47 protein-coding genes and 2 pseudogenes (1 of these 49 running past the window's edge) are annotated in these 57671 nt (G+C 58.1%); 38 read left to right on the plus strand and 11 right to left on the minus strand.

What is annotated here, in order from left to right:
* The 6 genes from ABIZ35_RS22180 to ABIZ35_RS22205 all read left to right on the plus strand — a co-directional run.
* The coding region (locus ABIZ35_RS22180; protein WP_348222112.1) for a hypothetical protein at positions 1 to 394 on the plus strand (394 nt) is incomplete at its 5' end.
* Positions 395 to 437: 43 nt separating this feature from the next.
* The gene (locus ABIZ35_RS22185) at positions 438 to 797 is read left to right on the plus strand and encodes a hypothetical protein (protein WP_348222113.1); all 360 of its coding nucleotides are present in this window, start codon (positions 438 to 440) and stop codon (positions 795 to 797) included.
* Positions 798 to 806: 9 nt separating this feature from the next.
* Positions 807 to 2237 carry a CapA family protein gene (locus ABIZ35_RS22190; protein ID WP_348222114.1) on the plus strand — a complete coding sequence of 477 codons (1431 nt, stop codon included), beginning with the start codon at positions 807 to 809 and terminating at the stop codon, positions 2235 to 2237.
* A gap of 32 nt (positions 2238 to 2269) precedes the next feature.
* A complete protein-coding gene (locus tag ABIZ35_RS22195; protein ID WP_348222115.1) occupies positions 2270 to 4927 on the plus strand; it encodes an amino acid adenylation domain-containing protein in 2658 nt (885 codons plus the stop codon).
* 20 nt (positions 4928 to 4947) lie between these two features.
* Positions 4948 to 5706: a Tim44 domain-containing protein gene (locus ABIZ35_RS22200; RefSeq protein WP_348222116.1), complete on the plus strand. Its 759-nt coding sequence runs from the start codon at positions 4948 to 4950 to the stop codon at positions 5704 to 5706.
* 114 nt (positions 5707 to 5820) lie between these two features.
* The gene (locus ABIZ35_RS22205) at positions 5821 to 6768 is read left to right on the plus strand and encodes a hypothetical protein (RefSeq protein ID WP_348222117.1); all 948 of its coding nucleotides are present in this window, start codon (positions 5821 to 5823) and stop codon (positions 6766 to 6768) included.
* Here ABIZ35_RS22205 and ABIZ35_RS22210 read toward each other — a convergent pair.
* From ABIZ35_RS22210 to ABIZ35_RS22220, 3 genes are all read right to left on the minus strand, one after another.
* On the minus strand, positions 6711 to 6983 hold the full coding sequence (locus tag ABIZ35_RS22210; RefSeq protein WP_348222118.1) for a hypothetical protein: 273 nt from the start codon (positions 6981 to 6983) through the stop codon (positions 6711 to 6713). The two genes, ABIZ35_RS22205 and ABIZ35_RS22210, sit on opposite strands and share 58 nt — an antisense overlap.
* 68 nt (positions 6984 to 7051) lie before the next feature.
* Positions 7052 to 8302 (minus strand): YkgJ family cysteine cluster protein, encoded by a 1251-nt coding sequence (locus tag ABIZ35_RS22215; protein WP_348222119.1) that lies wholly within the window; start codon positions 8300 to 8302, stop codon positions 7052 to 7054.
* Positions 8303 to 8401: 99 nt separating this feature from the next.
* Positions 8402 to 10525: a hypothetical protein gene (locus ABIZ35_RS22220; RefSeq protein ID WP_348222120.1), complete on the minus strand. Its 2124-nt coding sequence runs from the start codon at positions 10523 to 10525 to the stop codon at positions 8402 to 8404.
* Between the two features lie 664 nt (positions 10526 to 11189).
* Here ABIZ35_RS22220 and ABIZ35_RS22225 point away from each other — a divergent pair.
* The 7 genes from ABIZ35_RS22225 to ABIZ35_RS22255 all read left to right on the plus strand — a co-directional run bounded on the left by ABIZ35_RS22225 (position 11190) and on the right by ABIZ35_RS22255 (position 21576).
* A complete protein-coding gene (locus ABIZ35_RS22225) occupies positions 11190 to 12467 on the plus strand; it encodes a family 16 glycosylhydrolase (RefSeq protein ID WP_348222121.1) in 1278 nt (425 codons plus the stop codon).
* A 171-nt stretch (positions 12468 to 12638) separates the two neighbouring features.
* Positions 12639 to 14429 carry a peptidylprolyl isomerase gene (locus ABIZ35_RS22230; protein WP_348222122.1) on the plus strand — a complete coding sequence of 597 codons (1791 nt, stop codon included), beginning with the start codon at positions 12639 to 12641 and terminating at the stop codon, positions 14427 to 14429.
* Between the two features lie 227 nt (positions 14430 to 14656).
* A complete protein-coding gene (locus ABIZ35_RS22235) occupies positions 14657 to 16369 on the plus strand; it encodes a basic secretory protein-like protein (protein ID WP_348222123.1) in 1713 nt (570 codons plus the stop codon).
* A gap of 116 nt (positions 16370 to 16485) precedes the next feature.
* Entirely contained in the window at positions 16486 to 17619 is a 1134-nt protein-coding gene (locus tag ABIZ35_RS22240; RefSeq protein ID WP_348222124.1) for a basic secretory protein-like protein, read from the plus strand.
* A gap of 186 nt (positions 17620 to 17805) precedes the next feature.
* On the plus strand, positions 17806 to 18612 hold the full coding sequence (locus ABIZ35_RS22245) for a metallophosphoesterase family protein (RefSeq protein ID WP_348222125.1): 807 nt from the start codon (positions 17806 to 17808) through the stop codon (positions 18610 to 18612).
* 292 nt (positions 18613 to 18904) lie between these two features.
* Positions 18905 to 20692, plus strand: a complete 1788-nt coding sequence (locus tag ABIZ35_RS22250) for a PQQ-binding-like beta-propeller repeat protein (RefSeq protein WP_348222126.1) — start codon at positions 18905 to 18907, stop codon at positions 20690 to 20692.
* Positions 20693 to 20820: 128 nt separating this feature from the next.
* Positions 20821 to 21576 carry a hypothetical protein gene (locus tag ABIZ35_RS22255; protein ID WP_348222127.1) on the plus strand — a complete coding sequence of 252 codons (756 nt, stop codon included), beginning with the start codon at positions 20821 to 20823 and terminating at the stop codon, positions 21574 to 21576.
* A 51-nt stretch (positions 21577 to 21627) separates the two neighbouring features.
* Here the strand turns inward: ABIZ35_RS22255 and ABIZ35_RS22260 are convergent.
* Positions 21628 to 22130 (minus strand): annotated as a pseudogene (locus ABIZ35_RS22260) (carbonic anhydrase).
* A gap of 202 nt (positions 22131 to 22332) precedes the next feature.
* Between ABIZ35_RS22260 and ABIZ35_RS22265 the strand changes: the two are divergent.
* The 6 genes from ABIZ35_RS22265 (at position 22333) to ABIZ35_RS22290 (ending at position 26849) form a co-directional block, all read left to right on the plus strand.
* The gene (locus ABIZ35_RS22265) at positions 22333 to 22644 is read left to right on the plus strand and encodes a DUF485 domain-containing protein (protein ID WP_348222128.1); all 312 of its coding nucleotides are present in this window, start codon (positions 22333 to 22335) and stop codon (positions 22642 to 22644) included.
* A gap of 4 nt (positions 22645 to 22648) precedes the next feature.
* Positions 22649 to 24214 (plus strand): cation acetate symporter, encoded by a 1566-nt coding sequence (locus tag ABIZ35_RS22270; protein WP_348222129.1) that lies wholly within the window; start codon positions 22649 to 22651, stop codon positions 24212 to 24214.
* Positions 24214 to 25026: a hypothetical protein gene (locus tag ABIZ35_RS22275; RefSeq protein ID WP_348222130.1), complete on the plus strand. Its 813-nt coding sequence runs from the start codon at positions 24214 to 24216 to the stop codon at positions 25024 to 25026. Before ABIZ35_RS22270 ends, ABIZ35_RS22275 begins: the two co-directional genes overlap by 1 nt.
* A 40-nt stretch (positions 25027 to 25066) precedes the next feature.
* Complete coding sequence (locus ABIZ35_RS22280; protein ID WP_348222131.1) at positions 25067 to 25915, plus strand: hypothetical protein; 849 nt, start codon at positions 25067 to 25069, stop codon at positions 25913 to 25915.
* Between the two features lie 32 nt (positions 25916 to 25947).
* A complete protein-coding gene (locus tag ABIZ35_RS22285) occupies positions 25948 to 26226 on the plus strand; it encodes a hypothetical protein (RefSeq protein ID WP_348222132.1) in 279 nt (92 codons plus the stop codon).
* A gap of 104 nt (positions 26227 to 26330) precedes the next feature.
* The gene (locus tag ABIZ35_RS22290; RefSeq protein ID WP_348222133.1) at positions 26331 to 26849 is read left to right on the plus strand and encodes a GNAT family N-acetyltransferase; all 519 of its coding nucleotides are present in this window, start codon (positions 26331 to 26333) and stop codon (positions 26847 to 26849) included.
* A gap of 10 nt (positions 26850 to 26859) precedes the next feature.
* Here ABIZ35_RS22290 and ABIZ35_RS22295 read toward each other — a convergent pair whose 3' ends face one another.
* The 3 genes from ABIZ35_RS22295 to ABIZ35_RS22305 are packed head-to-tail and all read right to left on the minus strand — an operon-like array spanning position 26860 to position 28925.
* Positions 26860 to 27429, minus strand: coding sequence for a DUF99 family protein (locus tag ABIZ35_RS22295; protein WP_348222134.1), 570 nt, complete (start codon positions 27427 to 27429; stop codon positions 26860 to 26862).
* Between the two features lie 45 nt (positions 27430 to 27474).
* The gene (locus tag ABIZ35_RS22300) at positions 27475 to 28470 is read right to left on the minus strand and encodes an aldo/keto reductase (protein ID WP_348222135.1); all 996 of its coding nucleotides are present in this window, start codon (positions 28468 to 28470) and stop codon (positions 27475 to 27477) included.
* Positions 28471 to 28529: 59 nt separating this feature from the next.
* Entirely contained in the window at positions 28530 to 28925 is a 396-nt protein-coding gene (locus ABIZ35_RS22305) for a cupin domain-containing protein (RefSeq protein WP_348222136.1), read from the minus strand.
* Positions 28926 to 29221: 296 nt separating this feature from the next.
* Between ABIZ35_RS22305 and ABIZ35_RS22310 the strand changes: the two genes are divergently transcribed.
* The 10 genes from ABIZ35_RS22310 to ABIZ35_RS22355 all read left to right on the plus strand — a co-directional run bounded on the left by ABIZ35_RS22310 (position 29222) and on the right by ABIZ35_RS22355 (position 41694).
* Positions 29222 to 30181, plus strand: a complete 960-nt coding sequence (locus tag ABIZ35_RS22310) for an AraC family transcriptional regulator (protein ID WP_348222137.1) — start codon at positions 29222 to 29224, stop codon at positions 30179 to 30181.
* A 23-nt stretch (positions 30182 to 30204) separates the two neighbouring features.
* Positions 30205 to 30888 carry a DUF1287 domain-containing protein gene (locus tag ABIZ35_RS22315; protein WP_348222138.1) on the plus strand — a complete coding sequence of 228 codons (684 nt, stop codon included), beginning with the start codon at positions 30205 to 30207 and terminating at the stop codon, positions 30886 to 30888.
* A gap of 43 nt (positions 30889 to 30931) precedes the next feature.
* Positions 30932 to 31831, plus strand: coding sequence for a thioredoxin fold domain-containing protein (locus tag ABIZ35_RS22320; RefSeq protein WP_348222139.1), 900 nt, complete (start codon positions 30932 to 30934; stop codon positions 31829 to 31831).
* Positions 31832 to 32069: 238 nt separating this feature from the next.
* Positions 32070 to 32975 carry a sulfate adenylyltransferase subunit CysD gene (cysD, locus tag ABIZ35_RS22325; protein WP_348222167.1) on the plus strand — a complete coding sequence of 302 codons (906 nt, stop codon included), beginning with the start codon at positions 32070 to 32072 and terminating at the stop codon, positions 32973 to 32975.
* Between the two features lie 23 nt (positions 32976 to 32998).
* The gene (gene cysN, locus ABIZ35_RS22330) at positions 32999 to 34291 is read left to right on the plus strand and encodes a sulfate adenylyltransferase subunit CysN (protein WP_348222140.1); all 1293 of its coding nucleotides are present in this window, start codon (positions 32999 to 33001) and stop codon (positions 34289 to 34291) included.
* Between the two features lie 149 nt (positions 34292 to 34440).
* Positions 34441 to 36465: an alpha amylase family protein gene (locus ABIZ35_RS22335; protein WP_348222141.1), complete on the plus strand. Its 2025-nt coding sequence runs from the start codon at positions 34441 to 34443 to the stop codon at positions 36463 to 36465.
* Positions 36466 to 36570: 105 nt separating this feature from the next.
* Positions 36571 to 37419, plus strand: coding sequence for a rhomboid family intramembrane serine protease (locus ABIZ35_RS22340; protein WP_348222142.1), 849 nt, complete (start codon positions 36571 to 36573; stop codon positions 37417 to 37419).
* A gap of 102 nt (positions 37420 to 37521) precedes the next feature.
* Positions 37522 to 39345, plus strand: coding sequence for a PQQ-binding-like beta-propeller repeat protein (locus tag ABIZ35_RS22345; protein ID WP_348222143.1), 1824 nt, complete (start codon positions 37522 to 37524; stop codon positions 39343 to 39345).
* Positions 39346 to 39355: 10 nt separating this feature from the next.
* Entirely contained in the window at positions 39356 to 40492 is a 1137-nt protein-coding gene (gene dprA, locus ABIZ35_RS22350; protein ID WP_348222144.1) for a DNA-processing protein DprA, read from the plus strand.
* Between the two features lie 53 nt (positions 40493 to 40545).
* A complete protein-coding gene (locus tag ABIZ35_RS22355; protein WP_348222145.1) occupies positions 40546 to 41694 on the plus strand; it encodes a hypothetical protein in 1149 nt (382 codons plus the stop codon).
* Here the strand turns inward: ABIZ35_RS22355 and ABIZ35_RS22360 are convergent.
* The 3 genes and pseudogenes from ABIZ35_RS22360 to pnuC all read right to left on the minus strand — a co-directional run.
* Positions 41633 to 42175 (minus strand): annotated as a pseudogene (locus ABIZ35_RS22360) (transposase); the annotation flags it as partial. The gene ABIZ35_RS22355 and the pseudogene ABIZ35_RS22360 sit on opposite strands and share 62 nt — an antisense overlap.
* 71 nt (positions 42176 to 42246) lie before the next feature.
* Entirely contained in the window at positions 42247 to 43251 is a 1005-nt protein-coding gene (locus ABIZ35_RS22365; RefSeq protein WP_348222146.1) for an AAA family ATPase, read from the minus strand.
* The gene (gene pnuC, locus ABIZ35_RS22370; protein ID WP_348222147.1) at positions 43244 to 43921 is read right to left on the minus strand and encodes a nicotinamide riboside transporter PnuC; all 678 of its coding nucleotides are present in this window, start codon (positions 43919 to 43921) and stop codon (positions 43244 to 43246) included. Before pnuC ends, ABIZ35_RS22365 begins: the two co-directional genes overlap by 8 nt.
* Before the next feature lie 100 nt (positions 43922 to 44021).
* On the opposite strand from pnuC, the gene ABIZ35_RS22375 reads away from it, so the two are divergent.
* Both ABIZ35_RS22375 and ABIZ35_RS22380 read left to right on the plus strand, forming a co-directional pair.
* Entirely contained in the window at positions 44022 to 44369 is a 348-nt protein-coding gene (locus ABIZ35_RS22375; RefSeq protein ID WP_348222148.1) for a hypothetical protein, read from the plus strand.
* A 97-nt stretch (positions 44370 to 44466) separates the two neighbouring features.
* The gene (locus ABIZ35_RS22380) at positions 44467 to 44934 is read left to right on the plus strand and encodes a hypothetical protein (RefSeq protein WP_348222149.1); all 468 of its coding nucleotides are present in this window, start codon (positions 44467 to 44469) and stop codon (positions 44932 to 44934) included.
* Positions 44935 to 45016: 82 nt separating this feature from the next.
* Here the strand turns inward: ABIZ35_RS22380 and ABIZ35_RS22385 are convergent, their stop codons facing one another.
* Positions 45017 to 47902: a hypothetical protein gene (locus ABIZ35_RS22385; protein ID WP_348222150.1), complete on the minus strand. Its 2886-nt coding sequence runs from the start codon at positions 47900 to 47902 to the stop codon at positions 45017 to 45019.
* Positions 47903 to 48190: 288 nt separating this feature from the next.
* Here ABIZ35_RS22385 and ABIZ35_RS22390 point away from each other — a divergent pair, with 288 nt between their 5' ends.
* The 7 genes from ABIZ35_RS22390 to ABIZ35_RS22420 form a co-directional block, all read left to right on the plus strand.
* The gene (locus ABIZ35_RS22390) at positions 48191 to 49069 is read left to right on the plus strand and encodes a hypothetical protein (RefSeq protein ID WP_348222151.1); all 879 of its coding nucleotides are present in this window, start codon (positions 48191 to 48193) and stop codon (positions 49067 to 49069) included.
* A 187-nt stretch (positions 49070 to 49256) separates the two neighbouring features.
* Positions 49257 to 50141 (plus strand): hypothetical protein, encoded by an 885-nt coding sequence (locus ABIZ35_RS22395; protein WP_348222152.1) that lies wholly within the window; start codon positions 49257 to 49259, stop codon positions 50139 to 50141.
* A gap of 130 nt (positions 50142 to 50271) precedes the next feature.
* Positions 50272 to 51135 (plus strand): formate dehydrogenase accessory sulfurtransferase FdhD, encoded by an 864-nt coding sequence (fdhD, locus tag ABIZ35_RS22400; RefSeq protein WP_348222153.1) that lies wholly within the window; start codon positions 50272 to 50274, stop codon positions 51133 to 51135.
* Positions 51125 to 53461: an FdhF/YdeP family oxidoreductase gene (locus tag ABIZ35_RS22405; RefSeq protein ID WP_348222154.1), complete on the plus strand. Its 2337-nt coding sequence runs from the start codon at positions 51125 to 51127 to the stop codon at positions 53459 to 53461. Before fdhD ends, ABIZ35_RS22405 begins: the two co-directional genes overlap by 11 nt.
* A gap of 278 nt (positions 53462 to 53739) precedes the next feature.
* Positions 53740 to 55257, plus strand: coding sequence for a glycoside hydrolase family 76 protein (locus ABIZ35_RS22410; RefSeq protein WP_348222155.1), 1518 nt, complete (start codon positions 53740 to 53742; stop codon positions 55255 to 55257).
* Positions 55258 to 55355: 98 nt separating this feature from the next.
* A complete protein-coding gene (locus tag ABIZ35_RS22415) occupies positions 55356 to 56906 on the plus strand; it encodes a glycoside hydrolase family 76 protein (protein WP_348222156.1) in 1551 nt (516 codons plus the stop codon).
* A gap of 37 nt (positions 56907 to 56943) precedes the next feature.
* Positions 56944 to 57671, plus strand: partial view of an RICIN domain-containing protein gene (locus ABIZ35_RS22420; protein ID WP_348222157.1) — the beginning only. It continues 811 nt past the right edge of the window; only the first 728 of its 1539 coding nucleotides appear in the window; it begins with the start codon at positions 56944 to 56946; its stop codon lies beyond the right edge, outside the window.

Genomic DNA, 57671 nt, shown 5'->3' on the forward strand with positions numbered 1-57671 from the left:
CATTGGCGCCATGAATGTCCGAGACTACACCGCAATCGGCACGCCCGTAAACTTGGTCCATTCCCTGCAGAAAAATGCGCGTGACGGAGTCCGAATCATTGTCAATGAAACCGCGCTTGAGGCGGCCAAAGACCTCGGGATCGAATTCGAAGGACCTTTCAACCATGTTCTCAAGCAATTGGGACAGACATACGGTCATCCTTACGAAACGTACCATTTAAAATCAATCAGCGCCAGCTCCGGAAGTGTTGACAAAGGTTCGTCGCCACAGCCGAAGATCGATATTGCGGAGCTTTATATCAATAGCTCAAAATATATCGTCTCCGGCGGGCAGCAAGGCGCGGTAGGCGACAATGCGCAAGCACATGATTTTGAAGAGACATCCGATCACTAACCAGCACTCTGGATCGTCAACTTGAAATGAGCGAGGGAAAACAATGGCGGACAAATACGTGATTTCCGGCGGGCAGCAGGGCGCGGTGGGAGACAATGCCGTAGCCCACGACTTTACCATGAACTCAAATTCAGCAATCGACGATGTTGACCTTGCTGCTTTAACCCAGCAGCTTTCATTGATCCGTCAAGAAGCCATGGCGGAGGCAATGAAAACCGGTGCGCCTGGCGACGCGATCGCGGCCGGAAAAATCGCGGAAGCGGAGGCGGCGGCAAGTGCAGGGGACAAAGAGAAAGCGATCACAAGCCTGAAGGCTTGCGGAAAGTGGGCGCTGGAATTGGCTACCAAGGTCGGCGCATCTTTGCTGGAAAACCTGCTCAAAAAAGAACTAGGATTACCGTAGAAATTCCGAATGGACAGACGTAAACGACTTGCCGGCCTCGTTGTCATACTCATCGCAGCGATGATTTCCATCGCTGCGGTTTTATTGTGGCCCGCCCGCAATAAAACTCGAATCTCCCATCGACCTGTCGCCGCTTCCCCGCCCTCTGCGATAGAAGACAACACTAACACCAGTATTCTCAGTAAAAGCGAAGCGACCGAAAAGACTGTCCGCTGCTTAAGCGCTCTCTGTGAGACTGGCGCATCCGAAGTCGCTGTCGCAGATACCAGAGACCTCATCGGCAGTCTTGGCGCCACGCATCAGCCGTTCGCCAGAGATCTTTCTGACCTGCTGGAAAGTATTCTCGCGCGCCGTTCGGAGCTCGGCAGCGCCTCGACGAGGTCCCAGCCAAACTTCTCCGATATTTCCATCAGCCTCGTCAACCGGGCGGCGGCGGCCTGCGAGATGAGAGCGCAGCGCAAACCCGACGAGATCGTGCTCTCCTTCGCCGGCGACTGCACGTTTGGAACGGTCAACGGCGATAACAGCGCGTTTCGCTTTCCGGCGGTGTACGAGCGCTCAGGGGAGAAAAATTATCCCTTTGCTCTCGTGAGCCCCTGGTTCGTGAACGATGACCTGACCGTCGTCAACTTCGAATGCACGCTGACGGACGCATCCCGAACCGCCGACAAGCAATGGAAGTTCAAAGGCCCCTCCCCTTACGCCGAGATCTTTCCCGCCGGCTCGGTGGAAGCCGTAGGACTATCGAACAACCATTCCTTCGACTATCTCCAGGCGGGATTCGACGATACCGTCGCCAACTTCCAGAAAGCACGCGTGCCTGAGTTCTACCAGAATACCCCTTACGTCACGACCATCAAGGGAGTGGAGACGGTGCTAATTGGCGATTGCACGGTGGTTGGCGAGAACACTACCGTAATCGGCGATGCGCCGGAGCGGGTAATTGGCGAAATCAAGCACTATAAGAAGCCGGACAATATCGTGATTGTTGTGATGCACTGGGGCAGCGAACTCGATACCGTTCCCAGAACGTGGCAGCAGGACTTGGGCAGGCAGTTTATTGACGCCGGCGCGGACGCCGTCGTCGGACATCATCCTCACGTCGTGCAGGGGATCGAGCGGTACCGTGGGAAATACATCGCGTATAGTCTTGGCAACTTTGCCTTCGGCGGAAATTCTCATGCTCGCTATCCCGAGACCTTTATCTTCCGACTTCGATTCCGCGCCTTGGACGGGAATATGGCGGTTACGGATGCATCGATCGTCCCTTGCCTCACGACTTCCAGCCACGTGGAAAACACGAGCGGCGTTCTCGTGAACAACTATCAGCCGAAACCCGTCTTTGGCGATGCCGCCGATCGTATTGCATCTCTGGTTCTGATGCGAAGCGCGGAGCTGCAGTACGGGGTGAAGAAATTGAATTATCTGAAGTTACCATAGAAAATGCTTGGTAGGGGAAAGGCGAGAGTTTTATGATTGGCGCCACACCATCACTTTTGCGTCTTCCTAAATCCGGCGAGGATCCGGCGATCCCGTTTGACAAGTCGGAAATCGAAGGATCGCTCTGTCAGAGATTTGAGATGATTGCACACCAATGCGCCGATCGGATCGCAATCAAAACTGGCGCTGGGCTTCTGACATATGGCGAGCTGAATCGAAAGTCAAATGCAATCGCTCATGCGATCCTGTCGCACGGTCGCGAGCCGCATCAGCCGGTGGCGCTGCTGTTCGAACAGGGGGCGGACGCCATCGCGGCGATCTGGGGCGTTTTGAAGAGCGGCAATATTTATGTGCCGCTCGATCCTTCTTATCCAGTGGCGAGAAACTCCCGTATTCTGGAAGACGCCGGCGGTACGCTGCTGTTAACCAACACAGCAAACGCCGTCGCGGCGCGCGAGTACAGCCGCGCCGGTCAAGCAGTCTTGGAGATTGAGAGTGTTGGCGCGTATCCAACAACCAACCCCGCCATCACGATTCCGAGCGATGCGCCAGCGTATATCATTTATACCTCCGGATCATCTGGTGAGCCGAAGGGTGTGCTTCAAACTCATCGCAACGTGCTGTTCGATATTCGCCGGCAGAGCCAGGACCTGGCGATCAGTGTCGCCGACCGCTACGGTCTTCTGTTTGCGGCGTGTTCGAGCGCCTCGGTCTGCCATATCTTTGGAGCGCACCTCAGCGGCGCCGCAGTGCTCCCATTCGATTTCCGCATGGAAGGGTTCTCGCGACTGGCGAGATGGCTGGAACACGAGGAGATTTCGATCCTCGACATCAATGTGGCCACCTTTCGCGAGCTTTGCCGCATCCTGCCCGAAGGAGAAGGATTTCCCAAGTTGCGTATGCTCGCTCCGGGAAGCGAGCCGGTTTATAAGCGGGATGTCGATCTCTACAAACGCCACTTCGCGTCTTCCTGCATCATGCAGAATGCGCTGGGAACCACGGAAACCAGGACTGTCACGCAGTACTTTATCACCAAGGATACGGAAATCGACGAAAGTGTCGCGCCAGTCGGATATCCCATCCCCGGCAAAGATGTCCTACTGCTGGACGAAAACAGGCGTGAAGTCGCCCCGGGATCAATTGGCGAGATCGCCGTTCGAAGCCGCCACCTTTCTCCCGGCTATTGGCGAAAACCGGATCTGACGGCGGCCGCGTTTCTGCCAGACGAAGACGGCGCTGAAGAGCGCATTTATCTAACCGGCGATCTGGGCCGGTTCCGTCCAGACGGGCTGCTGGTCCATCTGGGAAGAAAAGACTTTCAGGTCAAGATTCGTGGATACCGGGTCGAAGTCGCGGAGGTCGAGACCGCGCTGACGCGCCTGGACGGAGTGCTGGAAGCGGTGGTCACGACGCACGGCGCGGATGAGGGCAAGATCCTGGTCGCCTATCTGGTCATGAAACCTGGCCAGGCGCCGTCCATTCGTGATCTGCGGATCCAGTTGGCCAAGACGCTGCCGGAGCATGAGATCCCCGCGCGATTTGAGTTTCTTCGGGCGCTGCCGCTCACGCTCAACGGTAAGCTGGACCGCCGCGGGCTCCCACCTCCGTCGCCGATCCGAACGGTTTCTCCGGAAGAGTTCGTTTCGCCGAGCGGCGAATTGGAAACTGCTCTGGCCGCCCTCGTCGAAGAAGTCCTGGGAATTGCCCCTGTCAGCGTGGAGGACAATTTCTTCGAATTGGGCGGTCACTCGCTGCTCGCCGCCCGCCTTTCCGGGCGTATTGAAGATGTGCTGGGTCGGCAGGTTCCCATTTCCGACATTCTGCTTTCTCCAACCGTGCGTGCTCTTAGCGCCGCCATGGAAGCTGCGGCGAAGGAATGGCGTCGGCGGTCGCCATCGCCCATCCAGCGCAGCGGAGGACAGCCACCGCTTTTCTGCATGTACGGAAGTTACGGCGCAGCCGTGGAGTTTTTGAAGTTATCTCACCACCTCGGCGACGATCAGCCTCTGTATGTCCTGGAGTGCCGAGGAATAGACGGTCGTGAAACGCCGAACGTATCCATTGAAGCGATGGCGCAGCAGTATTTGGCGGAGATAAAAACCGTACAGCCTGAGGGCCCGTATTATCTGTGCGGCTTTTCCATGGGGGGATTGGTGGCCTATGAGATGGCGCACCGGATCCACCAATCGGGCGAGCGGGCGGCGTTCGTCGGGATGATCGACACTTACTATCCGAAAGCCGAGCGATCGACGATCCCGGCAAAGCGTGTACGAGCAAAAGAGACTCTCAGGCATATCTTCCGAAGGGTGCGCTGCCAGACTTATTTGGCGATCGCGCCCCTCGCCAGCCGTTCGATACGCATGAAATACATGGAAGGCGTCAACGAGGTGCTCGCCCGATCCTACAAACCGAAACCGTTCTCCGGCTCGCTTTGCTATTTTCTTGCATCCCGCATCGAACAGCCTGGGCAAAAGCGCATCCATGTGGACAAATGGGCGCAGGTCGCCCACGTGGAAATTTTTGAGTTCGACGGTCCACATCACCTGCTCGGCGAGCCCTATGTGTCCAAAGTCGCAGTGGCGATGAAAGCTTGCCTGGACAAGGCTCTGGCGGATGCAGGAGATTCCAGTCAGGGCGCGGAACAGACTGTCACATATGAGGAATCTGCCCTCTCCCCACATTTCTCTTGACGAATCCCTGGAGGCCCATCATGAGTAAGCGAACTCTATACTTCTTGTTTACCGCCGCCCTGATCGTGGGCGTACTTTTGCTCTTTCCCGATCCCGCGATGGCGGCTCCTGGGGGCCGTATTGCTTCCGCCATTTTCCGAACCGTTCCGGGAAAGATTCTCCTGGTAGTCCTCACGATTATCTTCCTGCCGCTGATCATCTCCGTGATGGTGCAGGAATCTCGTGCGGAGAAAAGCACGCGCAAGGCCCTCGCGTCTCTGGCCACGCAGCACCCGGAGATGGATTGGTTTGCCGTGAAGAACCGCGTGACGGAGGTTTTCACCCGCGTGCACGCCGCCTGGCGCAAAGAAGATATGCAGGAAGCGTCGGATTGGATGACGCACTGGTACTGGCAGAATCAGCAGATCGCGCACTTGGAACAGTGGGAGCGTGACGGCCTGATCAATCACTGCCGCGTCAAATCCCTCAAGAAAATCCGGCCGCTCTACCTGAAATACAAAAACGAGGACGGTACGGCGAACGGCACACGGATTGTCGTGGGCATCGACGCCAATATGGAAGATTACCTCGCCGAGAGAGTGAGCGGCAAAGTCGTCCAGGGAAAGCCCGGATATGACGATGTGGAATCCGTCTGGACACTCGTCCTTGAAAATGGGCGATGGCTGGTGGAGAACATCGAAGACGGCGCGCTGACGCTCCAATACGCCAAGATCATGAACGAATTGTCCAAAGCAACGGCGGGATCCTCCGCCGCAAACGCCGCGCGCCGCGAAGCTTAATCGGTTCTGCTCATCGCAGAAGCACTCACATCACAGGCCTTGTTCAACTCTGTTGGACAAGGCCTGTCTGCTTTCGATAGAGTATAATAGGCGAATGAAAGCACTGCGTTATTGATGAACGAAACTCCGATACGGGAAGAACTTATCGGCATTTGGAACGGATCGGAGTTTCCGACACAAGAAACAACCATCGTGATCTGCCGGGATGGTCGAGGACTCTACTTCTACTACTGCGGCAGTGATGACCGCGGAACATTCGTGGACGAGTTTGATTGGACGCTTGGCGATCAAAAGATCGACATTGTCTGGAAAGAGCATCAGACGCCCCGCTGGGCGCTTCCGGGCTATGATGGGACGCAAACGGAAGACGACGAGGATGAGTTCGTCATTCTGCGCGACTCGCCGGACATCGCGGCCTGCTGGTTTCAGGATGAAGAGAAATCACGGCTCACGCTTGCCATCGACATCGATTTTGCCCACGCTCCCACCCTGCGGCGAGCGGGATCAGACCCGGTATTCGAAACCGAGCGGATACGCTTCAAAAACCTCGCCGAAAATTTCGATCCATTTGGCGAAGATCGTCAAGTGTGGTTTGTCGACGAGGAACACAATTGGATCAAAGGCGCCAGTGCGCCTAACCAATCTCATGATGAGTACCGGCCAGTCTCGGGAGCGCATCGGCTGCCGATCGTCCTCGGCTGCATCGGGCTGCTGCTGTCCATTCCACAGCATCCACCAGATACCCTCACCTTTCTTAGTGCGTTCATGAGCGCGCTCATTCCGCTATGCATTTTGAAGAACTTCCATAGCACGCCCGTTTCCAATGCCCATGACGGATGGTACGTACGCAAATATGCCCAGATGTATGTCAGTATCGCCCTGTGGTACTGCATCTACGCCTCCGTTGTGCTGATCGCTCATATTGACCATCATTGGAAAGGCAACTGGCTCGTTCCAATGATGCTAATTGCCATCGGGACATACACGCCCATTCTGATCTTCGGTCACGAGCTGCGACGCCAATTTGGAATTATGGGTCGCTGGATACGAAACATGCGCTGATTACTGGGATATTCAGTGAGCGTAACGACCGTGAAATCTCCGGCGGGAGATCCGGGGAAGACCGGCCCCCACTCGCGCATGATTACCGTCGCCTGCGCCGCCAGATCGGCTTCCGGCTTCATCAAAATCACGCACGTCCCATGTTCAAAGAGCACCCACGACTTCTTCTCTCCCACGATGATATGACGCCAAGCATCGACAAGCGTTTCAGGCATTTTCGGCTCCTCATAATAAGTGTATCCAGAACACTATTTTACCATAGTCCGCTTGGTTTCAAACGGCTTTAACTCCCATACCAAATCACCAGCGTCCGCAGGGCGCTTCGGTCCGTCAGCATGTTGGTGCGGAAGCGCTCGGTTGGGATATCCAACAGGGGCGTGACGCCGTGCTGGTGGTCGACGATCATCAGGGCGCGTTCGATGCAGGAGGCGTTGGGGGCGGTGAGGCCTTCGCTGGCGGCGTAGGCGCGGGCGAACCAGCAAATGAGGGGATAGGTAAGCAGGAGGGAGTTAACGCCGTCGAGGTAGTTTCGGCCGTAGAAGGATGGGCCGAAGAAGCCCATGCTGGAGAGATGGGTGTGCAGGTAGCGCTCCAGGACCTGGGCGGCTTCGGGAGTGGGAACGCCGGTTTCGGTCTCCATTTGATCGAAGGTGATTTCGGGGAAGTTGTCGCGCAGTTGGGGGACAGCGCCTTTGCCGCTGAGCATGGCGAGGGAGACGCTGAGGCGCTTTGTCAGATGCGCTTTCTCCCCCACCCGGTCGTAGCGGCTGTACAGGCCGGCTAGCTGCCGAAAGGCGACGTGCTCCGGGCCGGACGGCGACTTGCGGCGCAGCGTGTCGATCGCGGCGGTGGACTGGACCTCGGCGGCGACGTCTTCCAGATACTCGTCGAACTCTTCCCCTTCCAGCGTGGCGATGCGTGGGTGGCGCAGCACGGCGGCGAGATTGACGCAGGCGGTGATCCTGCGGGTGATGTCCAGCGAAACGTCCAGCAGAACGCGCTCGAAGGTCTCGGTGACGCGGGAGAGCTGCGCCCAGGTGAGCTTCACGCGGCCGTAAAGCGGCGGCGGCGGTAGCTCGGCGGCGTTCTCGGGCAGCGCCGGTTTGACGAGTTTCTGCAAGTCCTTGCGATGATCGGCGATGGGACGGCCCAGATTTTTCGCGGTGGCGGGGCAGTCGTATCGCACGTCCACGCGTACGTCGTCGCCAAGCGGAACCAGAACGAAGGGATACATGCGGCACGCCACGGGCTTGGCCGGCTCCCCGTATTTTGCGTGGATGCGGCAGAGGTTATTTTCCAGGAAGACGCATGCGCCGTCGGGACGATGCGCGAGCTGAAAGCCGTCACCATGACGGGTAAAGAGAGGCTTTCCGTCCAGATCGAGATCCTCATCGGTCCAGCCCTGGCTCTCGATCCGGTCGCGATCTTCCTGCGTCACCACAATCGCAAAACGGCCTCGGCAGCAGTCGCCGCAGCTCGTGCAGTCGTAGTGCTGGAATCCCGGCGGAGTGATCAATTTCAGCGGTATTTTCAAATTTCTGAATTCCTTAAGAACGCCGCTCGCGTAAAAAATAGGGACGCCGTGTCACGGCGTCCCTATTTTACCGACCCAGAACCGCTCCGCGTTCCGCCCTTAGTTCACCTGACCGGTCAGCGCCGAGGCCGTGCTGCTCGTCCAGGACGATCCACTAAGCGCGTATCCGCTGGAGGTTTTCCCGAAGTGGATCGTCATGGCGTCGGCCCCGCCCTGAGATATGCCCGTCCCAAACAGGTTATTGTTTTTGTCCAAATATCCGATGCCGTCCGTCACAACGCCATTGCCCGCTTCCATGTGATAGAGCACGGTGGCGTTCGCGGCGACATTCACACGCAGCAGTGCGCCGGTGACGCCAACCCTCAGCATTCCACTGTGCGTTCCCAGGATCCCCGGAGCCGTGGCCGCAAGCCCAAGATTGACAGACGCCTTGCTTCCAAGGCTCCCGTCAGCGTTGATCGCCTGAAGCACGCCATTGAGGATCTGCTTCTCGGTATCCGTTTGAAGCTGCCCCATTAAAGTGACTTCGCTATGGAGAGTATTATACTTCACGACCATCACGTTCGCGCTGCTCAGTGTTCCCGCAATTGCGACCGCATGAGTTTGACCGCTCTGCTCGACGACCGTCATCGTTCCAGACAATGCGCCTCGGGAATTGACTTGACACGCCAGCAGAGACGCCTGAGCGTTGATATCTGACGGCGCGACGATATTCCCCACGTACGAAACAGACGATGATGCCGGCGGAGGCGGCGGGGCCGGCGCCACGGTCAAAGTCGTGGTCTTTGTCACCCCGCTGTAGGAGGCGGTGATCGTGACCACGGTGCTCGAATTGACGGGCTTGGTCACAATCGTGAACGTCCTGGAGGCTGTTCCTGCCGCAATCAGCGCCGGAGACACGACGGTCGCCAGACTGCTGTTGCTGCTCGTGACAATCACTGACGCGCCTGCGGCGGGCGCGGGGCCATTGAGATTCACCGCGCCGACCGAAGAGTTTCCACCGATCACAATGTACGGAGTGGCGGTCACGGACGCCAGAGCGATGGGCGTAACCGTCAGTGTGGCGGTTTTGGTGACGCCGGCGTAAGTGGCGGAAATAGTGACGACCGTCCCGACGGTCACGGGCTTGGTCACAATCGAAAATGTCTTCGACACTGTGCCCGAAGCGACTACCACCGGTGAGACGACAGTCGCGACGTTCGTGTTGCTGCTGGCCACGGCAACCGAGGCCCCGGCGGGGGGCGTTATTCCCGTGAGCGAGATCGTCCCGACGGAAGAAGCGCCGCCGCCGACGCTGGCGGGAGAGATAGTCAAAGCCGACAGCGCCGCCGGCGGCGCCGTCACGGTCAATGTCGCGGTTTTGGAGATACCACCGTAAGTCGCTGTGATTGTGACGACAGTCGCGGTCGCGACCGGCTTCGTGGTGATGGCGAACGTCTTATAGTATGAGCCGCCGGGAACGAGGACCGGCGAGGCAACGGTGGCGGCGCTCGTATTGCTGCTCGTAACGGCGACGATGGCGCCGGACGCGGCGGTGAACCCATTCAGCGTGAGGATTCCAGACGAAGCCGCCCCACCAACAACGCTGACCGGCGTCACTGCTAAACTGGAAAGCGCAGGAGGTGTGACGGTGAGGGTCGCGCTCCTGCTCACTCCGCCATAGCTGGCGGTGATGGTGACGACAGTCGCAGTCGCGACCGGCTTGGTGGTAATGGCGAACGTCTTTGAATATGCGCCGGTCGCCACCAGGACGGGCGAGGTCACCGTGGCGGCGTTCGTGTTGCTGCTTGCGACGGCCACCGAGACGTTCGCCGCAGCCAGCCCGGTCAGCCGGATCAGCGCGGTGGACCCCGCGCCGCCGACGACGCTGACCGGCGAGATATTGAGTGTCGACAAAGTCGGCGGCGTCACCGTCAACGTCGCGCTCTTACTCACTCCGCCGTAACTCGCCGTAATCGTGACAACCGCCGTGGCAATCACGGGCTTCGTGGTGACGACGAATGTCCTTGACGCCGTACCAGAGGCAACGACCACCGGCGATACAACCGTGGCGATATTCGTATTGCTGCTCGAAACGACAACGGAGGCGCCGGAACCCAGAGCCGCTCCCGTCAGCGCAATCGCGCCGATCGACCCCGATCCGCCGACGACAGTGCTGGGCGAAACAGAAAGAGAGGACAGTGTGATGGCGGCCCCGGCGGGCGCGCCGTAGACGCCGCCCAAACAAACGATGGCAAAGAGAAGCAGCAGGACGGAACGGAAAGCGGAGCGGAAGGGCTATATTCGCATGACGTAGGTATTCTCCAGAAGCTCCCGTACAAATACGAAGAGAAGCTTACTTATTATAACGTAGATTTTCGTGAACGAGAGCGGCGATCTGCGATCCCTAAGGTAAAGACAGCGTTCTTACAATGGGACCAAACGATCCCATTGTCTCATCTCTGTGTTTGGTTCAATCCTCTGAGATTGTACGGATACGTGTTTTCGAGTTCGCTTTCCCAGGCAAATGCTTAACGATTGAAAATAAATTCATATGTCAATAACTATCAATAAATTACTAACATAGGTATACGCACCCTATTTACACCAAAATGTAGCAAAAGCAATAATTGTTCTTGACAGACTTCCTACCCCTTGATATAATGGGGACGGTTTGAGCCATACGGGCTTACAAGCGATAGCAAATTTGATTTGTGTTCTAATAGATACAATTGCGATTCAGATCGCAAATCATGGCTAGTGTAAGACGCGCCTCAATCCATTCATGGCCGGTTCAAAAACCGCCGGTCACTTTCTCACATTTCAGAGTTGAAGAGAGATAAGGAGTTCGCGGAGCATGCACACCCCCTTAGATTGTAAACTTAGCAAAACAGGTATTTCCCGGAAGATGGATCGACGCGCCGTTAAGATGATGGCGCTGGCGGCGTCTACTCTGCTTGTCCTCGGGATCGGCAAAACATCACATGCACAGGCTCCGGGCGGTATGGGGCTGGTTTGGGCCGATGAGTTCTCCGACGCGCGCAACGGGGCGACTCCCGCCGGCGTCTACTGGAACTACGATACCGGCGGCGGCGGCTGGGGCAACAACGAGCTGCAAAACTACACCAGCAACGCGGACAACGCGCATGAGGTCTACGACGGCACCGGGACTGACGGCTCCGCGATGCAGATCAAGGCGACGAACTCTGCGGGAACCTGGTACTCGGCGCGTCTGAAGACCGCCGGCAAAGTCTCCATGGGGCCGTATGGCTACTACGAAACGCGCTGTAAGTTCCCAAATGGCGGCAAAGGCTATTGGCCCGCGTTCTGGTTCCTGGGCAACAACATCGGCTCGGTCGGCTGGCCCACCTGCGGCGAGATCGACGTCGCCGAGGAGATCAACGGCCAGTGGGAAAACCACCAGAGCCTGCACATGCCCGGCTGGGATCCGACCTTGCAGACCACGCCCAACAGCTCCACGACCACCTATCACAACTACGGCGTGAACTGGCAGCCCGGCTACTGCGCCTTCTACGTCGACGGCGCCTTCACCGGCCAGTTCAACCAGGGCGGTGGCGGCAACTGGGTCTTTAACAACCAGACGATGTACATGCTGCTCAATCTTGCAGTCGGCGGCAACTGGCCCGGCAACCCGGACGGCACGACAGCGGGGACCGCCTACTTCAACGTGGACTATGTGCGCCAGTATCAGAACGGCGCGCCGGCCATCCAGAACGGCGTCTACGAAATATCCGCCTCCACCACCGGCAACGCGCTAGACTGTTATGGCGCAGCCAACACGAACGGAACGCCGATCCAGCTCTGGCCCTACGCCGGCACGAACAATCAGAAGTGGCAAGTTACCAACCTGAACAACGGCTACTATTCGATTCGGACGATCAACCCCGACGGCAGCGTCGGCCGCAGCCTGGACTGCACCGGCTGCAGCCCGAACGACGGAACCGTGGTCGAGCTCTGGGATTACAACGGCGCTGCGTGCCAGCAGTGGCAGATCACGCAAACGTCCGGCGGACGGTTTGTCATCGCCACGGCGGGGACGAAGGCCGGCGGCGCGCATGATGTTCTGGACGGCCAGAACTGCTCCGGAGCAAACAATACCCGCATCCTGCTCTGGGGCTGGGGCGGCGGCGGCTGCCAGCAGACCTGGGACTTCATCCGAAGATAATCCTGTGTGCTGGTTCTCAACTCAGACGCGAAGAAATTGCTTAAAAAGCTATTGACACAATGCAACCTCATGACGAATAATCGTCATGAGGTTGCCCGTACGGTAATCGTCGTCGAATATTGCGCTCTCTCCAACGAGTGCGGCGTTACAAGCGAATGTAAGAGGTGAGATTTGCTGGTAAGTCGAGTAACGAAAGTAGTTTCCACATTGGCCGCAGTCGCGTTCGTGGCGGCTTGCGCCGACGGCTCCGCGCGGGGCGCGGAAGCCCCCCTGCCCCATTCCACTGTCGCAGGCGTGTTCGCCACGGACATCCAGGGATCGTTCGTCGGCGCAAACGGACCAGAAGGCGTCGCCGCCGAAGTCGACGGACATCCGATCCTTCTCCGTGATGTGACATCGATCTGTCTGCGCAAGTACCGCACGCCGATCATCGATCAGATGATCCAAAACTATGTTGTGGGCCGGGAATGTGAAAAGAAAGGCATTGTGGTCCCAGAAGCCGAAGTCGACAAGTCCGTGGAGCAGCTGCGTAAAAATGTCGCCCCAGCAACCCTAGACGATGTGATCGCCCAGCACCATTCCACGATGGCGGAAGTGCGGACGGCGTTTCGGAACAAGATCCAGCGCGGACGTCTCGTCGCCGATCAAGTCCCCGCCACTGCGATGGCCCATTGCCGCGCGATTTTCATCAAATTTGCCCCGGAAGGCGCTCCCGTGGCTGTGGCCGGAACGGCTCGTACGGAAGCCAACGCCCGGGCCCTGATCGCCATTATCCAGTCTGAACTGACCAAGGGCAAAGAGTTTGGCGACATGGCGGCCAAATACTCCGAAGTGGAGCCCAAGAGCGCAGCGGGCGATATTGGGGTGCTGTATCCCGGCGTTCGTGAGATCGATCCCGCCGTCGCGGATACCGCGCTGACGCTCGCCAAGGGCAAAGTGTCCGAACAGGTGCGAACGCACAACGGTTTCTGGCTCCTCCAAGCAATCAGCACGAGCGCGGATCATCCCGCTGGCGAAGACGCCGCTTATAAGGCCGCACACGATACCTACGTCGATCAGCAGGCGCAGTTCCTCACACCCAAGTTTGTCGTGGACCTGATCGAGAAGTCCCATATCACCTTCGCTACGGACTCCGAATGTGATCTTGCGGCGGGCAAGCCGATGCCGGAAGCCGCCGCAACCGTGGACGGACACGTGATCCCGATGAAGGATGTCGCCGCCAAATGCGTTGCGGAGAACGGCCCTCGCGTCGTCGATATCCTCGTGCAGAACTACCTCGTCAACCAGGAATGTCAACGGCTCGGCGTCGCTGTCCCCGAAACGGAAGTGGATGCGCGCCTCGACAAGCTGCGAAAACTGATTGCGCCCAACACCATTGACGCCGGACTGGTCGCCCGTCATATGACTCTCGCGGAGCTGCGCGACAGCTTCCAGCAGGACATGAAGCGCGTCCGACTCGTCCAGGATCAGGTAAAGCCCACGAAAATGGCGCACTGCCGAGCGATTCTGATCAAATTCCAGCAGCCAGGGAACTTGACCGTAGCAGGCGTCAAGCCTCGTACGAAAATCGAAGCGCTGGCCCTGATCAAAACCATTCAAGCGCAGCTGAAAAACGGCAAAGACTTCGGCGATCTTGCGGACAAATATTCTGAGATGGAGCCAAAAACGGCTAATGGGGACATCGGTGTCCTCTACTTGGGTATGCACGATATGGACACCGGCGTAATGGAGGCGGGACTGGCGCTGGACAAAGGCAAAACCACGGCGGAGCCAATCACCACGGTACTCGGCTACTGTCTCGTCCAATCCATCAGCACCAGCGATGACCATCCTAAAGCCGAAGACGCCGCATATCACAACACTCTCAGCATCTACAAAGAACAGCAATCTCAGACCCTCACTCCACAGGCGATTGTCGAGCTGATCAAAAAAAGCAAGGTTGTTTATTACGTCCATGCCTAAAACCAGGGAACTCCCGGAGTAGTTCGAAAAGTATTCATGTTAAAATAGCTCGGTGTTTGAGGAATATTTGAGGGCGACGCGATATTCTGTAGACGCCTGGTTCGCCGTCCGATCCAGATCGTTTGCGTTTGCAGCGATTGGAACTGGAAACACGGCGCGCTTTTCCTCAACGCCGCTGCGAAAACGCGTGACTAGGACACCGCCACACTGGGGAAAGCATGAACTCAATGACATTATCAATGCGCCGCGCCGCGTACGCCACGCTGCCGGCGCTTCTCGTCATGGCCGGCGCAAGCGCCGCCAAGGCCGCCACGCCCGCGCCCGGAACCGCAGAGGCGCTCATCTACTCGACGATGCCTTCAACTGCGGCGCACCGTCCGGAGATGGCCCTGGACGGCGATCAGAAAAGCTACTTTAAATCCGTCTACGGCATGAGCGACGGCGACACCTTTCTGGTGCTTCTGTCTCGCCCAATTCCTGTGAAGTCGCTTCGCATCGTCACCGGCGATGCGGACAGCCAGGACGGCGTCACGGACGGCATCGTCGAGACCTCGCCGGACGGCGTCACATTCACCAAGGCGGCGGACTTTGACGCCAATGGCGTGGCGGCCGCGAAAATCGGCGGCAAGCCCGTCGAAGCCCTTCGCATTCGCCTGAACAATCGCAGGGGTGTCCCCTCTCTGCTCGTTCGCGAGATCACGATCGACTCGCCCGTTAAGATCTCACATGTCGTGCAGGGACCGGGCCGAGGTTTCGTGGATATCTCCCAGGCTCCAGATCTGGCGAACTGGGCGCAGCGCGCCGAAACACAGATGGAAAACTTCTGGGCCGACACGCAGGCGCTGCTTTACACCGACGGCTTCATCACGCCGAACATGGTCAATGTCATTTACAAGACTGGCCCCGGCGTCACGGATGTCGCGGCGACCGGCGGCGGCGTCATGACCGTGAATAGCAAGTGGTGCCGCGAGCATGCCGATGACACCGGCCTGACGGTCCACGAGACGGCGCACGCCATCCAGGCTATGGCGGCTTACAACCCCGTCTGGCTGATCGAAGGCACTGCGGACTATATCCGCTGGGTCAAATTCGAGCCGCAGAACTTTCACCCGCGCATCAACCCCGCCACCGCGAAGTACACGGATCGCTATCAGACGACCGCAACCTTCCTCGCCTGGTGCGAGATGCACTACGATAGCGGCCTTGTCACCAAGATGAACCGCGCGACCCGTTACGGCACGTACGATAGCGGCTTGTGGAAGGAATACACCGGCAAGGATGTCGACACCCTGTGGGCGGAGTTCATCGCCGCATACAAAGCCGATCCGGTCAATATTATTACCAAGCCCGTCGCCGAAGCAGATCGCCCGCGTGTCCTTCCCACGGTAACGCCGGGCTCCTCCACTGCGGCGAATCTCGGCTCCGCCTTCAACGGGGTCGGGATCATAAACGACGGCGCGACATTCGCGGAGACCGACGGCGCGGACAGCGGCGGAGCCTCCTACTCCTCCAAACTGCTCGGCGCGACGCAGAAATCGAAAGACGTCCTGTTCCAGCTTGGCCCGGCGAATGCGCCAGACATGGTGATTAGCCAGGGCCAGACCGTGAACCTCCCAGGCGGCCAGTATCAGTCTCTCTGGATCCTGGCGTCCGCCGTGGACGGCACACAGATGGCGCAGCGCTTCACCGTCAACTACGCCGATGGAACGACGGCGAACCTTGTGCAGAATGTCAGCGACTGGTTCCAGCCGGGAAGCTACCCCGGCGAAACCCGCGCCGTCAAAACCTCGTACCGCAACACCTACGACGGTGCTAAGGACCCGCGCACGTTCTATATCTATAGCTACGGATTTGCACTGGACCACGGCAAGACCGTCAAGAGCATCACGCTGCCCAATAACCCCAGCGTGCGCATTTTCGCGGTAACCCTCGCCAACTAGCACCTCGTTTCCCGTCACGGCAAACGCCGTGGCGGGAAAAATTTTCCCGAGTTCCACCGGCGCCGCTTCTATCCAGCGTGCGTCCCGAAAACACTTCACACCATTGGGGAAACGCCATGAATTCAACAACATCAACGCGCCGCGCCGCATGGACCATGCTGCCCGCATTGCTCTTGATGGCTGGTATGAGCGCCGCAAGCGCCGCGCCCATACCTCCGCCGCTGCCGCGCAACCTGCAGGCGCTGATGTACTCAACGATGCCTTCCACTACGGCGCACAGCCCGGAAATGGCTCTGGACGGCGATCAGAAAAGCTATTTTAAATCCGTCTACGACATGAATGACAACGATATCTTTATGGTGATGTTTTCCAAACCCATCTCCGTGAAATCGCTGCGGATTGTCACGGGCAACACGGACGGCACAAACGCCGTCACGAACGCCATGGTCGAAACATCCGGCAACGGAATCGCCTTCAGCAAAGCAGTGGATTTCAACGCCAACGGCGCGGCGTCCGCAAATTTGGATGGCGCGATCGTGAGAGCGATCCGCATTCGCCTCAATAAGAACACAGAACTCCCCTCCCTGGTCGTACGCGAAATTACGATCGACAGTCCGGCGAAGATCAGGGGCGTCAAGCAGGGGCCGGGCCGAGGCTTCGTGGATTACTCCGAAGCGCCCGACGTCGCTGACTGGGCGAAGCGGATGGAGACCCAAATGGATAGCTATTGGGCCAAAACCGCAGAGATCCTGCACTCCGACAACTTTTACACGCCAAATATGGTCCGTGTTTTCTACCGTGACGGCGACGGGGTTGCTGGAACGGATAACGGCGAGATGGTGGTCAATGCGAAGTGGGCTCGCGCGCACGATGACGATACCGGCCTGGGCGTCCATGAGATGACTCACGTTATTCAGGCGACGCCCTACGAACCCGTCTGGATGGTCGAGGGTATTGCGGACTATATTCGCTGGGTCAAGTTCGAGCCGGAGCACTTCCATCCGCGCATCAATGTCGAACGATCGAAGTACAACGACTCGTATCAAACGACCGCAACGTTCTTAGGCTGGTGCACGAACCACTACGATGACAAGCTTGTGACCCAGCTGAACGACGCCGTCCGATTTGGAAAGTACAATGACGGCCTGTTCAAAGAGTATTGCGGCAAGGATGTTAATACTCTATGGGCGGAGTTCATCGCCGATTACAAGGCGGCCCCGGACAAGATCCTCGCCAAGCGGGGCGCGTAAACTCCTTCTTTTCGCATCTCTATCCCGTCCCGAACGACTTCGGGACGGGATAGATCTTCGCCGCAGGCGCAATTTCCCTCCTCACTTGACACTATCTAGCTTTCGGAGTAATAATACAGTTGGTGAGGGCCACTAATCTCATTTACGCGGTTCGATGACGAACGGAGAACACGGAGCCGCGCACGGATGATATTTGCTGTCGGCGATATTCATGGACAACTCAATATGCTGGAGCCGGCGCTGACCCGGCTGACCGAACGCCTGCGTCCGAACGACGCCGTGATTTTTCTTGGCGACTATATCGACCGCGGTCCAGACAGCGAAGGCGTGCTGCGACGGCTCATGCGGTTCAAAAAGCAGCATCCGGGAACGATGTTCCTGCGCGGTAACCATGAAGACCTGCTGCTGCGTTCATGTGACGGCGACAAGCGACGCGAGGAGCTCTGGCTGCTGAACGGCGGAATGGCGACACTCGCCTCCTTCGGATTGGGCGGCAACTCCAACTGGCGTAAGAAATTCCCACGCTGGGCGCTCGATTTCCTTGGGGCGACCCACGCGGCGGTCAAATTCACCCATTTCCATTTCGTACATGCTGGCGTCGTTCCCTATGGCGTGGACACTGAAGTCGAGCCCGATCTGGATGCACGCCTCTGGATCCGCCAGCCCTTCATTCGGCATGGCGACAGTCCCGGACGCATCGTCGTATTCGGACACACGCCGCAGCCGGATCATCTTCCCCTGATTCACATGAACAAAGTCGGATTGGACACCGGCGCCGGTCAGCGAGGCGGACGCCTAAGTGTCGCCGGATTTGACGACGAATTGCCGCGTCCCCGCTCTCCTGAGTTCACCCTCTTCCAAGTCTGCGACGATGGAACGGTCACGCCCGACGAGTATGTACGCAACGTCCTGCGGCACCTGCCGCAAAACGAGCCGACATTCCGTTTCTCGATCCCGTCGATTTCCAGTGCGCCCATCATTCCCACTGAATAGTCATTTCCCTCCGAGGCCGATAAAATCACGTCCCGTCATCTGGTCTATCGCGGAGACGGGACGTATTTTTTTCGTTTGCCGCCCAGCCTTTGTCGTTTATCGTCAGCCAGCCATGAATTTTGATAGATTTATTCAATGTGTTACCACAAATTATCACATGACGATAATTACTCGCATTGTGGTAATGGCAACCAGATAAACTCTAGAAACTGAACGTCTTTCAGGTATCCTTATTGATGAGCAGGATGGCAGTAATTTCTACATATTGCTCATTAGTTTTTGGAGGACCTTTATGGCTCGATTGTTTCGATGTTTCACACCGACTGCTCTCATAGGGGCAATGGCGCTTGGCCTTGCCTTTTCGGCGAACGCGGCTCCCAGCAGCGATGCTGTGACGTACCGCACCAATCCCGCGCATACCGCACAGGCGACAATGCCGGATTTCAGCTTGCCGCTTGAGAAGAAGTGGGATGTCGATCTGGGCGTCACCGCCAAATATCCATTGATTGCGGCGGGCAAGGTGTTTGTTGTGCTGCCGTCCTCCTCATCATCAACAACGAGCGGTCACCATAGCGCGCTGATTGCTTTTGACGCGGCGACGGGCCACGTGGCGTGGGGTCCGATTGCGCTTCCCGCATCAACTTATGGATGGGCAGCGGCATGTTATGATAACGGACGCATCTTTATCAATACCGATGGATCGATATCACCCCTCGGCGGATTGATGGCGGCTTACTCCGCAGCAAACGGCTCCCTCCAGTGGAGCTCGACCCTTCCGGTCCAATATGGGTTCAGCTCCGCGCCATCTGCATTGAACGGCTACGTTTATACCGGCGGCGCCGGAACCGGCGGAACCGTGTACTGCGTGCGTGAATCCGATGGAACCGTCATGTGGCAGGGCGGCGTTTCAGGCGGCGATTCTTCTTCGCCCGCAGTTACTCCCGCAAAGGTCTACGCCGGCTATGCATGCGGGCAGACCTTCAGCTTTGACGCCCTGAGCGGAGCATTGGCATGGCATCTGTCCACGGGATGTGCAGGAGGAGGAGGAGCCACATCAGCCTTCTATAATAACCTCGTCTTCATCCGTCAGTACTATGCGCCCAATGGCCCGACCTGGTTGTCCGCTGCGCTCGACAGCACTACCGGCAATGTTGTCAAAGTCTTGCCGGAACTCGGCGCCCTGGCTTTCGATAACAATATGGTCTTTGGGATTTCCAACAGCGCCCTCACCGCCGTAAAAATCAGCGACTGGACGACTGCCTGGACGGTCAATAACGCGATCGACGCTCCGGTGACCGCTCCCACTGTGGTGAACGGCGTTGTTTATGTCGGCACGACCAGCGGCAAGCTCCAGGGCTTCAACGAACAGACCGCCAAGCTCGTCGCCTCAGTCGACCTTGGCGCAGCGCCTTCGCCTACATCGGAGTCGAATGTCGACATGGCTGCTGGAAACGGTATCATGGTGATTCCGGCGGGAACACATTTGATTGCCGTAGGCTCTCAGTTCACATTAAGCAGCATTACAGCAACACCGCAGAATGCAATTGGCGGGGCCAACATCAGTGTTACTGTTACACTCACAAGCAAGGCCCCAGTGGGTGGCTCCGTAATTGCGCTGACAAGTTCTGACGCTCACCTTGTGGTTCCTTCTTCAATTGCGGTTCCCGTCGGTTCATTGAGCGTCTCTTTTGTCGCGCATACCACAAAGACAAACACAGGAGTGCAGGCAAAATTAGCCGCTTCGTTCAACGGACTTACCAAAGAGGTTCCGATCGGGCTTCTCCCAGATGGCCTTGTGTCTTTTACCATCAGCCCAAGTTCCGTCGCCCATGGCGGTGTCGCGAAGGGAATCTTGACGCTGGCTTACCCCGCGCCGGTAGGCGGATTAAACATTAACTTGTCCTCTGCCTTTGCTCCTCTTGCTCAGCCCAGCGTGACGCACATCGTCATTCCTGCTGGGCAGTCGGTCGGAACGTTCAGCATTCGCACGGGCGCTGTTCTGACTGCGGTTCCTGTGAACATCGGAGCGCAAGTCGCATATAGCAATACACTGATACAGGCTGTGACACTGACCCCTTAAGAAAAATCATCGACCTCAGTTTTCCAAGGCAAAGGAGTTCTCCTTTGCCTTGGGGCCTTCCCTTCTCTGGGGAATCATAAGGAAGAACAGCAGGAAGCGCGCCTGCCTGTATCGAATTAACCAAAATTATGAGCCAGACATGCTATTATCATCCGTCGCTTCCCATCGTCGCGACCTGTAGTCAGTGCGGCATCCCGCTTTGCAATGACTGTACAAACCGGATCGGCGCCGCTACCGCCTGCAAGCAGTGCGCGCCGGCCGTACAGACACGCCTTCAAAATGCTCCGACAGCAAATGCATATTCTCCTCAGCCAATGCCGGGGAACTTGCAGGCTCCGTACGGAGGACCGCAAACACCCTACGGCGGACCTCAAGCGCCATACGGAGCGCCTCAGGATCTACAAGCTCCTTATGGATCTCCGCAAGCGCCTTATGGCGCCCCTGATATGGGCGGCTCGCGATACGCTGACGTAGCGGAATCATCCGGCAGCGTTCCCCTCGGACTGCTCCTAGGCGCCGTGATCGGAGTCGTTGGCTCGATCGCCGTTCTCAAGATCTTGTTTTACGCCCACTTTGGCCTGGCCTGGCTTTACATCGGCGTTGGATATGGGATTGGATATGGCATATGGAGCCAAACCCGGCGCGGCAGCGTCGGTCTCGCCTTTGCGGCGATTGGGATTATGATCGCCAGCCTATTCATCGCACATCTCGTCTATGCGGGCGACATTCTCAACCAGGCGCGGGCGCAGGGCAACGCGGATCCTGGGGTTACTATTTTTGATGCGCTCCCCGTCGCCATGAGCTCGTTCAGCCCGATGCACTGGGTTTGCATTTTGATCGGCCTCGCGGCATGCTGGCGCGGCGTTGAGCAGCAGTCTTCTTAGACAAGTTAATCGCCTCTTCTTTTGTATTCGCCAAGAGAAGGGGCATATTATTTAACCGGCTGCCCCAGCCTGCGTCGCTTCTGGGACTTCCACCAGTCGTCCGGTTTTCACATCGTATACATAACCATAGATCGGGACATTTCGATATGATCCCCGGCATGGGAGCCTAGCCCCTGGCCGATGTCGCGCCAGCCATTTTCGTCCACCACCGCTGTTTCCAAACTGTTCGCGAGAAGTCCGCGAATCACCCCATTCGTGAAAAACTCCATTCCACAATCCGTATGGTGGATCACGAACCATTCCTTCGTACCCAGCAGTTTATGCGAGATTACCAACGAACGAATGGCGTCGTCACTGGCGCAGCCATCGGTATTTCGGATGACATGTGCGTCGCCCTCGGCAAGGCCTGCGTATTTGGCGAGGTCAAGACGCGCATCCATGCAGGTTAAGATGGCGAACTGGCGCGCCGGCGGCAGAGCTAACGCTGCTTTGGCTCCAAAATTGGCGGCGTAAGCGGCGTTAGCCGAGAGAACTTAATCGTGAACAGTGGTCATGAGTGTTATCGCCTTTCCTAAAAGTGACTGAATTCTTATTTTACTACAAAAAACATGGTTAAAGTGGTGATATTATTGATATTCGATGACAAAGATCTCAAATAATCTTAATGCAGGAATTGCGGCGGCCGGTCGCGTATTGCACTCGCACACCCGCAATCATCGCGATCACACGTATTCCCAATCACAGGAGGGCTCTCACATGAGTTCACAGCCGAACTGGACAAAAATCGCGCAGTCGCCGCAGTTCCGCGCCCTGCTTGCGGACAAGACGGCGTTTATCGTCCCCGTCACCGCGTTCTTTCTCGCCTTCTACTTTGCCCTGCCGATCATGACGTCATACTTCGGCGGCGTACTGAACCGGCCGGCGTTCGGATCGATTACATGGGCCTGGGTGTTTGCGTTCGCTCAGTTCGTCATGACCTGGTCTCTGTCCTCACTCTACACCAAGCGCGCGGAGCGGTTCGATGCTCAGGTGGTTGAGATTTTGAAGTCCGAGACGGAAAAGGAATAACACGATGCATTCGCTTCCCTTCGTGCTGTTTCTGGCGATTGTCGCCATGACGCTCGTCATCACCTATATCGCCGCGCGAAAGACAAACAGCGCCAGTGAATTTTACACGGGAGGCGGCGGCCTCACCGGGTGGCAGAACGGCCTGGCGATCGCCGGCGATTACATGTCCGCCGCTTCGTTCCTGGGCATTGCCGGATCGATTGCACTGGCGGGTTTTGACGGATTCTTTTACAGCATTGGATTTCTCGTCGCTTATCTCGTCGTGCTCTATCTCGTGGCGGAGCCGCTGCGCAACCTTGGCAAGTACACGATGGCGGATATGCTGGCGTCGCGTTTCCCTGAGCGAGGCGTACGCGGCTGCGCGGCGGTGAACTCGATCGTCATCTCCATTTTCTACATGCTGGCGCAGCTGACCGGCGCGGGCGGTCTGATCCACCTGCTGCTCGGCATCGAAAACAAAACCGCCATCGCGATTGTCGGCGTGCTGATGACGGTCTATGTCATCTTTGGCGGCATGCGCGCCACAAGCTGGGTGCAGATCATCAAGGCCGTTCTGCTGATCGCGGGAACCATTGTTTTGTCGCTCCTGGTGCTGGCGAAGTTCGGCTGGAGCGTACCGCATATGTTCGATCAGCTCCAGATCGTCACGCCGCTGAAGGAGAAGTTCCTGTGGCCCGGCAATAAGTTTAAGGACCCACTGGACACGCTCTCGCTCAATCTGGCCCTTGTCCTAGGAACGGCAGGCTTGCCGCATATCCTGATCCGATTCTTCACCGTGAAGGACGCGCCCACGGCGCGCAAGTCGGTCGTCTCGGCGACTTGGCTGATCGGTATCTTTTACGTCATGACCATGTTCCTTGGCTTCGGCGCCGCCGCCTTTGTGGGCCATGACGCGATTGTCGCCGCGCAAAAAGAGGGCAACATGGCCGCGCCGCTTCTGGCGAAGGCGCTGGGCGGCGATTTCCTGTTCGCCTTTATCTCGGCGGTCGCGTTCGCCACGATCCTGGCTGTCGTTACGGGTCTCGTGCTCTCGGCAGCGTCGGCGTTTGCGCATGATATCTACAACCAGATCATCAAACGCGGCAAGGCGACAGAGCAGGAGCAGATCGGCATGGCGCGCTACGCCTCCGTCGGCGTCTCTATCATCTCCATCGCGCTCGCCCTGTTCGCCGGAAGCCTGAACGTCGCGTTCCTAGTTTCGCTGGCGTTCGCCGTCGCGGCGAGCGCTAATCTCCCCGTCATCCTGCTGACGATCTACTGGCGCCGCTTCAACGCCACCGGCGCGATGGCCGGAATGGCGGCGGGCCTTATCAGCTCTCTGGTGCTGGTAGCGCTCAGTCCGAACGTCTGGGACCCGGAAGCCGGCAAGGCAATCCTTCAGGGAGCGCCGCTCTTTCATCTCAAAAATCCTGGTATCTACTCGATCCCGATCGGCTTCCTCGGCGCGATCATCGGCTCGCTGGTGTCGAAAAAGCCAGACGAGGCGAAGTTCGACGAGATTCTGGTGCGCGCGCACACGGGTATGTCGCATACGCCCGCCGTGGATGAAACAGAGATGGTGTCTCATTGATGCCTGAAATGTTTAAGATGCTGGATGCATCCGGTTATGAAACGGAACCGTTCGACCGAGGCGCTCTTATTACGTACGCTCGTCAAGGGATCGTTCAGCCAACGACGCCAATATTGGAGATCACGACGGGGAGCTGGAAACCAGCGTCCGAGCTTATTCGGCTCTGGAGCGACAGTCATATGCCGCAGCCGTCAAAGTCGCAATTGGGTGCAAGCAGCGGATTGTCTGGCCGTACACTCGCGTTAACGATCATCGCTGGGGCAGCGTTGGCGATTGCTGGGGGCTTCCTCGTGCTCAAATTTCGAGCGCGGCCCGCGCCCGCCCCGCAGCAAACGAGTACAAATCAACCGCAAACCGTGATGACGGCGGATGGACGGTATGCTGTCATCGTGCCTTCCAATTGGGTTCAGCGAAAAACGAAGCGTCCTGGTGGAGTTGAGTATACGAGTGGTCATCGTCACAGCGGCTTCGGTATGGCTCAAGTGTCTCAGGCCGTACTGACACCAACGGATTTTGCCACATACGTGGATGGTACGATCCGCGAGTCGTCGAATGCGACTGGCATGAACCCCATCGGCGCTCCAAAGCCTATCACAGTGAATGGATTTTCGGGGCTTCAGCAAGATGTCCGCAAGGGCAGCTTAGTAGACAATACAAAAATTCGTACGTCGGTACTGCAAACTCCATACGGAATTTATTCAATTATGACATTCGTGGACAGTAACTCAAATTTCAGTCTGGACGAATTGGATACGATTCCCAAGTCTTTTCGCCCCATGGCGACGGGCGCCGCCGCTCCATCGCCCCAATAGTGATGAGGCAAAAGAATATGGTTTCTCACGGATGAATAGTATGTTCAAGATGATTGACGCCGCCGGCGTGGAGTCGGCGCCGTTCGATAGCGATACTCTGATCTCATACGCCCGGCAGGGAATTATCCTGCCGGCGACGATGATCTTGGATATCGCCGCCGGCCGCTGGGCGCCGGCCGGGGAACACTCTCTGCTCGGCGGCGCGCCGCCGGCATCCGCCTCGGGCGCAATTCCTCCGCCGACGGCGGGCTCGCTGGGAAACTACGTTCCTTACGTGCCGAACCCACAGGCCGCACGCGCGAGCTCATGGCCGAAAATCGTGGGTCTCCTTGCGGCCCTAGGGGTGCTTGCATTCATGGGTCTGATCGCCGCCGGTTTCTGGTTAGCAGATAAGGAAGGCGGCTCCGCGAAGTCTGAGACGCAAACTGTCATGACCGATGATGGGCGATATGCAATAACATTGCCCACAAGCTGGATACGATGGAAGACGGATGATAAAGCGACCATCGCGTATATCGATGTCACGTCCGGCAACAGCGTCACCATGAACAGTCTCGACGATAACGGTACGGATACTACGGATCTCCGGTTGCTGATGGACAATGTCGTACGGCTGGAAGCCAAGACTACGCAGGACACGCCTATCGGCAAACCGATTTCCATCAAAGTCGGAGGGCTGCCCGCCTACCAGCAGGATATGACGGACTCTTCCGGCTCAAAAGATTTACAGACACGGATTACTCTCATTGGCGCGCCTAAATCTGCTTATATGATCATGACGATCGGCAATACGGCGGCGACCGGCGCGGACGCTCCCGCAGTGAACACCGTCGTCAGCACCTTTCGCAAAGTAACGTCGCCAATCAAGGCTCCCCCCACCAAGGCGTAACATCACAGCGCTTTGAGAGACATGAAATACGAATGAAGCTTTTGGAATCACTGGGCGGCGATCTTAAGCATCCCGGGTGGATGTATCTCAAAGCCGCCCTCTTCTTAATCGCCGGGGTCGCGACGACCTTCGCGATCTTCATCCAGATCCCATCGCTGCAAAATGCGTTTTTGCTGGCGATCGGGATCTGGTCGTTTTGCCGCCTCTACTACTTCTGCTTCTACGTCATCGAAAAGTACATCGATCCCTCATTTCGATTCGCCGGCCTTTGGTCCGTAGTCGTCTATCTCCTGAAACGTAAACCTCGTTAGCAAGACTTGGACAGAAAAAGGTACTATAGCCGCAGCAGAGACGGTCGTGAACGCAATGCTTAACGATCGGCTTGATACTCTTGTCGTTTTAGAAGGACGGTTGAATGCTGCCCCAGGAAACGGATCGCTTATTGCTCCGGCCGTTCAAAACCGCCGATTTCGACGAGATGCACCATATTCTTTCCGACGCCAAAACGATGCAGTTCTGGCCCGCTCCCTTTTCCGAGGAAGCGACCCGGGACTGGGTGGAGAACAACATCTCACGCTACGCCGATGACGGCTGCGGGCGGATGGCGATCGTTCAAAAACAGACCGGCGTTCTTGTCGGCCACTGCGGCATTGCGCGAATTGAAGTCAATGGCGTCCTGGAAAATGATCTCGGCTACATCGTCCATCACGCTTTTTGGAATCGCGGCTACGCCTCCGAGGCGGCCGCCGCGCATCTGGATTTCGGCCTGCGTGATCTCCATCTCGGGCGTGTGATCGCGAACATGCCGGTAAGCCATTGCGCATCCCGGCGCGTCGCCGAGAAGATCGGAATGCTCTACGCCGGCGAGTTCCTCAACCCGCGCAATCGCATGATCCCTACCTGTCTTTACGCCGCCACCCAGCCGCCCGCTTAAGCAGGCCCGTTCACGTTCGGCCCCGGCTTTGCCCGGTCGCCACGCCGCCCGCGATCAAATGCGCCGTGCGCAGCGGCTCCGGAATGACGCCATGGACCGCGAACCGACCAATCACCGCCCCCGCCTCCTCCAGAGAAATACCCGAACGCTGAACCCAAACACCCGCCACCGGCTCCATCGCGCCCGCCTTCTCGATCAGCTTCCACTTGCGCTCGCCGCCGGCAACGCGCGTCAATAACGCCGCCTTCATCGCATCCATGCGCGGCAGACGCCGCGCCACGACCAGCACCGGGACGCCAAGCCGCTCGCTCAGATCGTGAATATCCAGCACATTGAAACCGCCTAGAGCGATTCCTTGCAGCAGCACCAATTGAATGGAACTTCCGTACTTCGAGCCCTTGACCAGTTCGGCGATACGGTCCGTGGAGTTGGCGCCGTCGCGGCGCACGCGTCCGCCAAGCACACCCTCCAGCCGCGATCCCGAATAGACCGCCCCAACGATCGGCACATCGCCGCGCGTGGAGTGCGCGAACGGAAAATCATCGAACCCGACAACATAGGAAAACGAAGACGACATCATGCCTGCATAGTACCTGGGTAAGCTCCTCGGCGGCCCTAAAGTCGTTTAGCGGCCGGTCATTTTCTCCATGCTTTCGGGGTACCGCGCGCCCTGCACTGTGATCAGGGCGGCGGCGCTGTCAATATCGCGCAGATCGTCCGGCGTAAGTTCGACGGAAACCGCTCCGATGTTCTCGTCCAGCCGGGCAAGCTTCGTCGTGCCTGGGATTGGCGCGATCCATGGCTTCTGGGCGAGCAGCCAGGCCAGCGCGATCTGCGCGGGCGTCGCGTTCTTTCGCTGCGCAATGCCGCCGAGCAGATCGACCACCGCCTGGTTCGCCTTGCGGTTCTCTTCGCTCAGGCGGGGAACAGTATTGCGAAAATCCGTACTGTCGAACTTTGTGTTTTCGTCGATCTTGCCGGTGAGAAACCCTTTGCCCAATGGACTGAAGGGAACGAAGCCGATCCCGAGTTCTTCGAGTGTCGGCAGCACTGTCTCTTCAGGCTCCCTGTACCAGAGCGAGTACTCGCTCTGAAGCGCCGTCACCGGCGTCACGGCGTGGGCGCGGCGGATGGTCTGCGCTCCTGCTTCAGAAAGCCCAAAGTGCTTAACTTTGCCGGCCTCGATCAACTCCTTCACCGCGCCCGCCACATCCTCAATCGGCACATCTGGATCGACTCGGTGCTGATAATAAAGGTCGATCGCCTCGACCCCGAGACGCCTCAGCGATCCCTCAACAACCTCTTTGATGTGCTCCGGACGGCTATTCAGCGCACTCCATCGAGTTGTGTCGCCAGGACTGGGCGCCCATCCAAACTTGGTTGCGATCACCACCTGACCGCGGAACGGAGCGAGGGCTTCGCCAACAAGCTCTTCATTCACGAGCGGCCCGTAGACTTCGGCGGTATCAAAGAACGTGACGCCTCGCTCCACGGCGGCGCGGAGGAGCGCGATCATTTCCGGCTTGTCTTTGGGCGGGCCGTAAGACCAGCTCATTCCCATGCAGCCAAGCCCGAGGGCTGAAACTTCCAAGCCGCTCTTTCCCAGTGTTCGTTTCTGCATTCTTTTCTCCATGGAGGGGCGCTTACAGCTCCTCGCGTGTCGGCCGGAACAAGATTTCCCTATGCGCCATACTGCTCGTCGGTGACATGCTCCATCCAGGTGACGGGACTGCCGTTGATACTTTCCTGAATGGCGATATGCGTCATGGCGATCGTCGGCGAGGCGCCGTGCCAGTGCTTTTCATCGGGCGAAAACCAAACCACGTCCCCAGGCTGGATTTCCTCGATCGGGCCGCCCTCGCGCTGCGCCCATCCCAATCCCGCCGTCACGATCAGTGTCTGCCCCAGCGGGTGGGTATGCCATGCGGTGCGGGCGCCCGGCTCAAAGGTGACGGTCGCGCCGACGACGCGCGCCGGATCGGGCGCATTGAACAGCGGATCGATGCGCACTGTCCCCGTAAAGTAATCGGCTGGTCCCTTGCCGGACGGACGGGATCCGTTTCTCTTAATTTCCATTGTTTTCTCCTTATGTGCTGTCTTGGCCGATTAGCGATTGACCATCTTGGTGGTTCCTGAGATAAGAACGATCTATGGCTTCTGCGCGAGGATCCACGCAATCGGGACTTCGATATTCGCGATTGTATAAAATTCCACGCAGTTCCAATCAGAAAGTGATTGTTTCGCATATCTATACTTATTTTACACGGTACCGAAGACGATGCAATAGAACATTCCTCGGGAATCATTGTCTGATTCTACAAACTCTCTTGAAAAAGCGACGGCGTCAGGAGGAGCATGTTATAATAGATTTCATGAAAGACGTCTATTCAAACCAGATCGAAGGGGCGGAGGCGGGAGACGAGCTGCGGGAGAAAGTCAACCGGGCGGAGCTGGTCGACCGTATCGCGCGGGCGGCGCCAAGCAACGGGACTGTCGAGCCGGTGAAGGGCCTGCACCTGAACCGAGCGTCCGTAGTCACGGAGCCGCATCATAGCGTAACTTATCCTTCCTTTTGCGTCATCGCTCAAGGCTCCAAGGAAATTCTACTTGGTGAGGAGCGCTACCGATACGATCCTTACAAGTATCTTCTCGCCACGGTTGAACTGCCCGCCGTCAGCTATCTCGTGGAAGCGTCGCCCGAAAAGCCTTACTTGAGTTTGCGACTGGACCTCGATCCGGCGATAGTCGCTTCTGTTATGCTCGAAGCCAGGATGCCGTCGCCCCGAAGGGATGTCGGCAGCGTGCGCGCCATCAACGTCAGCCCACTGAACTCGAACCTTCTCGACGCGGCTGTCCGGCTCGTGCGGCTGACGGACGCGCCGCCGGCCGAAGGGCGCGTTCTGCTGCCGCTGGTCACCCGCGAGATCGTGTTCCGATTGCTTGCCGGCGATCAGGGCGCGCGCCTGCGGCATATCGCCGTTCTTGGGGGGCATACGGACCGGATCGCCCGCGCGATCGAGCGCCTGCGCAATGATTTCGACAAGCCGCTCCGGATCGAAAGCCTGGCGCACGATCTGGGGATGAGCGCCTCGGGCTTCCACGAGCATTTCAAGGCCGTGACCGCCATGAGCCCATTGCAGTTCCAGAAGAACCTGCGGCTTCAGGAAGCGCGCCGCCTGCTGCTCGGCGAGGATCTGGACGCCGCATCCATCGCTTACCGGGTCGGCTATGAAGATACTTCACACTTCAGTCGGGAATACAAACGACATTTTGGTTCTCCGCCAATGCGCGATGTCGCGCGCCTGCGGGCGGCCGCAAAGATCGGCGCTTAACGACTGGGAAGGAAGATGAGACGTTGATTGGGAAACGATGGATTGCAATCGCGCTCGGCGGCGGGACCGCCCTGCTGGCGGTTATGTGTGGCGGTAAGATCGCTCATCAGGAGAAATTCCACGCCGAGACGCCCCTATCCCATGCCCCAGCCGTGGAGCCGGCCGCGAAATTGACCGGCTTCCAGCAGCTTGTTATGACTGACCTGGACCGTCAGTGCGCGTCGAACATTGTTTATCAAGACGGCTATTTTTCCGGCGGCGAACCGCCGCCGAAGATCGGCGTCTGTACCGATGTCGTTATCCGGTCCTACCGCGCGGCCGGCGTGGATTTGCAGAGCCAAGTGGCGGCGGACATCCGAAGTCATCCCAAACTCTATCATATCGACAAACCCGATCCCAACATCGATCATCGCCGCTGCCGCAATCTCACAATCTTCTTCAAGCGCCACGCGCTCACGCTGCCGGCGTCTGGCCCAAACGCTGACTGGAAGCCCGGCGACATCGTGTTCTGGGACACGGCCGGCGACGGCCACGTGGATCATGTCGGCGTGATCGCGAACCATCTCGATACCAATGGCGACCCGACCGTCACTCACCATTGGCCCGGGCAGATCGTATCGGAAACGGATTGGCTGTATCGATTGCCTACGGCGAGTCATTACCGCTGGAAAGCGAATGACGCCAGTGTGGCCCATCGTCCGGTATAATTGATTGCTCACTCGCTATCAAACTATTCTCGCACGAGGCGTTATGATCTCTCGAATATTCATGCCAGCGATTCTCGCTCTCTCACTGATTCCCATTTGCGCGACGCAAGCGGGCGCGGCGAAAATTCCGTGGCAGCCCAATTGGAATAGCGCCGTCACACAGGGCCAGCGCAGCCACCGATTGATCCTGGTGGATTTTTATACGGACTGGTGCGGATGGTGCAAAAAGATGGATGCGGATGTCTATCCGAATCCCGCCGTTGCGCAGGCAATGACACAGTATGTCCCGCTCCGACTGAACGCCGAGCAGAATGGCGCGGCGCTCGCCAGACGCTATAAAGTCCATGGCTATCCCACCATCATGGTGCTGGACGAATCGGGGAACGTCGTCGATCGGTTCGCGGGCTATATGAAACCGGCCGATTTTGCCGAATGGCTGGGCGATACCGTTCATAACCACGCCGCCGCATCCAAAGAACGCCCGACGACACAAATGTCGCGCATCCACGAAACGACAAAGTTCATTCCCAGCCACCAGGGTGACCCCATTGAGGCTGCCCCTACCCTGGCGCTGGCGCAAAAGTATCTGGATCGCGGCGATGTTGTTGGAGCGGGACGGATCGCGGTTAAAGTCGCCCATAACGGCGGCTCAATCCCCGCCGCGTTTTACGGAAAACTCGGCGACGCCGCGCTGCAAGACAAAAAACTGGACGCTGCCTGGGGCTGGCGCCAGATGGAGATAAAGTCCGCAAAGTCGCCGGACGAAAAAGCCTATGCGCAATTGCAGTCAGCCCGCGTGGAGCTCACGCTCGGTTCGATCACACAGGCAACGACGCACTTGAAGTCACTGACGCAAAACGACACCACTTCCGACACGATCAAATCCCAGGCGCAAGCCCTGCTGGACGAAATCGACGCCCCGGAAGCCAAGAACGTGCGCTGAAGGCCGACGCGGGTGAAGACGGCGATGCTGTCTTCACCCACGATTGAGAAATCGACTTCCCGGCGAAGTCAGGTATAATAAGGCCCACGTACTCGGCGCCCGCCGCCCGAGGCGAAGTCGCCGCTGCCCGCCGCCTCTGCTGGCTCCACGTCCGGTAACGATTTCGCCACTGCGGGTGTTATACAAGAAGTGGAGAAGTCGCGCCGATGGCGCGCGGTAAGGACCAGCAACCTCAGTGATAAACTCGTATAGTTTGACTCATCTCAATGAATTGGAAGCGGAGTCGATTTACGTCATCCGCGAAGTCGCGGCGCAGTTCGAGCGGCCCGCGCTGCTGTTTTCGGGCGGCAAAGACTCGATCGTTCTCAGCCACCTGGCGCGCAAGGCGTTTGCCCCCGCCAAAGTCCCCTTCCCTTTGCTGCATATCGACACCGGCCATAACTTTCCCGAGACATTGGAGTACCGGGACGCGTGGGCTGAAAACATCGGCGCGAAGCTGATCGTAAAGTACGTTCAGGATTCGATCGATTCCGGCCGCGTCGTGGAGGAAAAGGGCTTCAACGCCAGCCGCAACGCCCTCCAGACGGTCACTCTGCTCGACGCCCTCGAAGAGCTGAAGATCGACGCCGCCCTCGGCGGCGCCCGCCGCGACGAAGAAAAGGCCCGCGCGAAGGAGCGCTTCTTCTCGCACCGCGACGAGTTCGGCCAGTGGGATCCCAAGAACCAGCGCCCCGAGCTTTGGAACCTCTTCAATGGCAAAAAGCACATCGGCGAGCACTTCCGCGTCTTCCCCATCAGCAACTGGACCGAGATGGATGTCTGGCAGTATCTCTATCAAGAGAAGATCGAGCTTCCCAGCCTCTACTTCACCCATCAGCGCCAGATGATCGCGCGCGACGGACAGCTCCTTTATGCCTCCGACGCGCTGAACAAGCGGCCCGAGGAAGTTCCTGTCGAGTATCAGGTTCGCTTCCGCACAATCGGCGACATGACCTGCACCGGCGCCGTGCTTTCCCCGGCGAACTCCATGGAGGAGATCATCCAGGAAGTGGCGGCCTCGCGGGTCACCGAGCGCGGCACGCGATCCGACGACAAGCGATCCGAGGCGGCGATGGAAGATCGCAAAAAGCAGGGCTATTTCTAACGAGTTTGCAAAGATTTTAAGACATGAATGAAGTATTAGAGCCAGAATTTACCAGCGCCGGCTACCTCGATATGGAACTGCTGCGCTTCACGACGGCGGGCAGTGTCGACGACGGCAAGAGCACCCTCATCGGCCGCTTGCTGTACGACAGCAAGTCGATCTTCGACGATCAGTACGACGCGATTAAAGAGTCCAGCGAGAAGCGCGGCGAGGAGTATGTCAACCTCGCGCTGCTCACCGACGGCCTGCGCGCCGAGCGCGAGCAGGGCATTACGATCGACGTCGCCTATCGCTACTTCGCCACGCCCAAGCGCAAGTTTATCATCGCAGATACGCCCGGACACATCCAGTACACCCGTAATATGGTGACGGGCGCGTCCACGGCGAACCTCGCGATCATCTTGATCGATGCCCGCAAAGGCGTGATCGAGCAGACCTGCCGCCACACGATTATCGCCTCTCTGCTGCGCATTCCTCATGTTGTGGTCTGCGTCAACAAGATGGACCTGGTCGAGTACAAGCAAGAAGTGTTTGAAAGCATTCGGCGCGATTTCGAGGCGTTTGCCTCACACCTGGAAGTCACGGACCTGCACTTTATCCCGATCAGCGCTTTAAACGGCGATAACGTCGTGGATCGCTCCAAAAATATGGACTGGTATGACGGATCGACGCTGCTGTCGGTGCTGGAGACCACGCACATTAGCAGCGACCATAACCATCTCGACGCGCGCTTTCCCGTGCAGTACGTAATTCGCCCCCAATCTACCGAGCATCATGATTATCGAGGCTACGCCGGCCGCATCGCCGGCGGCGTCTTCAAGCCGGGCGACGCCGTGACCGTGCAGCCGTCGGGATTCACCTCGCGTGTCAAGTCCGTCGATACATTCACGGAATCGCTTTCGGAGGCGTTCGCGCCGATGTCGGTGACGCTCACCCTGGAAGATGAGATCGATATCAGCCGGGGCGACACAATCGTTGGCCTATCCGAATCCCAGCCGCAAGTCTCGCAGGACTTGGAGATCATGATCTGCTGGCTGAACGAACGAAAGCTGGCCCTGAACGGCAAGTACACGATCAAACATACGACGCGCGAAGCCCGCTGCATCGTCAAAGACATCCAGTACAAGCTCAACATCAGCAACATGGAGCGGATCACCGATGACAACGATGTCAATATGAACGACATCGCCCGCATCACCCTCCGCACCACCCAGCCGCTCGTGTTCGACAAATACGCGCGCAATCGCATCACCGGCAGCGTTATTCTCATTGACGAAGCCACCAATACTACGGTCGGCGCCGGCATGATCGTATAACGACATTTCTCTCTTGACTTGAGTCCACGCGCCTCGTCCTCACGGGCGAGGCGTTTTTGCTGCCAGCGTCTCCAATTTGATGATTGGGGCAGGAAAATCGCGATTTTATCACGAACACTTCCCCAGCCTCCCAATTTCAGGATTATCATTTGCGAAGTATCCCGCGTATTATTCTGACCGCCTCGCTGCTGGCGGGCGCTTCCATAGCGCACGCTCAAGACCCGACGCCGGTTCCCACCCCCATCGCCGATCCGAACGCGGCCGCTGCCCCGCTCGCGATCCCGCCGCCGCCGCTCGCGACTCCTTCCGCTCCATTGAAGTCTCTGCCGCCAGTTTATCTCGACGACTCCAATGACAGCTTCGGCATCGCGCAAAGCGAAGCGCGATCGCGCGGGCTTCAGGCGCGCATGCTGTGGATCGATGGGCTCGCCAATATCGACCGGATCAACAGCACGGATAAGATCAAGGCGCTGACGGCGCAGATCAAAAATGCGGGCTTCAATATGATCGTGCTCGACGTGAAGCCGATCAATGGATTGACGCTCTATAAGAGCGCCTATGCGCCGCTGTCGCCGGGACGTGGCGGCAAGCGCTTCCCCGAGGGCTTCGATCCGCTCGCTGAGTTCCTGCGCGCCGCGCGTCCGCTGGGCTTGCAGGTCATCGCCAGCATGAACGCCTTCGCCGAAGGCCAGCTAGACTCGCCGTTGCCGCAGTCGCCCGGCTACGCCAACCCGCAGTGGCAAACGACGATCTACGAATCCGTAACCCGCGTCGCCCCCTCAGGCTCTACAATCAATACTATCCTCGCCGGCGACACGCTCAATACGCTAAACGAAAACGGCGATCGCGTCACGATCTATCAAGACTTATCAAAACTGAAAAGGGATCTCGACAGCCGGGGCAACGCCAGCCTGACGGTTGCGGTTCTGAACGCAGCGGGTCAGGTCATCGCCGTCGGCAACGGGCAGATGATGACCGTACCCACCACGGGAGCGCCCCCAGCCCCGCCTATTCCCGTACCGCCCCCAGCCACTGCGCCCACTCCGGACGGCGCGGCTCCCGACACGCCGCCCACGCCAGTCCACATCGTTCCTGCTCCCACCAGCAAGCTGGGACCGATGCCGACGAAACTAGGCAAGGGTGAGATGGCGCTGGTGGGAATCGCCGGCGCTTCGAACTTCCTCAACGCCTTCGCTCGGCTGGGCGTGACGATGACCGTGACCACTCAGCCGGACTTTCACCCCATCGGCAAAGGCTCAGCGCGCACCGGGCCGCTGATGGTGAACCCCAACGATCCGACAGTGCAGACCCGCCTGCTCAATATGGTTGGCGAGGTCGTGGGTTACGGCGTCGACGGGATCATCTTCGACGATCGTTTGCGCTACGCCGGACTGAACGCCGATTTCGGCGACAAAACGCGCGCGGACTTTGAAACTTATGTCGGACATGCCGTAAAATGGCCCGACGACGTGTTCAAATACGCTTCCGACGATCTTCTTTCCCGGCGTATCGTCCCAGGCCCGCTCATGGAGACCTGGCTGCTCTGGCGCGCGATCACGATCCGCAACTTCCTTGCGTCCGCCGGAGCGAAGGTCAAATCGCTGAACAAGAACGCCACCATCAGCGTCTATGTTGGATCGACCTACAGCGATTATCCCAAGATGGGCGCGAACTGGGCGGCGGACGATTTCTCCGCCGGATATCGGTTCCTCACGCCAGGCTTTCAAAAAACAGGAATGGCCGGACTCGTCGATTGGATGACGACCGGCTGCTACTACCGCGTCGGCCCGATGCACGATGCGAGCGACATTGGGCAGACTTCCAGCTATACCATCGAGGCGGCGGGGCAGTTCAGCAACCGGGCGGCGAATGACCGAACCTGGGTTTACGCGGGTCTTTCCCTGGAGATGTTCAACGGTCGGACAGAAGCGCTAAAAGGCGCATTGCAGGCGGCGGCCGCGACGACTCAGGGGATCATGGTCTTCGATCTGTCGCACAACATCGACCAGTTCTGGCCGGTGTTCAAGCAGGCGTTCGCGCAGCCGGCGCTGCCCCCGCATTCGTCGCCCGGCCTGCTGGATTCGGTCCGCGCCCAGCATGAGGCGCACAAAACATCCGGGACGCCGGATCCCCCCGTCATTGTATTTGGCGGCGCCTCCGGGACGGGGCTATAAAGCGTGCGGAAAGACGCTCGTTCCGGGTATTATTACGGGTAACGGCGCGCGCCTCGCGCCGAGGTTTTCGACAAAGCTCCTTTGTGTCAATGAAGATGTAATCATATGAGTTACGGCTCCCCGCCCAACCCGATGGATCAGCTCCGCAATTTCGTACAACGCGGCGGCATTCCCGTGACGTACGCACTCTTAGTCGCCAATCTCGTGACGTTTTTTGCGATGTTTTTTGGGGGCCAAGGAGCCATTGCAAAGGTCTTCGGTTACCTTGCATTCGACAGCTTCAATTTCCTGACCAAGCCCTGGACGATCGTGACATACCCCTTAATTAGTAGTGATCTGTGGACACTGCTGATTGGCGGATTTTTCTTTTGGCTGACGGGCGGCAGTTTGGAGCGCGGTTGGGGCAGCGCCCGTTTCGCAAAATGGTTCTTCAGTCTCGCGGCGGTGTTTGCACTGTGCCTGGCCTTAGGCGAGCACCTTCTAAATACTCAGCGCCTTGTTCAAGGGCTCTATTTACCGCTTTCGGGAGTGATCGTGGCGTTCTGCGCCTTGAACCCCGAGCAGACGATGGTGCTGTACTGGATACCGATCCGTGCGCGTTATATGATCTTCATCGTGGCGATTTTTGTCTGGGTCACCTACGGTCCGCTGCTTGGTTTTTTCGCCTGCCTGGGAGTTCTCGCGGCATACGTTTACATGACCTATTTCAATACGTATGGAGGCCGTGGCTACGCCGTACGCAGCCCCGACCCGAAGATCCTGCATCTTCGGCCAAACCAGAAGACGATCCGCAAGGTCTCGCTCGACGGTTCGTCCCCGCGTGGTTTCTTTGATTTCGCGGGACGTCTGCGCGATTATCAGGAAAAGAAACGGCTTGAGCAGCTACTCAAGAACTCGGGATTTACGGACAAAAACGACTGGCTTGATGACGATCATCCCAAACGCCGGCGATAAGCGGCCCGCGCCGCCCAGAATGAAGTTGTTTCGCGCTTGACGACTCTAAATTTTAAATCATCCGCCTGATTACCCACCATGCCAATTCGAAGGAGAGTTTTGATGAACAAGCGCCACGCCGGCTCATGGACGGCTTGCGCCGCAGTCCTGACGGTCATGCTCCACCCTCTCTCAGCTGCCGCTCAAGCACCCGCAACTTCGGGCGCGGCGGCTCTGGATTCCGTGACGCTTTACCGCAATAATCCCGAACGCACGGGATACACTTCTAAGACTCTGACGGCCCCGCTGTCGCTGTACTGGAAGTTCACGACCTCGGCCTCCACGGATACACCCTCATCGCCGGTCGCGCAGGACGGCGTCGTCTATTTCGCCTGCGGTCCCGCCGTTTACGCCGTGCGCGAATCCGACGGAACTCAGGTATGGAAGTTCTCGTCGCCCGGCAAAGATCCAAAGTCGTTCAACAGCACGCCTGCGATTGACAATGGATTCTTGTACATAGGCAGCGACGATTATAACTTCTACAAGATCGATATTAAAAACGGCCATCAAGTCTGGGCGTTCAAAGCAGCCTATGGAATCCGATCGCAGCCGATCGTTCAAAACGGCCTCGCGCTGTTTGGGACCGAAGACGGCGTCTGTTACGCCATAGACGTCAAAACCGGTCAGCCCGAATGGATGGCGCCGACGAACGGCTCCGTCACCGCGCCGCCGATCATGACGTCTCCTTCGACGGTGGTCTTTACCTCTTCGGACAACAGCCTCTACGCGTTCAATCCGATCACCGGTCGGTCGGCTTGGTCGGTAAAGCTACCAACCGATCCGACACACTCGCCGCCGCTTTACACGGGACGCGAGATTTTCGTCGCCGCAGACGAATACTTTTTCTGCCTGACAGGACGCACGGGCGCCACGCGCTGGCAAACCAAACTTTCGTCGTCAATCACCACCCCGCTGGCGTATGCGAACGGCTCCATCTACTTCGCCACGCAGGACAGCAAGGTCGTGGCGATTTCGGATCGCGGCAAGATTCAGTGGTCCACGGACATCGATTATACTACAAGCGCCACACCGCTTCTGGCGGGCAACACCCTGTTCCTCCCAACAGAGCGCGGGATCGTCTATGCGATTTCCGCAAGCAACGGCCAAATCCTTTGGAGCTATGTCGTGCAGGCGGCCGGCACGGCAAAGCAGCCCAAGCTCGATTTCACGGATATCGCTTCAGCCCCGATCCTCGTCAATGGAGCCTTGTATGTTCTGAGTGACGACGGCAGCCTCTCCGCGTTCCGCGCTGACGCAACCGATCACGCCGCGCCGCTCTTCTCGAAGTTCACTCCGGCGGCTTCATCGATTGTCGGCGGCGTGCGCATCCCCTACAGCGCCTTGGTGATTGATGAAGGATCGGGCGTCGACCCCGCCACAGTCTCCATGTCGGTGGACGGAACGGTTGTGCCTCCCGTAGGCTACGATCCCAGCTTCAACGGCGCCCATGTGATGACCGCCTTCAATGACACACAAGACCGCGTGCCTCACCTTAACGATGGAACGCATCAAGTCTTGATTACGGCTTCGGACTGGCGCGGCAACAAGTCGAGCGCCACATGGAGCTTCGTCGTTGACAACAAGCTCAATCCGGAAGACACTAAGGGCTACGTCCCATCCACTGCGCCCACGGCTCCCGGTCGGGGCAGCCAGCGCGGAGGACGAGGACAGCAGGGCAATCAAAACGGAAATCAGGGCGGCGCGCGCAATCCCGGCGGTAATAACAATACGCCTGGCCGCAACAATAATGGCGGCAATAACGGCGGGGGCTTCAACGGAGGCGGCGTAATCGCGCCGACACCGACGCCCGCTCCGACACCCACTCCGGTTCCCCCGACGCCTACTCCAGTACCCGGCGGCGGTGGGCCGCCTCCCCCGCCGATCTAGAGCTAACCTGATGACCATCGCAGATCCGACCGCCGGTAAACTCCGGCAGATCGCCTGGCTCCGAATGAACGCGCTTGAGTTTGCTCCCAAGCGCGTTCACACGCTTCTGGAGCGCTTTGGCGGCTCTCCCGAAACCGCATTTTCCGAGCCGGACTCCACGTGGCGCGACGCGCTGCCGGACCTCACGGCCAAACAGCTGGATCGCCTGCGGAAGATCCGAGACCAGGATTTCTCCAAGGAACTCGCGTTTCTGGAGCGCTCCGGCGGCCGCGCCGTCGCCTTCACCGATCCCGACTATCCCACAAACCTCAAGCCGCTTCCAGACGCTCCGCCGGTTCTGATCGTGCGCGGCTCCTTCGTTTCCGAAGATAAGTTCAGCGTTGCGATTGTCGGCTCCCGCCGCGCCAGTTCCTATGGTCTGTCGCTGGCCCGCCGCTTCGCCGCCGAGCTTGCCGACCGCGGGCTCACCATCGTCTCCGGCGGCGCTCGCGGCGTGGACACCCAGGCGCACCTCGGCGCTCTTGACGCCAAAGGCCGCACCATCGCTTTTTTAGGCTGCGGCGCCGATGTCAACTACCCGAGCGAAAATCGCACCCTCTTTGACAACATCGTCGCCTCCGGCGGCGCCGTCGCCTCCGAGTTTCCACTCGGAACCCGCCCCGAACCCTGGCGCTTTCCGGCGCGCAACCGCCTCATTTCTGGAACATCGCTCGGCGTGCTCGTCATCGAGAGCCCCATCGACAGCGGCTCCCTGATCACCGCCCGCGAAGCCGGCGACCAGGGCCGCGATGTCTTTGCAATCCCCGGCCCCATCGACACCGGCCGCAACGCCGGTTGTCATAAGCTCATTCAGGACGGCGCCAAGCTCGTTCAAAACGTCGACGACATCCTCGAAGAACTCGGCGTCCTCACCCTGCGCTCCCCCGACGGCCCCACCAACCTCATCTCCGGCGCCCCCGTCCCCGCCAACCTCCCGCCCGAACAGCGCCGCGTCCTAGAGCTATTGACTCTCCAGCCACGCAACGTCGACAGCATGATTGTGGAGAGTAAGATGACGGCGCCTCAGGTCAGCAGCATCTTAACTCTGCTGGAGATGCGTGGGCTGGCGCGGCGCGTGCCGGGGAACGCCTTCGTGCGGGTGTTGTAGCAGGGCCATACAATATAGCCAAGCTCGGTCATTGACATCGCACAGGGGGTCGCATGCTTATCGGACTATCTGCACTGGAAGAAACGGACTGGTCGAGACTCCTTCATGCGTACGGACGCGCCGTTGATACGCCGGGACATCTCCGGGCGTTCTTGGAGTTCGACGCCGACGCGCGGGCGGCGGCGATGAGTCACTTGTGGGCTGCGATTCTCCATCAAGGCTCCGCATACACGGCAACACCAGCGGTCGCTCTGGTCCTAGTCGGTTTACTCGCCGACGAACGGATCGATCAAGGCGAACCGGGGCGAGCTCACGTCTTGTCCTTTTTGGGATACGTCGCCCAAGTCTTCGACTATGCCGATCTGGATGTCGACAGCCTGAAGCGGTTGGCTGCCTTTGACGTTGAAGCATATCTAGACGCCTACGATGACGATGAGTCCGACAACGAAGAGGCCTCAAGCGCCTTATACGCCCGCACGATCCTCGGCTGTTATGAGGCCCGCCCGGTTATTATGCAAGTGATGCTCGACGCTCTGGGGCACAGCAGATCCGAAGTTCGAGTTGAGGCCGCCTGGGGAGCGTCGATCCTTGCCAATGACCCTTCGCTGAAGAACACAAAGCATGATATTGAGACGCAGTTATGGGCGCTCATCGAAACTGCTCCAACGATCGACGAGCGCTGTGCCTTAGTCCTGGCGCTCGGCGAACTTGGAATAAGACCCGTTCAGTTTCTGAACGAGAGCTCCCCTGCTCTCCGAATGTGCGCAGCACTTTCACCGGAACTCGCGGAGAACGAAGCTGCGCTTGAAGAGCTGGCGACGACACTCCGTCTCCACGCTTCCGAAATCGACACCTGGTTTTCCGAAAGACCACCGCAGTTCGAGATGTCGCCGCGATTCTCAATCATCGAACGGCTCGCCAAGAACGTGAAAGACTTCGGCCAGATCGTCGACGCGGCGGTTGCCGTGGCGCAGGTCGCAACGAAGCACACCGTCGACTACGACTGGGGGCCACTGCTGGCTATGGCGTTCGCCGACGGGTCGGGAAGTCCGTCTTCGGAGCCACAACGCCGCTATCTTGAGGCCCTGGTCGATCGGGAAGAGCTCTGGGATCCCGTGTACGCCAATCCACGAAGATGGTTCAAGAAGGCCGGACTGCCATACGACCGCCAGGCATGCTTCGACCTTCTGATGTCAGTGTGACGCCCGCGAACGTCTGATCGTTCCGGGCGCCCATGTAATCCTGAGCGTTAAAGATGGCGCGAATATCCGCAGCCACGGGAGCCTTGAGTTCCTGTTTCGTGACGTACTTACTCGCATTCTGCTGAAGGTGGAACTGGCGGCGCTGCCAGGGAACACCACCCAGAACCGCACGCGTGGCCGCTTTGATCCCCTCGTGCGCATCGCTGACGACCAAGCGCACGCCGCAAAGACCGCGCGCCAGCAAGCTCTGAAGGAATGTGCGCCAATGCACCTCCTGTTCCGAAGTCGCTACCGACACACCCAGCACTTGTCGTTTGCCGTCCAGGTCCACGCCGATGGCGATCAGCACCGCCGCGCTCTGAACTACGCCGCCCTGACGCACTTTCTCGTAACGGGCGTCTAGATACAAATAGGCCAACTCTCCCAGGGGGCGCTCACGCCATTCTTTGAGGATGGCGTCCAGTTCCGCCGTCGCTCTGGAGAAGTAATCGACGACCATATTACCGCAATCAAAGAAAGCTATGGAGCGAAATCCTAAGCGAACAATTGTGTTCACTGAGGATTGGCAAATTTCATAACGCTATCCATCAAACAAACCGCTTCACGCAGCCGGTCCTCATGCGGTCCTGAAAGAATAGCGTACGGCGTCGCCTGCGCGGCGAGCAGTTCGGCAAAACGTTCGTGCATGGCGTGGCGAATATGCCGGCCGTCGCGTGTGCCGTCCTGGACGAAGGGGATGTCGTCGGCGGTCAGCAGGATGAGATCGTAGTGACGCTGGGCGGCGATGGCTTCGACTTCCGGGGATAAGGCGCCCATGTAGCGCTCATGCCAGAGGTTCGTGGCGAAGGCGTTGGTGTCGCAAATCAGAAGTTTGTTGGTTTCGCAGGCGGCGGCGTCTTCTCGTTCGCACTGGGTTTGCGCGATTAAGACGAACTCTTCCGTGGTCCAGTCATCTTCGATTTCGGCTGTGTCGTCCGTGATGACGCGGCCGGCGAACTTCTCCTCACAATATTCCCGTCCGTATTCGGCGACCCAATGGACGCCGTAGTGCTCGGCAAGAGCTTTGGACAACGTGGTTGTCCCAGTAGACTCGGCGCCGAGGACGCAGACGCGCTTGACGAAGTGGGCGCGGATACAGGGCTCCAGGTAATCCCAGCATTCTAATGGATCGCGGCGAACGGCTGTCCCAGAGCATGGGACTGTTCCACGGGCATGGTCGACCATCACATGCGCGCATCCCAGAAAGTAGGAGAACGTTTCGCCGTAGTTTTCGGAACTGAAGACTGCGTCGGGCGCATATCCGAGGGTCTGAATGGTGAACTCCGCCCACCCCTGCGAATCGTCGTCGCCGTGGACGTCGTCAACCTCGATCACCGTCACATCGGGATGGATCTCTCGGAGCCATTGCGCTCGCAGTGTGGGCGGGATTGTTTCTTCCGGACGGCCGACCAGCATGACCGTCACATGGCGCGAATTAGCTTGCGCGGTGTCGATCAGATGCTTGTGCCCACGGTGCGGCGGGTAAAACTTGCCGACGACGAAACCGTTGTTATACATACGTGGCCGCCGGTTCCGAAGAAGCGTAGTCTTCCCCTTGCTCTCTCAGCGATTTTCTCCAAACACGCAGACCCACAAGGCACATCATGAGGAACAATAAGTTCAAGGCGGCCGTGAGGGATTGATGTTTGTACGTGAAGAGCCCAATATAGAGAACATCGGCGGCGATCCACAGATACCAGTTCTCAATCATCTTCTTCGTCATCAGAAACTGCGCGCAAAGGCTCAGCGTCGTCGTGAGAGCGTCCAGAAACGGCGCAGAATCATGGATGTGTCTCAAATATAATGTCATACCGACGGTAGACGCAACCCCGATGGTGGCGACCATAACGGCGGTCGTGCGCGGAGTATGCGAGACAAGCAAAATAGATCGATTGCGGCCGCCGTGCAGCCACCAATACCACCCGATTGCTCCGAGCACGATGTAAATGATTTGCAGGCTCATATCGGCGTACAGCCGGGCATGCCAGAATTGATTGATAAAGAACAGATTGTTCGCAATTCCAATTGGCCAATTCCAAATGTTCTGCTTGACCGTCAGCCAAACGCACCACGCGCCCGTCACAAATGCTCCTGCCTCAATGGGATCCAGTGGAAGGAAGTGCTTGATCGATCCGAGCATCAGAACAAGGGAGAGAACGACCGCCAGACCATAAGAGAAACGCTGCATGGAGGATTATAGCATACCGACGTACGGTCAATCGGTTTCTCGCTCCATTGTCCTAACAATCATGGTATTATCTTTATCATTGCTTGGTGTTGTTTAAAATATGCGTGAGCCGCTTTCTAAAAATGCATATCGGGTGCGGGAACGGTTTGAAGCGAAACACAAACCCCACCCCGCCTATCGTCGTCAACGAATGATGCACCCGGCCTATCATAAGACGGAGTGCCGCCATAACGGACGCGTCTACAAAATCAAAGAGGCTGGTGAGAGTTATGGACAGCGCGATGTGTTCAGCCAGGGCATACTTCCCGCACCGCGCCGCCGCCAAGGCTATATTGATTTGTTTGTATGGAAAAAGAGCCACCCGGAGAAAATGTTCATCAGCTTTATAAGTCACTGTGTCCCCATTGACCGAGAACAACCAGAAATTTTACAGGATGACATACCCTAATATAAAAATTGCAAGCGATAGGAAACCAGCGTCTCGCACTCAATCGCTTTCACCCATTATTGTTTTCGTGGCGTCGTTCTGCGTGTGCGGCGGTGTTTTGTTTGGTTACTCCGTAACGAGGCCGATTACCGCCGCCAGTGTTCATCAGGAGCTTCCTGTAGTCTACGCACGCATGGACCGGGGGATGGAGATCAAGGATTACCGGCAGGCGGTCGGTAATACGGCTCCGGATTTCGTGGCGATTAGCCAAACTGGGGACTATCGTTCCGCTGATGAAGTGCGCGCCAGCTTGCTCAGCGTATTCTACTATGGACGAAAGTTTTCATCGAAGACAAAGATCACCAACGTCAAAATCTCAGGTAAGAAAGCAATCGTTACGGAAGTATCATACTTAGAGTATGACATTCGCAAGGGGGATGTCAGCCCGGCGAAGATCGCGCCAGGACATCATTCGGACCGCGCCACCTCGGTCGATACCTGGACAAAGGATTGGGGGCAATGGCGGCTCCACCAAACGAAAACGCTGCGCTCGTCTTCGAAAGTCGAACGTCAACGGCGGAGATAAGCGCTGGCCGTAATAGATGCAAAACAGGCTCGGACGATCACTCGTCCGAGCCTGTTTTGCTGCCGAGAAGCAGTTCCGTCGCTTACAGCGTTCCTGAGTTTACAATCCGCTGAAGCAAGCGCACCCCGTTGTTGTTGGTCTCGCCAATATAGATCGTCCCAGACGGGGCAACCGCAAGAGATTGCACGGAATTAAACTGAGCGATATTCCCAGTTCCGTCTTTAGCGCCAGTTAAACCAGTGCCCGCAACAGTCGTTGTGTACCCAGTTGGACTGATTCGACGGATCCGCTGATTACCCACATCACCGACGTAAACGTAACCAGCCGTGTCGATACATATGGCGTATGGCTGCGCAAACCGCGCCCCCGCCCCCGCTCCATCCGCGTAGCCGTTCACTGGAACATCTCCGTTCACTCCGCCGGCCAGAGTCGATACGATCCCGTCCGGCGTGATCTTTCGGATGCGGGAGTTTCCGGTATCCGCAACATACAGAATGCCAGCGCGATCACAGGTAATCCCGCTTGGATTTTTGAAGTGAGCGCTGAAGCTGCTCCCGTCGGTAGTCCCAACTGCTCCCACAGCATTCGAAGTATCTCCACCCAGAAGCGAAACTTGCCAGTTCGCCGCGTTTGTCGGATCACCGCCGGCCAGTTGGAGACGACGCACACGGTTGCCGCTATATTCCGTCACGTAAAGGTTGCCGCCGGGATCCGTTGTCAGGCCAAGAGGAGTATTGAATGTCGCTGTAGATCCCAGCAATGATGAATACTGGCCGCCTATAGCGCCGGTTCCCGCAATTGTACTCACCGTCCAATTCGTGGACAGCGCTGGATTTGCGCCAGGCGAATTGAGGGTGATCATTCGGATCTTCTGATTGCCTGAGTCCGCCACATAGATGGTCGATCCGTTTGGCGTTACGGCAATTCCGGAGGGGCTGCTGAAGGAGGCGACGTTTCCGGCGCCGTTGGCCGATCCGCTTCCACCACCCACATGGCCGGCAATCGTACTCACGACACCGGAGACGCTGATACGCCGAATGGCGGAATTGAACTGGTCGGACAAGTAGAGGTTGCCCGACTGATCGACCGCGATGTACTCAGGTCCGTTGAATCGTGCATTCGCGACCGATCCGTCTAAATAGCCGAGGGATGATCCCCCGCCCGAGAGCGTTCGGATTTCCACATCGGGCGAGCCGACATTGTTGGGCGACACCGGGGACGGCCCGTTATCGACTGCGCCGGGAGGCGCCAGAATGCTGGAGTCTGCTTCCACGGTTGTTGTAAACTCGAACGCCGTCACACCGGCGGGGATGACGAAGGTCCAATTCTTAGCGTCCGAAGTGGCGCCGGCCGCAATCGCTCCGGCGTACTGGATGTAAGGAAAGCTCGTTCCGTCGCCTGGATTGGGAATGACGCCATCGGAATTGGAAAGCTGGACCGGCTCACTGGGAGCCGTCCCGCTGGCGACGCCAATAGGGAACGCGCCGCTGTTCGGCGTAATCTTACGCACGGTATGGCTGGCGTCCGCTTCGATAATATTACCGCTCGGATCGCTGGTGATCATTTGCGCATTGGTGAATGTCGCGACGTCGCCGGTTCCGTTGGCCGATCCCGACACGCCAGACCCCGCGAGTGTCGCCACTTGCCAACTGGAAGAGGAGTTGGGGCTGGCCGAACCACCCGCCTTGAGGGTCACCTGACGGATTCGAGCTCCGTCGGCGACAATGATCGCGCCGTTGACATAAGCGACGCCTCGGGGAGCGGCAAAAGAGGCGGCGTTGCCGCTTCCGTCGGCCGAGCCTCCTGCTCCCGTGCCGGCGATCGTGGTCACATTTCCATTGGTGTCGATCCGGCGAATGCGCACATTCATGCGATCGGCGACGTAAAGAACGCCGTCCGGAGCAACGGCAATCCCGTTGGGGCTGCTGAAGCTGGCCCCGGCGCCGTTTCCGTCGGTTGATCCCGCGCTGCCCGTGCCCGCGAGTTTGCTGACCGTGTAGCTGGCGGGCGCCTTGGGATCGCTGCCGGTCAATACAATTTTACGCACGTCCTGTCCGGCCTGTTCGGTCACATAGATGACGCCGCTGGCGCTGACGGTCACTCCGATTGGCTGGTTAAACGTCGCGGCGGTTCCGGCGCCGTTCGCCAATCCGGCAACGCCTGTTCCCGCCACCGTGGTCACTTGCCCGTCTGGAGTAATGCGCCGTATACGATGACCGCCGAACTCGGCGACGATAATTGCGCCGTCGACAGGATTGAGCGCGATCGCGTAAGGAATATTGAACGAAGCCGTCAATCCCGCCCCGTTTGCCCCGCCGACAGCGCCGCTGCCGGCAAGCGTGCTGACCAAGCCATTCGCAATCTTGCGGATTCGGTGAGCGTTATATTCGGAGACATAGTAAACGCCGTTTCCGGCGGCAGCCACGCCGACCGGCAGATTAAACGACGCCGATCCGACGGGTCCATCTTGAGTTCCCCCGCTCCCCGTGCCGGCGATCGTGGTGACGGATGTTTTTGGACGCAGATCGGTAAAAGCGCTGACGTTTGTAAAATTGCTGAAGCGGACTTTGAGGCCGCTCGGCGAGCCATCGGGCGTCTGCCCGATTGGAACTCCCCAATGGTTCGTCAGCGAAACGCTCAGGACTTTAAGACCCGCGTCACCGGGCTGATCGAGCAAAGCGCTGGAAGTAAACCCGACGGCGCTGCCCGTAAAGACCGCATGGGACTGCGCGCCCTTCGAAACTTTAGGCGTGGTTCCGGTCAGGGACTGGATCGTAACCTTGCGGCTCGCCACATCGACGTGAAACGTTGCCGTAGCGTTTGTCGCGGTCTGAGGATTAGTCGTGGGCGGTGTGGTCGTACCGTCGCCGCCGGCTGCGGGCGAACCCGCGCCCCCGCCGCCTCCGCATCCCGTTGAGACCAGCAGTCCCGCGAGCGCAATCACAGAGAAGAGACTTTTATTGAGCATTTAGGGTTGTCCTTGCTTTCTACATTGCGTCAATGCACGGCCTTGCCGGATCAAACACAGATCCACCCGTATTATGTATAGTACTCATAGTATACCATTGATATTTTGAACAGTGCGAGCCCTCGCTTTTGCGATTTGCTCTCAGAAACAGGTAGACTGAACGCATCAGTATGTCTTTCTGGCCTCGTACTTCTTTCAGGCGCATACCGATGATGATTCACGCCAATCAAGTACTGTAAACAACGCAAGAGCAGCAGGAGCAAAGGACAAACCATGAATCTCCAATCAATGATGAAAACTTTCGTTATCGCGGGCGCAGCCCTCGCGTTCGCCACATCCGCGCACGCGCAGGCGACCCGCACCTGGGTCTCAGGCGTCGGCGATGACGTCAACCCGTGCAGCCGGACCGCCCCCTGCAAGACATTCGCGGGAGCCATCTCCAAGACCGCTGCGGGCGGAGAGATCGACACGCTCGACCCGGGCGGTTATGGAGCGGTCACCATCACCAAGTCGATCACCATCGACGGCGGCGGATCGCACTCAAGCATTTTGTTCTCAGGCACGAACGGCGTGATCGTCAATGCGGCCGCGACGGATATTGTGACGCTGCGCAATCTGTCGCTAAACGGCGCCGGGAGCACTTTAGGTCTCAATGGCATCCGCTATATTGCCGGCGGCGCGCTAAACGTGCAGAAATGTAACATTTTTTCGTTCAGTAACTATGGAATTGACGTGTCGCTGACCGCCGCCGGCAAACTGACACTCAAGGATACGACCATCACGGGCGGCACGCGTGGCGTGAGCGCGATTACGACGGCGGGAAACCTGTTCGTTTCCGGCGACAATGTCACCGTCAATAACTCCTTCGTCGGCATCGACCTGGGATATGGATACGGCCAGTTCACAAACTCGGTCGTGACCAAGTGCGGAACCGTGGGCCTTCTGGGCGAAGGCGGTTTCTTAACCTTCAGCAATGGAACGATCAGCAGTTGCGGAACTGCCGTGCGCGTGTACAACCCCGCCACGGTACGTCTGTCCAACGACGATCTTTTGGACAACGGCCTGAACTATGGGTATACGGGCGCAGGCAAAATCGCCTCGGCCGGAAATAACCGCGTTGCCGGAGGCGTGATTGTCGCGCCGAACGCCACAATCACCGTGCAGTAAAACCACGTTCCGTAATCGGATTTTTCATCCAGGCGGCGTGAAGACTTCGCACTCCACGCCGCCCTGATTTCAGCTCTCCCCTTCCCTCGTTTCTTACATCCCAATTTGCCTCGACCAAGGTGAACCTCTCGATTTGCCGGTGAGATACCGAAAATAGATTAACCTTACCAGGAGATCTAAATTTTCTATGACGATCCAATCGATGAAAACTTTCGTTATCGCGGGCGCGGCGCTTGCGTTCGCCACTTCCGCGCACGCACAGGCGACGCGCACCTGGGTCTCGGGCGTCGGCGATGACGTCAACCCGTGCAGTCGGACCGCCCCCTGCAAGACATTCGCGGGAGCCATCTCCAAGACCGCCGCGGGCGGTGAGATCGACACACTCGATCCCGGCGGCTATGGAACCGTCACTATCACCAAGTCGATCACCATTGACGGCGGCGGATCGCTGTCCAGCATTCTGTTCTCAGGCACGAACGGCGTGATCGTCAATGCGGCCTCGACGGATACCGTGACGCTGCGTAATCTGTCGTTCGACGGCGGCGGCACGGGCCTGAACGGCATTCGCTACATTGCCGGCGGCGCGCTAAACGTGCAGAAATGTGATATTTTTTCGTTCAGTAACTATGGAATTGACGTGTCGCTGACCGCCGCCGGCAAGGTGACGATCAAGGATACGACGATTACGGGCGGCGCCCGTGGCGTGAGCGCCATCACGACTGCCGGAAACCTCTTCGTGTCCGGCGACAATGTCACCGTTAATAACGCCTATGTTGGCATCGACCTGGGATACGGATACGGACAGTTCACGAACTCGATGGTCACAAAGTGCGGAACTGTCGGTCTTCTGGGTGAGGGCGGCTTCCTGACGTTCAGCAATGGTGTCATCAGCAGCTGCGGAACCGCCGCGCGCGTCTACAACCCCGCCACGATTCGTCTGTCCAACGACGATCTTTTGGACAACGGCCTGAACTATGGGTATACGGGCGCAGGCAAAATCGCCTCCGCCGGAAATAACCATGTGGCTGGAGGAGGCGTTGCAACGCCGAACGCGACAATGACCACGCAGTAAAATTTCGGCGACCTTTCGAAACAAATCCTGAGCGCCCCCGATCCTCTTCACATGCATGAAGATGATCGGGGGCGCTTTTTTTACGACTTTGCATTGCGCCGACATACGGCATTCAGGGTCATAATAAGTTATGACATCATTGTTAGCGACAAAGCAGATACGGATCACCGCAGTCAGCCTCGCGTCCAATGCTGGCGCGCGTAACATCGACCCCGTGGAGGATCTGGTCGCCGTCGAGGAGCCGCTGGAAATCCAGGTTTCGTCTATTCACGGCCCGGCGCGTACGGTTTCCATCACGATGCGTACGCCCGGAAACGACGCCGAGCTTGCCGCCGGGTTTCTCTGGGGTGAAGGGGCGTTTCAAAGAACCGATCAAATTCTTGGAAGCCAGGCCGAGCAAAATGTCATCCGAACGATTGTCGCTCCGGAAGTCCTGGATGGCCTAGAACGGCTGAGCAGAAATTTCTATACGACTTCCAGCTGCGGTGTCTGCGGCAAAACCTCGCTGACGGCCCTGCGGCAGCGCACAAAGTTTACAATTAATCCTGGTTCGCCAATAGTCGAGGCTGATATCCTGACCGGCATTCCGGACACAGTAAGAAAAGTCCAGAAGACGTTCAATCAAACCGGCGGGCTTCATGGCGCGGCGCTGCTCGAAGCCGATGGAACCCTGATCGCGCTGCGCGAGGATGTCGGGCGGCATAACGCTGTGGATAAGCTCATTGGCGCGTGTGTCCTCAACCATCAGCTGCCTCTCTCGGGTGCTATTCTTTTTCTGAGCGGTCGCGCGAGCTTTGAGCTTCTGCAAAAGGCGTACATGGCGGGCATCCCGATTGTCGCGGCGGTCGGCGCCCCCTCCAGTCTCGCCGTTGAGATGGCGGAAGAAGCAGGAATCACGCTGATCGGATTTCTTCGCGGCCAGCGTTTCAATATTTACACTAGCGCGGAGCGAGTGCGCCTCACATCGTCAATGGAGACAAAAATTGAGCGATAACCCAAATCTAACCAATCATGGAGAAGTACAGCCGGAAGGGCCGCGAGCCGAGCCCACCGCCGGCCTCAGCGCGCCGAAAACCGCAGCTGGCGGCGTGCCCGCCCTGGTGTCGTCACTGCGCCACATTCACGAAGAAACAGGCGTCGTGCGCGGCGCGCGGACGCTCCTGCGCATGAATCAGACCGATGGGTTCGACTGCCCAGGCTGCGCGTGGCCCGATCCCGAAAACAAGCGCTCGCACGCTGAGTTCTGCGAAAACGGCGTCAAAGCCGTTGCAGAGGAGGCAACGACCAAACGAATCACAACAGAGTTCTTTCAAAAATGGAGCGTCGCCGATCTTTCGGAACAAACCGATCACTGGCTGGGCAAGCAAGGCCGCCTCACCCACCCCATGGTTCTTCGTCCCGGGGCGACACACTATGAACCGGTCTCGTGGGATAACGCATTCCAAATCATCGCCTCGGAACTGAACGCGCTGGCGTCCCCGAATGAGGCGCTCTTTTATACCTCCGGCCGCACCAGCAATGAAGCCGCATTTCTCTATCAGCTGTTCGTACGGCAGTTCGGCACAAACAATCTCCCCGACTGCTCCAACATGTGCCATGAGTCCAGCGGCGCGGCCCTCAGCGAAACGCTCGGCGTTGGTAAAGGCACGGTCACGCTGGAAGATCTGGAGATGGCGGATACGATCTTCGTGATCGGACAAAACCCCGGCACCAACCACCCGCGCATGCTCAGCGCCCTCCAGCACGCGGTTCGCAACGGCTGTACGGTTGTCAGCGTCAACCCATTGCCCGAAGCCGGCCTGATACGCTTCCAGCACCCTCAAGAACCCATCGGGATGCTGGCGGGCGGCACCCCGCTCTCCAAGCTCTTCCTGCAAGTGCGGATCAACGGCGACGTCGCGCTGCTCAAAGGAATCCTCAAAGAGATGCTGGAAGCCGAAGACAGATCTCCCGGGTCGGTCTTCGACCATGAGTTTATCGCGGCGCATACCAGCGGCTATGACGAGTTCGCAGCCGATATACGCCTGGAATCTTGGGAAGCAATCGTCGAGCAAAGCGGCATTGGTCGCGAGCAGATCCGTGAGGCGGCGGAAACCGCGATGCGCGCCGAGCGGATGATCTGCTGCTGGGCGATGGGGCTGACGCAGCACAAAAACGCCGTCGCCAACATTCAGGAAATCGTCAACCTGCTGCTTCTGCGCGGCCAGATCGGCAAGCCCGGCGCCGGCGTATGCCCCGTGCGCGGCCATAGCAATGTCCAAGGTGATCGGACAATGGGCATTTGGGAAAAGATGCCCGACCGATTTCTGGACGCCCTGGGACGCGAATTCGATTTCGAGCCGCCACGCCGCCATGGCCTGGACGCCGTCGAATCGATCAAAGCAATGCACGCCGGCAAGGCGCGTGTCTTCATCGGCATGGGCGGAAATTTTCTCTCCGCGACACCGGATACAACCTATACAGCGACGGCGCTAAGCCAATGCGATTTGACCGTTCAAATCTCCACCAAGCTCAATCGCAGTCATCTCATTACGGGAAAAACGGCGCTAATCCTTCCCTGTCTAGGCCGCACTGAGGCTGACATCCAGTCGTCCGGGCCGCAGTTTGTCACCGTAGAAGATTCCATGAGCGTCGTTCATCGTTCACGCGGCGCGCTCGCGCCGGCGTCCGAGCATCTTCGCAGCGAGCCGGCCATCGTCGCCGGCATGGCGAGCGCCACGCTTGGCGCCCGATCCAAAGTTCAATGGGACCAATTGGCGTCAAACTACGATCTCATCCGCGATCACGTCTCTCATGTCATTCCCGGCTTCCACGACTATAACGAACGCGTCCGCGAAACCAACGGCTTTCGGCTGCCGAACGGCGCACGCGAGCGCAGCTTCGTCACATCCACACAAAAAGCGCGCTTCACGGTCCACCCCATCCCTGAAACAAAGCTGGCGCCAGACGAGCTTCTCATGATGACCATTCGGAGCCATGACCAGTACAACACCACAATCTACGGCTTGGATGACCGGTACCGGGGCATCCACAACGGCCGCCGTGTTGTGCTTCTGAACGCCCACGATATCGAAGAATTAGGCTTCCAGCCTCAGGAATGGGTCGATCTGATCGGCCGCTTCCAAGGAGAAGAACGCGTCGCCGAACGATTTCTGATCGTCCCCTACGACATCCCCCGCCGATGCGCCGCCACATACTTCCCCGAAGCCAATGTCCTGGTCCCCATCAACAGCGTTGCCGACAAAAGCAACACACCCACATCAAAGTCTGTTGTCATCGCATTGCGGCGTTTGACTGCATCCGACGCAATGAACCCCTGAACGAAATCTTTATGGGACCAATCGCTTGACAATGGTCCCATTCTGCTATATAATGGAGCCGTAACGAAGTATGATACAGGAACACGATGACAGCATTGTTAGTGCTTAGTCGCTTAAAAAGTATTATTGCTAGAATAGCAATACAATTAACAATAATGGTCAAGACAATTTCCGTCCTGGAGGTAATTAAACAACCACAGAAGACATTGTTTAATAGTTAAAATCGCATCACAGCTACGAAATCAGAGAGGATTAACATGAAGAAAAATAAGGGTTCAATGATCGGAGTACTGGCCAAAGTCGGCCTGATGGCGTTACTTGTTGGTCTGGGAGGCGCATCGCCCCAGCAGGCGTCGGCCATAGGATCCGGCGACGCCGACACGATGTTCAATGGCTTTAACAACGCATTTTTGGTTAATGGCAACTATTACAAGACAAGCATCAACGGCAGCACCTTTGACGGCGGCTGGACCGGCGCGCTAGACATCATGGTGGCCGAGGATGCTTACGAGCGGACCGGCAGCGCCGCGCACAAGAATCTCGTCAACAACCTCTGCACTACCTTCCTCCAGAAGTTCCCGCCCGGATACACCTGGGACGGCTACAACGACGACATCGGCTGGATGTCCATCATGCTGGCCCGCGGATATCTGATCACCGGCAACGCCAACCTGCTTACCCAGGCGCGAACGTCCTGCTTCGACATGGCGTGGGCGCGCGGATGGGACACCCAGTACAACGGCGGCGGCATTTGGGAACAGCAGCCCAACATGACCCCGGCCGGCCAGAAGATCGACAAGGAAGCTCTCTCCAACGACAGCCTGGGCAAGGCCGCCTGCCTGATCTACATGGGCAACCACGATCAATGGTATCTGGACCGCGCTACTCAGATCTACGCCTGGGTGCGCAGCCACCTCTACAATACAAGCAACGGCCAAGTTTACAACGGCGTTGACCGCAACAACGTCGTCGATACCAGCAGGAATGTCTACAACCAGGGCACTTTTGCGGATTACGCCAATTACCTCTATCAGATCACCGGCAACGTCATGTATTACGACGACGCCAAAAGGGCGATCGACTACGTCAAAGGTCCTTCCTGGTACAACGGCGGCGTCATGACCGGGGGCGGCACCAATACCTGGTCGGACGAGTACGCCCGAGGCCTGGGACATTTCTGTCGGGATAACCGCCAGTGGGGCGCATACCTCAGCTGGGCGCAGGCCAACGCCAACGCCGCCTGGAGCCGTCGCCGCACCGACTACAACATCTGCTGGAGCGACTTCAGCCAGCAGACCCCGAACGATAATAATATCATTACGAATCGGTTTTGCGACGCGGCGGCGTGGCTGCAGTACACCCCAGCCACCATGCCCAGCAACGTCTGGGGACGGCACACGATCGTCGGCTTGAACAACATGGCGGTGGACACGCTCGGCCTGATCGACAATAACAAAGTCGTGGGCCTCTGGGGCTTGAACTACGGCCAGACCCAGATTTGGAACTTCACCCAGAATGCGGATACCTCCTGGAACATCGTCAGCCAATCCAGCTGGAAAGCGCTGGATGTTCCAGGCGGCTCCACCACCAACGGAACGCAAATCATTCAGTGGGCTCCTACCCGCGACACGAACCAGCGGTGGTGGGTAGACATGCAGTCTGACGGCAGTTACAAGATCTGGAACCAGCAAAGCAGCCTATCTTTGGATAGCTCCAGCACTACGACCAACGGACAGGCGCTGATCGAATGGGGCTGGAACGCCAACGCGCCCCAGCAGCGCTGGCTGCTGCAATAAATCATTGGAGAAAGGCCGCTGTCTGATAAAGGCAGCGGCCGTGTTTCCGTATGATTCTATCGCTATTATCACAATACATTGACAAGGAGATCATGAACATGAAGAAGATACCATGCGCGATCAAGGCAAAGATCGTGGGCCAAATTGGGCTGCTGGCTTTGCTTGTTGGCCTGAGCTGTAGTATGCCGCAGCAGGCGGCGGCGATCGGCTCCGGCGACGCCGATTCATCCTTCAACGCATTCAACAATGCCTTTCTGGTAAATTCCGGCGGCCAGACCTATTACAAAGCGGCGCTGAACAACGCAAATGCGGACGGCACCTGGGCGGCCTCGCTGGACATTCTCGTGGCGGAGGACGCTTACGAGCGCACCGGTAGCGCCGCGCACAAGACGCTGGTGAATAACCTCTGCACGACCTGGCTCCAGAAGACTCCGCCGCCGTGGGACTGGGACGGCTGGAATGACGATATTGGCTGGTTTTCACTGGCGCTGGTCCGTGGCTATCAGCAGACGGGCAACGCCAACTTTCTCACCCAGGCCCGCTATGGCTTCGATATGGCCTGGGCTCGCGGCTGGGATACCCAATACAATGGCGGCGGAATCTGGGAGCAGCAGCCCGAAAAAACTCCGGCTGGGCAAGCCATCAATAAAGAAGCTCTGTCCAACGACAGTCTGGGGAAAGTGGCTTGCTTGATCTACCAAAGCAATCACGATCAATGGTATCTGGACCGGGCGACCCAGATCTACGACTGGGTCTGGCATCACCTTTACAACCCGAGCAACGGCCAGGTTTACGCCAATGTCGATCGTAACGGAGTGGTCAACACCGGCACAGCCGTCTATAACCAGGGGACGTTTGTGGACTTCGCCAATTACATGTACCAGATCACGGGAAACGTGAACTACTACAACGACGCCAAGCGAGCCATCGATTACGTCAAGAACAACATGACGACGAACGGGATCATCAGCAACAACGCCGGTTACCTGAACACCTGGGCGGATGAGTTTGCGCGTGGCCTGGGACATTTCTGCCGGGACAACCGCCAATGGGGAACTTACTATCCATGGATGGTGCAGAACGCGGACGCCATCATGAACACCCGGCGCACCGATCTCAACATCACCTGGAACGGCTGGACTCAGCAGACTCCCAACGACAATACCTTGATCGCGAATAAGTTCGCCAGCGCAGTGGCCTGGCTGCAATTCACTCCGGCGACCCAGCCCAACAACATTGCCGGTACGCACGCGATTGTCAGCAAGCAGAACGGCATTGCGATCGATAATGGCGGCAGCGCCGCCAACGGGGGCGGCGTGATTCAGTGGGGTTTGAACTATGGCCAGAACCAGAAGTGGAACTTCACCCAGAACGCGGATACCTCCTGGAACATCGTCAGTCAGTCGAGCTGGAAGGCTTTGGATAATCCCGGCGGTTCCGCGACCAACGGTACACAGATGGTGCAGTGGACTCCGACCCGCGATACGAACCAGCGCTGGTGGGTGGACGTGCAGTCCGACGGCTCGTACAAGATCTGGAACCAGCAAAGCAGCCTGGCGCTGGATAACTCCAGCTCCAATACCAATGGACAGGCGCTGATCGAATGGATTTGGAACGGTGGAACCCAGCAGCGCTGGCTTCTGCAGTAAGCCCCCAAGAAACGACTAGGATTTGGAGAACACCACGATGAACACCCGCTCGACACGCAAAAAAATGACTTCTCACTGGACAAAGCGCATCGGCTTTGCAGCATTACTGGGGCTTTCGATTACGCTCGCCGGCGCGCCTGGCGCCCACGCGCAAAACAGCGCCAACGCCGACACCGTATATAACGGCTGGCTCAATGCGTACTTGATCCGCTCCGGCGGACAGACCTACTTCTGCAACAGCCTCACCGATCGTTCCCGCGCCTTTATGTGGGGTCAGGCTTATATGATCACCGGCGTGGAGGACGCCTACGATAAGAATAAAGCGGCGGATCGAAAGCAGCTCGTCACCGATCTTCTGAACACCTTCATCGCGAATGAGATCACGCCGGACACGAACAAAAACCTGGCGTGGGACAGCTGGAACGACGATCTGGCGTGGGCGATTATCGCGCTGATCCGAGGCTATCAAATTACCGGCAATACCGCTTACCGAGACGCCGCCGTAACAAACTGGAACGTCGTTTACAACCGGGGCTGGGATAATACATTCGGCGGCGGGATTTGGGAGAATATGGATAACGTCCCCGCCGGCGGCAAAGGCGGGCTGAGCAACTGGCCGATGGTGATCGCCGGCGGCCTCATCTATGATTCCACCGGCGACGCCACGATCTTGAGCAAAAGCCAGTCCATCTACGCCTGGGCGCGGTCGCACGCCTACGATCCCAACAACGGCCGAGTCTACGAAGGCTGGAACTCCACCGGCAT

The sequence above is a fragment of the Capsulimonas sp. genome (assembly GCF_039929585.1).
GTDB lineage: Bacteria > Armatimonadota > Armatimonadia > Armatimonadales > Capsulimonadaceae > Capsulimonas.

Bases quoted from the DNA above. Each gene is read 5' to 3' on its own strand.
- ABIZ35_RS22250 (WP_348222126.1), top strand. From the start codon at position 18,905: ATGGCTCGATTGTTTCGATGTTTCACACCGACTGCTCTCATAGGGGCA.
- ABIZ35_RS22300 (WP_348222135.1), bottom strand. From the start codon at position 28,470: ATGCAGAAACGAACACTGGGAAAGAGCGGCTTGGAAGTTTCAGCCCTC.
- ABIZ35_RS22340 (WP_348222142.1), top strand. From the start codon at position 36,571: ATGAGTTACGGCTCCCCGCCCAACCCGATGGATCAGCTCCGCAATTTC.
- ABIZ35_RS22235 (WP_348222123.1), top strand. From the start codon at position 14,657: ATGACATTATCAATGCGCCGCGCCGCGTACGCCACGCTGCCGGCGCTT.
- ABIZ35_RS22255 (WP_348222127.1), top strand. From the start codon at position 20,821: ATGAGCCAGACATGCTATTATCATCCGTCGCTTCCCATCGTCGCGACC.
- ABIZ35_RS22240 (WP_348222124.1), top strand. From the start codon at position 16,486: ATGAATTCAACAACATCAACGCGCCGCGCCGCATGGACCATGCTGCCC.
- ABIZ35_RS22375 (WP_348222148.1), top strand. From the start codon at position 44,022: ATGCGTGAGCCGCTTTCTAAAAATGCATATCGGGTGCGGGAACGGTTT.
- ABIZ35_RS22365 (WP_348222146.1), bottom strand. From the start codon at position 43,251: ATGTATAACAACGGTTTCGTCGTCGGCAAGTTTTACCCGCCGCACCGT.
- ABIZ35_RS22290 (WP_348222133.1), top strand. From the start codon at position 26,331: ATGCTGCCCCAGGAAACGGATCGCTTATTGCTCCGGCCGTTCAAAACC.
- ABIZ35_RS22305 (WP_348222136.1), bottom strand. From the start codon at position 28,925: ATGGAAATTAAGAGAAACGGATCCCGTCCGTCCGGCAAGGGACCAGCC.
- ABIZ35_RS22310 (WP_348222137.1), top strand. From the start codon at position 29,222: ATGAAAGACGTCTATTCAAACCAGATCGAAGGGGCGGAGGCGGGAGAC.
- ABIZ35_RS22210 (WP_348222118.1), bottom strand. From the start codon at position 6,983: ATGCCTGAAACGCTTGTCGATGCTTGGCGTCATATCATCGTGGGAGAG.
- ABIZ35_RS22410 (WP_348222155.1), top strand. From the start codon at position 53,740: ATGATCGGAGTACTGGCCAAAGTCGGCCTGATGGCGTTACTTGTTGGT.
- pnuC (WP_348222147.1), bottom strand. From the start codon at position 43,921: ATGCAGCGTTTCTCTTATGGTCTGGCGGTCGTTCTCTCCCTTGTTCTG.
- ABIZ35_RS22265 (WP_348222128.1), top strand. From the start codon at position 22,333: ATGAGTTCACAGCCGAACTGGACAAAAATCGCGCAGTCGCCGCAGTTC.
- ABIZ35_RS22285 (WP_348222132.1), top strand. From the start codon at position 25,948: ATGAAGCTTTTGGAATCACTGGGCGGCGATCTTAAGCATCCCGGGTGG.
- ABIZ35_RS22415 (WP_348222156.1), top strand. From the start codon at position 55,356: ATGAAGAAGATACCATGCGCGATCAAGGCAAAGATCGTGGGCCAAATT.
- ABIZ35_RS22225 (WP_348222121.1), top strand. From the start codon at position 11,190: ATGGATCGACGCGCCGTTAAGATGATGGCGCTGGCGGCGTCTACTCTG.
- ABIZ35_RS22270 (WP_348222129.1), top strand. From the start codon at position 22,649: ATGCATTCGCTTCCCTTCGTGCTGTTTCTGGCGATTGTCGCCATGACG.
- ABIZ35_RS22280 (WP_348222131.1), top strand. From the start codon at position 25,067: ATGTTCAAGATGATTGACGCCGCCGGCGTGGAGTCGGCGCCGTTCGAT.
- ABIZ35_RS22245 (WP_348222125.1), top strand. From the start codon at position 17,806: ATGATATTTGCTGTCGGCGATATTCATGGACAACTCAATATGCTGGAG.
- ABIZ35_RS22275 (WP_348222130.1), top strand. From the start codon at position 24,214: ATGCCTGAAATGTTTAAGATGCTGGATGCATCCGGTTATGAAACGGAA.
- ABIZ35_RS22185 (WP_348222113.1), top strand. From the start codon at position 438: ATGGCGGACAAATACGTGATTTCCGGCGGGCAGCAGGGCGCGGTGGGA.
- dprA (WP_348222144.1), top strand. From the start codon at position 39,356: ATGACCATCGCAGATCCGACCGCCGGTAAACTCCGGCAGATCGCCTGG.
- ABIZ35_RS22195 (WP_348222115.1), top strand. From the start codon at position 2,270: ATGATTGGCGCCACACCATCACTTTTGCGTCTTCCTAAATCCGGCGAG.
- fdhD (WP_348222153.1), top strand. From the start codon at position 50,272: ATGACATCATTGTTAGCGACAAAGCAGATACGGATCACCGCAGTCAGC.
- ABIZ35_RS22320 (WP_348222139.1), top strand. From the start codon at position 30,932: ATGATCTCTCGAATATTCATGCCAGCGATTCTCGCTCTCTCACTGATT.
- ABIZ35_RS22205 (WP_348222117.1), top strand. From the start codon at position 5,821: ATGAACGAAACTCCGATACGGGAAGAACTTATCGGCATTTGGAACGGA.
- ABIZ35_RS22200 (WP_348222116.1), top strand. From the start codon at position 4,948: ATGAGTAAGCGAACTCTATACTTCTTGTTTACCGCCGCCCTGATCGTG.
- cysN (WP_348222140.1), top strand. From the start codon at position 32,999: ATGAATGAAGTATTAGAGCCAGAATTTACCAGCGCCGGCTACCTCGAT.
- ABIZ35_RS22345 (WP_348222143.1), top strand. From the start codon at position 37,522: ATGAACAAGCGCCACGCCGGCTCATGGACGGCTTGCGCCGCAGTCCTG.
- ABIZ35_RS22190 (WP_348222114.1), top strand. From the start codon at position 807: ATGGACAGACGTAAACGACTTGCCGGCCTCGTTGTCATACTCATCGCA.
- ABIZ35_RS22355 (WP_348222145.1), top strand. From the start codon at position 40,546: ATGCTTATCGGACTATCTGCACTGGAAGAAACGGACTGGTCGAGACTC.
- ABIZ35_RS22385 (WP_348222150.1), bottom strand. From the start codon at position 47,902: ATGCTCAATAAAAGTCTCTTCTCTGTGATTGCGCTCGCGGGACTGCTG.
- ABIZ35_RS22390 (WP_348222151.1), top strand. From the start codon at position 48,191: ATGATGAAAACTTTCGTTATCGCGGGCGCAGCCCTCGCGTTCGCCACA.
- ABIZ35_RS22395 (WP_348222152.1), top strand. From the start codon at position 49,257: ATGACGATCCAATCGATGAAAACTTTCGTTATCGCGGGCGCGGCGCTT.
- ABIZ35_RS22295 (WP_348222134.1), bottom strand. From the start codon at position 27,429: ATGATGTCGTCTTCGTTTTCCTATGTTGTCGGGTTCGATGATTTTCCG.